The organism is Enterobacter sp. MF024, from assembly GCF_005843915.1.
Classification (GTDB): Bacteria; Pseudomonadota; Gammaproteobacteria; order Enterobacterales; family Enterobacteriaceae; genus Enterobacter; species Enterobacter barmai.
In genome coordinates this window covers 57,212-114,882 of record NZ_VCBB01000005.1, presented here as the reverse complement: position 1 = coordinate 114,882, position 57,671 = coordinate 57,212, and the positions used below count along the sequence as shown (strand labels likewise).

51 protein-coding genes (2 of these 51 running past the window's edge) are annotated in these 57,671 nt (G+C 58.1%); 18 read left to right on the top strand and 33 right to left on the bottom strand.

Annotated elements, in window-relative coordinates; genetic code table 11:
• A protein-coding gene (bepA, locus tag FFB58_RS09975) for a beta-barrel assembly-enhancing protease (RefSeq protein ID WP_039029689.1) crosses the window boundary here: on the top strand, positions 1-1,334 show its 3' portion. Its footprint begins 130 nt before the window's first position; 1,334 of the gene's 1,464 nt are visible here — the last part of the coding sequence; its start codon lies off the left edge, out of view; its stop codon occupies positions 1,332-1,334.
• An 11-nt stretch (positions 1,335-1,345) separates the two neighbouring features.
• The gene (gene arsC, locus FFB58_RS09970; RefSeq protein WP_138369777.1) at positions 1,346-1,705 is read left to right on the top strand and encodes an arsenate reductase (glutaredoxin); all 360 of its coding nucleotides are present in this window, start codon (positions 1,346-1,348) and stop codon (positions 1,703-1,705) included.
• Between the two features lie 33 nt (positions 1,706-1,738).
• Here the strand turns inward: arsC and FFB58_RS09965 are convergent, their stop codons facing one another.
• From FFB58_RS09965 to FFB58_RS09950, 4 genes are all read right to left on the bottom strand, one after another.
• Positions 1,739-2,440, bottom strand: coding sequence for a DnaA inactivator Hda (locus FFB58_RS09965; RefSeq protein ID WP_071886429.1), 702 nt, complete (start codon positions 2,438-2,440; stop codon positions 1,739-1,741).
• 95 nt (positions 2,441-2,535) lie between these two features.
• The gene (gene uraA / locus FFB58_RS09960; protein ID WP_039029691.1) at positions 2,536-3,825 is read right to left on the bottom strand and encodes a uracil permease; all 1,290 of its coding nucleotides are present in this window, start codon (positions 3,823-3,825) and stop codon (positions 2,536-2,538) included.
• A 94-nt stretch (positions 3,826-3,919) separates the two neighbouring features.
• The gene (gene upp, locus FFB58_RS09955) at positions 3,920-4,546 is read right to left on the bottom strand and encodes a uracil phosphoribosyltransferase (RefSeq protein WP_032613066.1); all 627 of its coding nucleotides are present in this window, start codon (positions 4,544-4,546) and stop codon (positions 3,920-3,922) included.
• A 227-nt stretch (positions 4,547-4,773) separates the two neighbouring features.
• Complete coding sequence (locus FFB58_RS09950) at positions 4,774-6,204, bottom strand: 6-phospho-beta-glucosidase (RefSeq protein ID WP_138369776.1); 1,431 nt, start codon at positions 6,202-6,204, stop codon at positions 4,774-4,776.
• A gap of 279 nt (positions 6,205-6,483) precedes the next feature.
• Between FFB58_RS09950 and purM the strand changes: the two genes are divergently transcribed.
• The 4 genes from purM (at position 6,484) to ppx (ending at position 11,946) form a co-directional block, all read left to right on the top strand.
• Positions 6,484-7,521, top strand: a complete 1,038-nt coding sequence (purM, locus tag FFB58_RS09945) for a phosphoribosylformylglycinamidine cyclo-ligase (RefSeq protein ID WP_039029693.1) — start codon at positions 6,484-6,486, stop codon at positions 7,519-7,521.
• A complete protein-coding gene (gene purN, locus FFB58_RS09940; RefSeq protein ID WP_138369775.1) occupies positions 7,518-8,159 on the top strand; it encodes a phosphoribosylglycinamide formyltransferase in 642 nt (213 codons plus the stop codon). The genes purM and purN overlap by 4 nt, the downstream gene beginning before the upstream one ends.
• 181 nt (positions 8,160-8,340) lie before the next feature.
• Complete coding sequence (gene ppk1 / locus FFB58_RS09935; protein ID WP_039029695.1) at positions 8,341-10,401, top strand: polyphosphate kinase 1; 2,061 nt, start codon at positions 8,341-8,343, stop codon at positions 10,399-10,401.
• A 3-nt stretch (positions 10,402-10,404) separates the two neighbouring features.
• Entirely contained in the window at positions 10,405-11,946 is a 1,542-nt protein-coding gene (gene ppx / locus FFB58_RS09930; RefSeq protein WP_138369774.1) for an exopolyphosphatase, read from the top strand.
• Between the two features lie 8 nt (positions 11,947-11,954).
• Here the strand turns inward: ppx and FFB58_RS09925 are convergent, their stop codons facing one another.
• Complete coding sequence (locus FFB58_RS09925) at positions 11,955-14,195, bottom strand: EAL domain-containing protein (protein ID WP_138370000.1); 2,241 nt, start codon at positions 14,193-14,195, stop codon at positions 11,955-11,957.
• Between the two features lie 348 nt (positions 14,196-14,543).
• Between FFB58_RS09925 and FFB58_RS09920 the strand changes: the two genes are divergently transcribed.
• Complete coding sequence (locus tag FFB58_RS09920) at positions 14,544-14,750, top strand: YfgG family protein (protein WP_039029698.1); 207 nt, start codon at positions 14,544-14,546, stop codon at positions 14,748-14,750.
• Between the two features lie 27 nt (positions 14,751-14,777).
• On the opposite strand, the gene FFB58_RS09915 is transcribed toward FFB58_RS09920, so the two are convergent.
• On the bottom strand, positions 14,778-15,662 hold the full coding sequence (locus tag FFB58_RS09915; protein WP_138369773.1) for a LysR family transcriptional regulator: 885 nt from the start codon (positions 15,660-15,662) through the stop codon (positions 14,778-14,780).
• A gap of 98 nt (positions 15,663-15,760) precedes the next feature.
• On the opposite strand from FFB58_RS09915, the gene FFB58_RS09910 reads away from it, so the two are divergent.
• Positions 15,761-16,942, top strand: coding sequence for an MFS transporter (locus FFB58_RS09910; protein ID WP_138369772.1), 1,182 nt, complete (start codon positions 15,761-15,763; stop codon positions 16,940-16,942).
• Here FFB58_RS09910 and FFB58_RS09905 read toward each other — a convergent pair.
• Positions 16,939-17,664 (bottom strand): SDR family oxidoreductase, encoded by a 726-nt coding sequence (locus tag FFB58_RS09905; protein WP_138369771.1) that lies wholly within the window; start codon positions 17,662-17,664, stop codon positions 16,939-16,941. The two genes, FFB58_RS09910 and FFB58_RS09905, sit on opposite strands and share 4 nt — an antisense overlap.
• A gap of 220 nt (positions 17,665-17,884) precedes the next feature.
• Between FFB58_RS09905 and FFB58_RS09900 the strand changes: the two genes are divergently transcribed.
• The 3 genes from FFB58_RS09900 to FFB58_RS09890 are packed head-to-tail and all read left to right on the top strand — an operon-like array spanning position 17,885 to position 19,395.
• A complete protein-coding gene (locus FFB58_RS09900; RefSeq protein ID WP_138369770.1) occupies positions 17,885-18,346 on the top strand; it encodes a DUF6130 family protein in 462 nt (153 codons plus the stop codon).
• A 35-nt stretch (positions 18,347-18,381) separates the two neighbouring features.
• Complete coding sequence (locus tag FFB58_RS09895; RefSeq protein ID WP_138369769.1) at positions 18,382-18,636, top strand: YdgH/BhsA/McbA-like domain containing protein; 255 nt, start codon at positions 18,382-18,384, stop codon at positions 18,634-18,636.
• Positions 18,637-18,645: 9 nt separating this feature from the next.
• Positions 18,646-19,395, top strand: a complete 750-nt coding sequence (locus tag FFB58_RS09890; RefSeq protein ID WP_138369768.1) for an alpha/beta hydrolase — start codon at positions 18,646-18,648, stop codon at positions 19,393-19,395.
• A gap of 61 nt (positions 19,396-19,456) precedes the next feature.
• Here the strand turns inward: FFB58_RS09890 and guaA are convergent, their stop codons facing one another.
• Both guaA and guaB read right to left on the bottom strand, forming a co-directional pair.
• A complete protein-coding gene (gene guaA / locus FFB58_RS09885) occupies positions 19,457-21,034 on the bottom strand; it encodes a glutamine-hydrolyzing GMP synthase (protein WP_138369767.1) in 1,578 nt (525 codons plus the stop codon).
• A gap of 68 nt (positions 21,035-21,102) precedes the next feature.
• The gene (guaB, locus tag FFB58_RS09880; RefSeq protein WP_039029706.1) at positions 21,103-22,569 is read right to left on the bottom strand and encodes an IMP dehydrogenase; all 1,467 of its coding nucleotides are present in this window, start codon (positions 22,567-22,569) and stop codon (positions 21,103-21,105) included.
• A 159-nt stretch (positions 22,570-22,728) separates the two neighbouring features.
• Here guaB and xseA point away from each other — a divergent pair, with 159 nt between their 5' ends.
• Positions 22,729-24,102 (top strand): exodeoxyribonuclease VII large subunit, encoded by a 1,374-nt coding sequence (gene xseA, locus FFB58_RS09875; RefSeq protein WP_138369766.1) that lies wholly within the window; start codon positions 22,729-22,731, stop codon positions 24,100-24,102.
• On the opposite strand, the gene FFB58_RS23140 is transcribed toward xseA, so the two are convergent.
• Complete coding sequence (locus tag FFB58_RS23140) at positions 24,103-24,411, bottom strand: hypothetical protein (protein WP_353620502.1); 309 nt, start codon at positions 24,409-24,411, stop codon at positions 24,103-24,105.
• On the bottom strand, positions 24,381-25,196 hold the full coding sequence (locus FFB58_RS09870; protein ID WP_353620501.1) for an MFS transporter: 816 nt from the start codon (positions 25,194-25,196) through the stop codon (positions 24,381-24,383). The genes FFB58_RS23140 and FFB58_RS09870 overlap by 31 nt, the downstream gene beginning before the upstream one ends.
• 158 nt (positions 25,197-25,354) lie before the next feature.
• Between FFB58_RS09870 and FFB58_RS09865 the strand changes: the two genes are divergently transcribed.
• Together FFB58_RS09865 and FFB58_RS09860 are read left to right on the top strand one after the other, a co-directional pair.
• Positions 25,355-26,374, top strand: coding sequence for a M4 family metallopeptidase (locus tag FFB58_RS09865; protein ID WP_138369765.1), 1,020 nt, complete (start codon positions 25,355-25,357; stop codon positions 26,372-26,374).
• Positions 26,375-26,725: a protealysin inhibitor emfourin gene (locus FFB58_RS09860; protein WP_138369764.1), complete on the top strand. Its 351-nt coding sequence runs from the start codon at positions 26,375-26,377 to the stop codon at positions 26,723-26,725.
• On the opposite strand, the gene FFB58_RS09855 is transcribed toward FFB58_RS09860, so the two are convergent.
• The 13 genes from FFB58_RS09855 to FFB58_RS09795 form a co-directional block, all read right to left on the bottom strand.
• Entirely contained in the window at positions 26,722-26,940 is a 219-nt protein-coding gene (locus FFB58_RS09855) for a zinc ribbon domain-containing protein (protein ID WP_039029711.1), read from the bottom strand. The genes FFB58_RS09860 and FFB58_RS09855 overlap by 4 nt on opposite strands.
• 52 nt (positions 26,941-26,992) lie before the next feature.
• On the bottom strand, positions 26,993-28,027 hold the full coding sequence (locus tag FFB58_RS09850) for a Gfo/Idh/MocA family oxidoreductase (RefSeq protein WP_138369763.1): 1,035 nt from the start codon (positions 28,025-28,027) through the stop codon (positions 26,993-26,995).
• A 59-nt stretch (positions 28,028-28,086) separates the two neighbouring features.
• Positions 28,087-29,640: a peptide MFS transporter gene (locus FFB58_RS09845; protein WP_138369762.1), complete on the bottom strand. Its 1,554-nt coding sequence runs from the start codon at positions 29,638-29,640 to the stop codon at positions 28,087-28,089.
• A gap of 308 nt (positions 29,641-29,948) precedes the next feature.
• Positions 29,949-31,421, bottom strand: coding sequence for a ribosome biogenesis GTPase Der (gene der / locus FFB58_RS09840; RefSeq protein ID WP_039029714.1), 1,473 nt, complete (start codon positions 31,419-31,421; stop codon positions 29,949-29,951).
• A gap of 110 nt (positions 31,422-31,531) precedes the next feature.
• Complete coding sequence (gene bamB / locus FFB58_RS09835; RefSeq protein ID WP_039029715.1) at positions 31,532-32,710, bottom strand: outer membrane protein assembly factor BamB; 1,179 nt, start codon at positions 32,708-32,710, stop codon at positions 31,532-31,534.
• Positions 32,711-32,720: 10 nt separating this feature from the next.
• The gene (locus tag FFB58_RS09830; protein ID WP_039029716.1) at positions 32,721-33,341 is read right to left on the bottom strand and encodes a YfgM family protein; all 621 of its coding nucleotides are present in this window, start codon (positions 33,339-33,341) and stop codon (positions 32,721-32,723) included.
• Positions 33,342-33,354: 13 nt separating this feature from the next.
• Positions 33,355-34,629, bottom strand: coding sequence for a histidine--tRNA ligase (gene hisS / locus FFB58_RS09825; protein ID WP_138369761.1), 1,275 nt, complete (start codon positions 34,627-34,629; stop codon positions 33,355-33,357).
• A 91-nt stretch (positions 34,630-34,720) separates the two neighbouring features.
• Complete coding sequence (gene ispG / locus FFB58_RS09820; protein WP_039029718.1) at positions 34,721-35,839, bottom strand: flavodoxin-dependent (E)-4-hydroxy-3-methylbut-2-enyl-diphosphate synthase; 1,119 nt, start codon at positions 35,837-35,839, stop codon at positions 34,721-34,723.
• A 30-nt stretch (positions 35,840-35,869) separates the two neighbouring features.
• Positions 35,870-36,877 (bottom strand): cytoskeleton protein RodZ, encoded by a 1,008-nt coding sequence (rodZ, locus tag FFB58_RS09815; protein WP_138369760.1) that lies wholly within the window; start codon positions 36,875-36,877, stop codon positions 35,870-35,872.
• A gap of 292 nt (positions 36,878-37,169) precedes the next feature.
• Positions 37,170-38,336, bottom strand: a complete 1,167-nt coding sequence (locus FFB58_RS09810; protein ID WP_039029720.1) for a bifunctional tRNA (adenosine(37)-C2)-methyltransferase TrmG/ribosomal RNA large subunit methyltransferase RlmN — start codon at positions 38,334-38,336, stop codon at positions 37,170-37,172.
• Between the two features lie 169 nt (positions 38,337-38,505).
• Positions 38,506-38,937, bottom strand: a complete 432-nt coding sequence (gene ndk / locus FFB58_RS09805; protein ID WP_039029721.1) for a nucleoside-diphosphate kinase — start codon at positions 38,935-38,937, stop codon at positions 38,506-38,508.
• Between the two features lie 155 nt (positions 38,938-39,092).
• On the bottom strand, positions 39,093-41,417 hold the full coding sequence (gene pbpC, locus FFB58_RS09800) for a peptidoglycan glycosyltransferase PbpC (RefSeq protein ID WP_138369999.1): 2,325 nt from the start codon (positions 41,415-41,417) through the stop codon (positions 39,093-39,095).
• A 1-nt stretch (position 41,418) separates the two neighbouring features.
• Positions 41,419-46,377 (bottom strand): alpha-2-macroglobulin, encoded by a 4,959-nt coding sequence (locus FFB58_RS09795; RefSeq protein ID WP_138369759.1) that lies wholly within the window; start codon positions 46,375-46,377, stop codon positions 41,419-41,421.
• A 284-nt stretch (positions 46,378-46,661) separates the two neighbouring features.
• Here FFB58_RS09795 and FFB58_RS09790 point away from each other — a divergent pair, with 284 nt between their 5' ends.
• The 4 genes from FFB58_RS09790 (at position 46,662) to FFB58_RS09775 (ending at position 51,290) form a co-directional block, all read left to right on the top strand.
• Positions 46,662-48,206, top strand: coding sequence for a PTS transporter subunit EIIC (locus FFB58_RS09790; RefSeq protein WP_138369758.1), 1,545 nt, complete (start codon positions 46,662-46,664; stop codon positions 48,204-48,206).
• An 11-nt stretch (positions 48,207-48,217) separates the two neighbouring features.
• A complete protein-coding gene (locus FFB58_RS09785; RefSeq protein ID WP_138369757.1) occupies positions 48,218-49,585 on the top strand; it encodes a 6-phospho-alpha-glucosidase in 1,368 nt (455 codons plus the stop codon).
• Between the two features lie 89 nt (positions 49,586-49,674).
• Positions 49,675-50,517, top strand: coding sequence for a 3-mercaptopyruvate sulfurtransferase (sseA, locus tag FFB58_RS09780; RefSeq protein WP_138369756.1), 843 nt, complete (start codon positions 49,675-49,677; stop codon positions 50,515-50,517).
• 2 nt (positions 50,518-50,519) lie between these two features.
• On the top strand, positions 50,520-51,290 hold the full coding sequence (locus FFB58_RS09775; RefSeq protein WP_039029725.1) for a MurR/RpiR family transcriptional regulator: 771 nt from the start codon (positions 50,520-50,522) through the stop codon (positions 51,288-51,290).
• A gap of 19 nt (positions 51,291-51,309) precedes the next feature.
• Here the strand turns inward: FFB58_RS09775 and sseB are convergent, their stop codons facing one another.
• From sseB to iscS, 9 genes are all read right to left on the bottom strand, one after another.
• Positions 51,310-52,086, bottom strand: a complete 777-nt coding sequence (gene sseB, locus FFB58_RS09770) for an enhanced serine sensitivity protein SseB (protein ID WP_039029726.1) — start codon at positions 52,084-52,086, stop codon at positions 51,310-51,312.
• 95 nt (positions 52,087-52,181) lie between these two features.
• Complete coding sequence (gene pepB, locus FFB58_RS09765; protein WP_138369755.1) at positions 52,182-53,468, bottom strand: aminopeptidase PepB; 1,287 nt, start codon at positions 53,466-53,468, stop codon at positions 52,182-52,184.
• Between the two features lie 59 nt (positions 53,469-53,527).
• A complete protein-coding gene (gene iscX / locus FFB58_RS09760; RefSeq protein WP_032613119.1) occupies positions 53,528-53,728 on the bottom strand; it encodes a Fe-S cluster assembly protein IscX in 201 nt (66 codons plus the stop codon).
• Position 53,729: 1 nt separating this feature from the next.
• Complete coding sequence (fdx, locus tag FFB58_RS09755) at positions 53,730-54,065, bottom strand: ISC system 2Fe-2S type ferredoxin (protein WP_039029728.1); 336 nt, start codon at positions 54,063-54,065, stop codon at positions 53,730-53,732.
• A 1-nt stretch (position 54,066) separates the two neighbouring features.
• Positions 54,067-55,917: a Fe-S protein assembly chaperone HscA gene (hscA, locus tag FFB58_RS09750; protein ID WP_138369754.1), complete on the bottom strand. Its 1,851-nt coding sequence runs from the start codon at positions 55,915-55,917 to the stop codon at positions 54,067-54,069.
• Between the two features lie 14 nt (positions 55,918-55,931).
• Entirely contained in the window at positions 55,932-56,447 is a 516-nt protein-coding gene (gene hscB, locus FFB58_RS09745) for a co-chaperone HscB (RefSeq protein ID WP_138369753.1), read from the bottom strand.
• A gap of 77 nt (positions 56,448-56,524) precedes the next feature.
• The gene (gene iscA / locus FFB58_RS09740) at positions 56,525-56,848 is read right to left on the bottom strand and encodes an iron-sulfur cluster assembly protein IscA (protein ID WP_039029731.1); all 324 of its coding nucleotides are present in this window, start codon (positions 56,846-56,848) and stop codon (positions 56,525-56,527) included.
• Between the two features lie 15 nt (positions 56,849-56,863).
• Complete coding sequence (iscU, locus tag FFB58_RS09735; RefSeq protein ID WP_032613127.1) at positions 56,864-57,250, bottom strand: Fe-S cluster assembly scaffold IscU; 387 nt, start codon at positions 57,248-57,250, stop codon at positions 56,864-56,866.
• 23 nt (positions 57,251-57,273) lie between these two features.
• Positions 57,274-57,671 carry the 3' end of a cysteine desulfurase gene (gene iscS / locus FFB58_RS09730; protein ID WP_039029732.1) on the bottom strand. It continues 817 nt past the right edge of the window, so only the last 398 of its 1,215 coding nucleotides appear in the window; its start codon lies off the right edge, out of view; it ends in the stop codon at positions 57,274-57,276.

Genomic DNA, 57,671 nt, shown 5'->3' with positions numbered 1-57,671 from the left:
TCTCCATTGGTCAGGAGATGCAAATGGGCGACTTCTATGTGCGTCAGCTGCGCGGCAGCGCGCCGCTGATTAACGATCCGCTGCTGGTGCAGTACATCAATTCGCTGGGGATGCGTCTTGTCTCCCATGCGAATTCGGTCAAGACGCCTTTCCACTTCTATTTAATCAATAACGACGAGATCAACGCCTTCGCCTTCTTCGGCGGCAACGTGGTGCTGCACTCGGCGTTATTCCGCTATGCCGATAACGAAAGCCAGCTGGCCTCGGTCATGGCGCACGAAATCTCCCACGTCACCCAGCGCCACCTGGCGCGAGCGATGGAAGATCAGAAGCGCAGCGCCCCGCTCACCTGGGTGGGCGCGCTGGGCTCTATCCTGCTGGCGATGGCCAGCCCGCAGGCGGGTATGGCGGCGCTGACCGGTACTCTGGCGGGAACCCGTCAGGGGATGATCAGCTTTACCCAGCAAAACGAACAGGAAGCCGACCGCATCGGTATTCAGGTGCTGCAGCGCTCCGGGTTTGACCCGCAGGCGATGCCGGGCTTCCTCGAAAAATTACTCGACCAGGCGCGCTACTCTTCACGCCCGCCGGAAATTTTGCTCACCCACCCGCTTCCGGAAAGCCGCCTTTCGGATGCGCGCAACCGCGCCAACCAGATGCGTCCGGTGGTGGTGCAGTCCTCGCAGGATTTCTACATGGCGAAGGTCAGAACCCTCGGCATGTATAACTCCGGGCGTAACCAGCTAACCAACGATCTGCTGGATGCCCTGAACAAAGGCAACGTCCGTGAGCAGCGGGCGGCCCAGTATGGGCGTGCACTGCAGGCGATGGAAGCCAGCAACTACGACGAAGCCCGCAAGAACCTGCAGCCGCTGCTGGCCGCAGAGTCAGGCAACGCCTGGTATCTCGATCTCGCGACCGATATCGATTTAGGGCAGAAAAAAGCCCAGGATGCGATTAACCGCCTGAAAGGTGCCCGCGATCTGCGCAACAACCCGGTACTGCAGCTCAACCTGGCGAACGCTTACTTACAGGGTGGACAGCCGCAGGACGCCGCCACGCTCCTCAACCGCTACACCTTCAGTAATAAGGATGACCCTAACGGTTGGGATCTGCTGGCCCAGGCAGAAGCCGCGCTTGGCCATCGCGATCAGGAGCTGGCTGCCCGGGCCGAAGGTTTTGCCCTTGCCGGACGCCTGGATCAGGCCATCTCGCTGCTGAGCAGCGCCAGCTCGCAGGTAAAACTCGGCAGTCTGCAACAGGCCCGTTACGATGCCCGCATCGATCAGCTGCGCCAGCTGCAGGAGCGCTATCGCCCGTATGAAAAGATGTAAAAGGAGACAAGATGTCTGACGCGGTTACGATCTACCATAACCCTCGCTGCTCAAAGAGCCGTGAAACCCTGAACCTGCTCAAGGATAACGGCGTTGAGCCGCAGGTGGTGCTCTATCTGGAGACGCCGCCGGATGCCGACACCCTGCGCATGCTGCTTGGTCAACTGGGGATGTCCAGCGCCCGGGAGTTAATGCGCCAGAAAGAGGAGCTTTACAAAGAGCTGGGCCTGGCGGACAGCGCGCTCAGCGAAGCGCAACTGATCCAGGCGATGGTGGAAAATCCGAAGCTGATTGAGCGCCCGATTGTGGTGGCGAACGGTCAGGCACGGATTGGTCGTCCGCCTGAACAGGTACTTGAGATTGTGAAGTAAGCATGAAGTGGCCCGGTAGCCTGTGCGCCGGGCCTACAGATTGAGGATGTCTTTTACAAAAGGAATGGTTAATTTCCGCTGGGCGGTGATGGAGGCTTTATCCAGCTGATCGAGGGTCATAAACAGCGTACGCATCTCGCGATCCAGACGTTTTAACAGAAAACGCCCCACGTCTTCCGGCAGTTCAAACCCACGTAACCGCGCCCGCAGCTGCAAAGCCTGGAGCTTATCTTCATCGGAGAGCGGCTGTAATTTGTAGATTTGTCCCCAGTCGAGTCGTGAAGCCAGATCGGCCAGCCCGAGATTCAGCTGACGCGGAGGACGATCGCCAGTGATCAGCAGCCGGGTTTTCCCGGACTCCAGAATGCGGTTATAGAGATCAAAAATCGCCATTTCCCACAGTTCATCCCCCGCCACGCATTCGATATTGTCGATGCAGACCAGCGACAGCTGCTCCATCCCATCAAGGACTTCCGGCACAAACCAGGTGCGTTTATCCAGCGGCACATAGCCGACCGCATCCCCGCGCTGGGAAAGCTCGGCACAGGCAGCGTGCAGCAGATGGCTGCGTCCCGCGCCTTCGCGCGACCAGATATAGATGTAACCGCTGTGCTCCTGGCGCAGCACGTTTTGCAGTGCAGCCAGTAAAGAGGGGTTATCGCCCGGCCAGAAACTCGCGAAAGTTTCGTCGTCGGGAAGATAAAGTGGCAAAGAGAGCTGTGCCGGTGCGTTCAGAAATACCTCAACCAGGTCTTACTCGGAATCGGCCCAGAGTTTAACACGGAACAAGCGGGGAGAGAACCGGGCGGATCGGCCGCCCGGTTAGACGATCAATGAGAGACTTTTTCGCTCTCTTCCGCGTCCAGGACCACTTCTTCCGGGCGCAGAACGGAGATCAGTTTGAAGATCAGGGCCAGGCCTACACCGACGATGGTCGCCAGCGCCATGCCCTTCAGCTCGGCTGCGCCAATGTGAACCTTCGCGCCGCTCACGCCGATGATCAGGATAACGGAGGTCAGGATCAGGTTCTGCGCTTTGCTGTAGTCCACTTTGGACTCAATCAGCACGCGGATACCGGAAGCACCAATTACCCCGTACAGCAGCAGAGAAACACCGCCCATCACCGGCACCGGGATGATCTGGATGGCTGCCGCCAGCTTACCCACGCAGGAGAGCAGGATAGCGATGATCGCCGCGCCGCCGATAACCCAGGTGCTGTACACGCGGGTAATAGCCATCACGCCGATGTTTTCACCGTAGGTGGTGTTTGGCGTAGAGCCAAAGAAGCCGGAGATGATGGTCGAGAAACCGTTGGCGAACATCGAGCGGTGCAGGCCCGGGTCGCGGATCAGGTCGCGCTTAACGATGTTCGCCGTCACCACCAGGTGACCAACGTGCTCGGCAATGACCACCAGCGCCGCAGGCAGAATGGTGAAAATAGCAAACCACTCAAAGCGCGGGGTGTAGAAGGTTGGCAGCGCGAACCAGTGGGCCTGGGCAATTGGCGTGGTATCCACAACGCCCATGGCGAAGGAGAGCGCATAGCCCGCCAGCACGCCAATCAGGATCGGGATAATCGCCATAAAGCCGCGGAACAGCACGGAGCCAAAGACCGTCACGCCCAGCGTCACCAGCGAGATGATAATGGTTTTGGTGTCCGGCGCCTGGCCGTCGGCAGGCAGCAGCCCCGCCATGTTCGCCGCAACGCCCGCCAGTTCAAGGCCGATGACGGCAACGATTGCGCCCATCGCCGCAGGCGGGAACATCACGTCCAGCCAGCCGGTACCCGCTTTCTTCACAATGAAAGCCACCAGGCAGAACAGCACGCCGCACATGATGAAACCGCCCAGCGCCACTTCATAACCTAACGGCAGCAGCAGCAGGACCGGAGAAATAAATGCAAAGCTGGAACCCAGATAGGCCGGGATTTTGCCTTTACAGATAATGAGATACAGCAGCGTCCCGATGCCATTAAACAGCAGCACGGTGGCCGGGTTAATGTGGAACAGAATAGGCACCAGCACGGTTGCGCCAAACATCGCAAACAGGTGCTGCAAACTAAGCGGGATAGTCTGCAAAAGTGGCGGTCTTTCACTCACCCCGATAGCACGGCGCGTCATAGATTCTTCCTCAAGTGTTGTTTGTTTTAAGCGGTTGGGTTTTTTATTCAAAAAAAAGCCGACTATCAAAGTCGGCTTCTTTTTCGTTATTCACTTATTTGGTACCAAAAATCTTATCGCCGGCATCGCCGAGGCCCGGGATGATGTACCCGTGCTCGTTCAGTCCCTGATCGACAGACGCGGTGTAAAGCTCAACGTCCGGGTGCGCTTTTTCCAGCGCGGCAATACCTTCCGGCGCGGCAACCAGCACCAGCACCTTGATGCTGCTGCAGCCAGCGTTTTTCAGCAGGTCGATGGTGGCGATCATGGAACCACCGGTCGCCAGCATTGGGTCAACGACCAGCGCCATACGCTCGTCGATGTTGGACACCAGCTTCTGGAAATACGGAACCGGCTCCAGCGTCTCTTCGTTACGGTAGATACCGACCACGCTGATACGCGCGCTTGGGACGTGCTCCAGCACGCCTTCCATCATGCCCAGACCCGCACGCAGGATTGGCACAACGGTAATTTTTTTGCCTTTGATCTGCTCAACCTGTACCGGGCCGTTCCAGCCTTCAATGGTCACCGTTTCGGTTTCCAGATCGGAGGTTGCTTCATAGGTCAGTAAGCTGCCAACTTCAGAGGCCAGTTCACGAAAGCGCTTAGTGCTGATGTCATGCTCACGCATCAGGCCCAGCTTGTGTTTAACGAGTGGGTGTTTCACTTCCACAATCTTCATTCTCTTTCTCCTTCGGGTGGCAGCCACAAAAAAAATCGCCGGATTATACCGCTTTTTGCGGACAGCGCCATACCCATCTTGCTTGACGTACATCAAGCAAAGTGATTTAGAGACAAAAAAAGCCGGAGACAGGGCTCCGGCTTGGGTGCGGGATCTGCCCGGTGGCGCTACGCTTATGCGGGCCTACGTGTAGTGTAGGCCGGGTAAGCGTTAGCGCCACCCGGCAACTAAAGGTTCTCTCCGTTGCTGGCGATCACCTTCTGATACCAGGCGAACGACTTTTTCTTGCTGCGATTCAGCGTGCCGTTGCCTTCGTTGTCTTTATCCACGTAGATAAAGCCATAGCGTTTTTTCATCTCGCCCGTTCCGGCAGAGACCAGATCGATGCAGCCCCACGGGGTGTAGCCCATCAGATCCACGCCATCCTCCTCCACCGCTTTTTTCATCTCGCGGATATGGGCGCTGAGATAGTCGATGCGGTACTGGTCGTTCACCGTGCCGTCGCTCTCCAGCACGTCGATGGCGCCAAAACCGTTCTCGACAATAAACAGCGGCAGCTGGTAGTGATCCCAGAACCAGTTCAGGGAGTAGCGCAGCCCCACCGGGTCAATCTGCCAGCCCCAGTCAGACTTCTGCACGTACGGGTTGGAGACCAGGCTTTTGCTTTCGTCATAATCCAGCTGCGGGTTGTCGTCCGTCGCTTTGGTGGCAAACGACATGTAATAGCTGAAGCCAATGTAGTCCACGCAGCCCTGCTTCAGCGCCGCTTTATCCTCTTCGGTGATATCCAGCTCAAAGCCGCGACGGGCGAAGTAGTTGAGCAGATGCTGCGGATAGGCTCCGCGCACGTGCACGTCGGTGAACCAGTAGCGGCGGTGCATGGCGTTCATCGCCATCATCATATCGTTCGGGGCGCAGGTCAGCGGATAGATTGGGCACATGGCGATCATGCAGCCGATACGCAGGGACGGGTTGATGTCGCGTCCGGCTTTCACCGCCAGAGCGCTCGCCACCAGCTCATAGTGCGCCGCCTGGAACATCACCGGCTCGCGATCTTCACCCGGCTGATAGTGCAGGCCGGAGTTAGTAAAGGGTGCGAAATCCTCGTGGAAGTTGGCCTGGTTGTTGATCTCGTTAAAGGTCATCCAGTACTTCACTTTGTGCTGATAGCGCTCGAACACGACGCTGGCAAAGCGCACAAAAAAGTCGATCAGCTTGCGGTTACGCCAGCCGCCGTACTCTTTTACCAGGTGATAAGGCATTTCGAAGTGCGAGAGGGTGATCACCGGTTCGATGCCGTGCTTCAGACACTCATCAAACAGATCGTCGTAAAACTTCAGCCCCGCCTCGTTAGGTTGCAGCTCGTCGCCTTTGGGGAAAATACGCGTCCAGGCAATGGAGGTGCGGAAGCATTTAAAGCCCATCTCCGCGAACAGCTGGATATCTTCTTTGTACCGGTGATAGAAATCGATGGCTTCGTGGTTGGGGTAGTTTTTACCCGGCAGCACGCCGTCGGTGATTTCGCGGGGGACGCCGTGTGCGCCAGCGGTCATCACGTCCGCAACGCTTGCGCCCTTCCCGCCCTCCTGCCAGCCGCCTTCAAGTTGATGCGCCGCCACCGCGCCGCCCCACAGAAAATCCTCTTTGAATCCTGACATGCGATATCCCTCATTCAGCGTTAATTATCGGCAAAAAAGAGTACAGAAACCGGTTTCAGTAAAATGATGTGCATTCCCTGGCAGGGTTGCAAGAATAAGAATGTACCCGGTTTCATTTTCGTGAACGGGTTCATGTTTGCGTCCTGAGGTGCGATTTTCGCTGGATTTTCAGGGGCGCTATTTTCTGTTGCAGAATGGGCTCGCAAACGTTTGCCTGGACTGTTAGAATTGCGCCGATTTTTCTTACTATCGCAATGCAATCGCGTGGGGACTTGAGCCGTGACCAACAAAACTTCTCTCAGCTACAAAGATGCCGGTGTTGATATTGACGCAGGTAATGCGCTGGTTGACCGTATCAAAGGTGTGGTGAAAAAGACCCGCCGCCCGGAAGTGATGGGAGGTCTGGGAGGATTCGGCGCACTGTGCGCGCTGCCGCAAAAATACCGTGAACCGGTTCTGGTCTCAGGCACCGACGGCGTGGGCACCAAGCTGCGTCTGGCGATGGATCTGAAACGCCACGACACCATTGGCGTTGACCTGGTCGCGATGTGCGTCAATGACCTGGTTGTTCAGGGCGCTGAGCCGCTGTTCTTCCTCGACTACTACGCGACCGGCAAGCTGGACGTGGATACCGCAGCCAGCGTAATCAGCGGCATCGCCGAGGGTTGTCTGCAGTCTGGCTGTGCGCTGGTGGGCGGTGAAACTGCCGAAATGCCGGGCATGTACCACGGCGAAGATTACGACGTTGCTGGCTTCTGCGTGGGCGTTGTCGAAAAATCAGAGATCGTTGACGGCAGCAAAGTGACCGACGGCGACGTGCTGATCGCCCTGGCGTCCAGCGGCCCACACTCTAACGGCTACTCCCTGGTGCGCAAAATTGTCGAAGTGAGCGGCTGCGACCCCCTCACCACCGAGCTTGAAGGGAAACCGCTGGCCGATCACCTGCTCGAACCTACCCGTATCTACGTGAAATCGGTTCTGGAGCTGATTGAGAACGTGGACGTTCACGCTATCGCCCACCTGACCGGCGGCGGCTTCTGGGAAAACATCCCGCGCGTACTGCCGGACAACACCCAGGCGGTGATCGACGAGTCTTCATGGCAGTGGCCTGCGGTATTTAACTGGCTCCAGGATGCCGGTAACGTCAGCAATCACGAGATGTATCGCACCTTCAACTGCGGCGTGGGGATGGTTATTGCCCTGCCGGCAAGCGAAGTGGACAAAGCCCTGGCGCTGCTGCAGGCGAAAGGTGAAAACGCGTGGAAAATCGGTATCATCAAAGCGTCTGATTCCGAAGAGCGTGTGGTCATTGAATGAAAAATATAGTGGTGCTCATTTCCGGTAACGGAAGTAATTTGCAGGCTATCATCGATGCCTGCAAACAGAAGAAAATCAACGGCACCCTCCGCGCAGTATTCAGTAACAAGGCCGATGCGTACGGCCTTGAGCGTGCCCGCGATGCGGGCATTGCCGTGCATGCGCTCAGCGCCTCCCAGTTTGCCAGCCGCGAGGCCTTTGACTGCGAGCTGGTGCAGGAGATAGACGCCTACGCCCCGGACGTGGTGGTGCTTGCCGGCTATATGCGCATCCTCAGCCCGGCGTTTGTTGCGCACTATGCCGGGCGACTGCTGAACATCCACCCTTCCCTGCTGCCAAAATATCCTGGCCTGAACACCCATCGTCAGGTGCTGGATAACGGCGATGAAGAGCACGGCACTTCGGTCCATTTCGTCACTGACGAGCTGGATGGCGGCCCGGTTATTCTGCAGGCGAAAGTGCCGGTATTTGCAGGCGACAGCGAAGAGGATGTCACCGCCCGGGTGCAGGCCCAGGAGCACGCCATCTACCCGCTGGTGGTCAGCTGGTTTGTTGACGGTCGTCTGGAAATGCGCGACGGCGCCGCCTGGCTGGACGGCGCGCCGTTACCCCCGCAAGGACATGCGGCAGAAGAATAGTATATTTGTCGGGTGGCGCTTCGCTTACCCGACCTACTTAACTAACTCTCTATTTTCCCTCAAAAAATAATTTAACTGTCATACTTTTCTGACACAGTTGGACATATTGTGGAAATGCTCGCCATAATAAAGGCGAGACGGATTTACCACGTCCTGTGATTGAACTGGAGTGTGAGTAGTAATGGGTCAGGAAAAGTTATACATCGAGAAAGAGCTAAGCTGGTTAGCATTCAACGAGCGCGTGCTTCAGGAAGCGGCGGATAAAACTAACCCGCTGATTGAGCGCATGCGTTTTCTGGGGATTTACTCCAATAACCTGGACGAGTTCTATAAAGTTCGCTTTGCTGAACTGAAGCGCCGAATCATCATTAGCGAAGAGCAGGGTTTAAACTCGAACTCGCGTCATCTGCTGGGCAAGATCCAGTCCCGCGTACTGAAAGCCGATCAAGAGTTTGATAGCCTCTATAACGAATTGCTGCTGGAGATGGCGCGCAATCAAATCTTCCTGATCAACGAGCGTCAGCTCTCGGTCAACCAGCAGAGCTGGCTGCGTCACTATTTCAAACATTATCTGCGCCAGCACATCACCCCGATCCTGATTAACCGCGAAACCGATCTGGTGCAGTTCCTGAAGGATGACTACACCTATCTGGCGGTAGAGATTATCCGCGGCGACAGCATCCGCTATGCGCTGCTGGAGATCCCGTCAGATAAAGTCCCGCGCTTTGTCAATCTGCCGCCGGAAACGCCGCGTCGCCGCAAGCCGATGATCCTGCTGGATAACATTCTGCGCTACTGCCTGGACGACATCTTTAAAGGCTTCTTCGACTACGATGCGCTGAACGCCTACTCCATGAAGATGACCCGCGACGCGGAGTACGATCTGGTGCACGAGATGGAGGCCAGCCTGATGGAGCTGATGTCCTCCAGCCTTAAGCAGCGTCTGACGGCCGAGCCGGTGCGCTTTGTCTATCAGCGCGATATGCCCGATGCCATGGTCGAGATGCTTCGCGAGAAGCTGACTATCTCCCGCTACGACTCCATCGTGCCGGGCGGTCGCTACCATAACTTCAAAGACTTTATCGGCTTCCCGAACGTTGGCAAAGCCAACCTGGTGAACAAGCCGCTGCCGCGCCTGCGCCACATCTGGTTTGATAAGTTCCGCAACGGCTTCGACGCCATTCGCGAGCGCGACGTCCTGCTCTACTATCCGTACCACACCTTTGAGCACGTGCTGGAACTGATGCGTCAGGCGTCGTTCGACCCCAACGTGCTGGCGATTAAAATCAACATCTACCGCGTGGCGAAAGATTCCCGCATCATCGATGCGATGATCCACGCTGCCCACAACGGCAAGAAAGTGACCGTGGTGGTGGAACTACAGGCGCGTTTCGACGAAGAGGCCAACATCCACTGGGCCCGTCGTCTCACCGAAGCGGGCGTGCACGTGATCTTCTCCGCCCCTGGCCTGAAGATCCACGCCAAGCTGTTCCTCATCTCCCGTAAAGAGGGCGATGACGTGGTGCGTTATGCCCACATCGGCACCGGTAACTTTAACGAAAAAACCGCACGCATTTATACCGACTACTCGCTGCTGACCGCCGATGCGCGGATCACCAACGAAGTGCGTCGGGTGTTTAACTTTATTGAAAACCCGTATCGCCCGGTCAGCTTCGACTATCTGCTGGTCTCCCCGCAGAACTCCCGTCGCCTGCTGTATGACATGATCGACCGTGAGATCGCCAATGCGCAGAAGGGCCTGCCTTCCGGCATCACGCTGAAGCTCAATAACCTGGTCGATAAAGGGCTGGTGGATCGCCTGTATGCTGCGTCCAGCTCGGGGGTGATGGTTAACCTGCTGATCCGCGGTATGTGCTCCCTGATCCCCGATCTCGAAGGGATTAGTGAAAATATTCGCGTCATCAGTATCGTCGACCGCTATCTCGAGCACGATCGCATCTATATTTTTGAGAACGGTGGCGATAAACGCGTCTACCTCTCCTCAGCCGACTGGATGACGCGTAATATCGATTACCGTATTGAAGTGGCGGCACCGCTGCTTGATCCACGGCTGAAGCAACAAATTCTTGATATCATTGACTTATTGTTAAGTGATACTGTAAAAGCACGTTATATCGATAAAGAACTGAGTAACCGCTATGTGCCGCGCGGCAACCGCCGTAAGGTGCGCGCACAGCTGGCGATTTACGACTATATCAAATCACTCGAGCAACCCGATTAACCTATGCCGATAAACGACAAGACCCCACGACCGCAGGAGTTTGCTGCGGTCGACCTAGGTTCTAACAGCTTCCACATGGTCATCGCCCGTGAGGTGGATGGCGCAATGCAGATCATCGGTCGTCTGAAGCAGCGCGTCCACCTGGCTGACGGCCTGGGTGCGGACAATATGCTCAGCGAAGAGGCGATGGAGCGCGGGCTTAACTGCCTGTCATTGTTCGCCGAACGTTTGCAGGGCTTCACCGCATCAAGCGTCTGCATTGTCGGAACCCATACCCTGCGCCAGGCGGCTAACGCCACGGAATTTTTAAAACGCGCTGAAAAGGTGATCCCCTACCCTATTGAGATCATTTCGGGTAACGAAGAAGCCCGTCTGATTTTTATGGGCGTGGAACATACGCAACCTGAAAAGGGCCGCAAGCTGGTGATTGACATCGGCGGCGGCTCGACGGAGCTGGTGATTGGCGAGAACTTTGAACCGCACCTGGTTGAAAGCCGCCGGATGGGCTGCGTCAGCTTTGCCCAGCTCTATTTCCCGGGCGGTGTTATCAGCCGGGAGAACTTCCAGCGCGCGCGTATGGCGGCGGTACAGAAACTGGAGTCCCTCGCCTGGCAGTATCGTCTGCAGGGCTGGAACGTGGCGCTTGGCGCCTCGGGTACCATCAAAGCGGCGCACGAAGTGCTGGTAGAGATGGGCGAAAAAGATGGCTTTATCACGCCAGAGCGTCTGACCATGCTGATGGAAGAGGTGATCAAGCATAAGAGCTTTGATGCCCTGAGCCTGCCGGGTCTGTCCGAAGAGCGCAAAGCGGTCTTTGTGCCGGGTCTGGCAATCCTGTGCGGCGTGTTCGATGCGCTGGCAATCCGTGAGCTGCGTCTGTCCGACGGAGCGCTGCGTGAAGGCGTGCTGTATGAGATGGAGGGCCGCTTCCGTCACCAGGATATCCGCAGCCGTACCGCCCAGAGCCTGGCCAATCAGTACAATATTGACCGCGAACAGGCCCGACGCGTGCTGGAAACCACGATCCATATGTACGATCAGTGGGAAGCCCAGAATCCGAAACTGGCGCATCCGCAGCTGGCAGCTCTGCTTAAGTGGGCGGCGATGCTGCATGAAGTGGGGCTGAATATCAACCACAGCGGGATGCATCGCCATTCGGCCTATATCCTGCAAAACAGCGACCTGCCCGGCTTCAACCAGGAGCAGCAGACCATGATGGCCTCGCTGGTACGCTATCATCGTAAAGCCGTTAAGCTGGACGAGTTGCCGCGCTTTACGCTGTTTAAGAAAAAACAGTTCCAGCCGCTGATCCAGCTGTTACGTCTGGGCGTGCTGCTGAACAACCAGCGCCAGGCGACCACCACGCCGCCAACGCTGACGCTCACCACGGACGATAACCACTGGACGCTGAGCTTCCCGCACGACTGGTTTAGCCAGAACGCGCTGGTTCTGCTGGATCTGGAAAAAGAGCAGCAGTACTGGAGCGCCGTCACCGGCTGGTGCTTAAAAATTGAAGAAGAGCGCTCGCCGAACGTCGCTGCGTAACCCTCCCCTCAGGCGCTCTGACTGAGCGCCTCTGTCATCAACACATTTTCCAGCGGCACGGGTTTCCCAATTAAATAGCCCTGAAAATAGTCAATGCCCATCGCCTCGGCGGCATCGCGGATCTCTTCGCTTTCAACATACTCCGCCACCACCAGCATCTTTTTCATCCGCGCCAGATGGCAGATGGAGGCAACAATCTGATAGTCCAGGCTGTTGCTGACGATGTTACGGATAAAGCTGCCGTCGATCTTGAGGATATCGGCATCGACATTTTTCAGGCGCGCATAGCTGGCGTAGCCGGTACCAAAATCATCAATGGCAATCCGGCATCCCATCTGCTGCAAGTGATTCACGGTCTGCATCGCCAGCCCGGCATTGCCAAAACTGCTGCTCTCGGTGATCTCGAAGATCAGCTGCCAGCTCTCAACAGAATATTTTTGCAACATCCGGCTGACCTCAAGCGGCAGCTGGGCCCGGCAGACGGACGTTGGCGAAAGATTGATAGCGAACCGCTGTGCCGGCAATGCTTCCCGGTTATCCGCCATAAACTTAAGCGCCTTCTCCAGCACCAGCAAATCAATGCGCGACGAGAGGCCAAACTCCTGGGCAACGGGCAGGAAGACATCGGGCGAAATCAATCCGTCGTCGCCATTTTGCAGACGAAGCAGGATCTCGTGATAGTTATCGCCGCGAATGCCCTGTACCGGCTGCGCCAGCAGGGTAAATTCGTCTTTTTCCAGCGCCCGCTGCAGGCGGTTCATCATCTCGACTTTGTCTTTCAGGCCGCGCTGAAGATTAATGGCGCCGCGCTGCTGCAGGTTTTCCGGGTGATTGGTCGCCAGAGAGAGATCCGCAATGGTGCTCAGCTCGCCCAGCAGCAGATAGAGATGCACCACCGGGGAACGCACATAGCAGTAGCTGACCCCCACCGGCGGCTGGAGCGGCATTCCGTCCCAGATAAAACGAAAACGCTTGATGTGCTGATCCAGTTCGTCAATGCGGGACTGATGCATTTCGGTATTCAACCGCAAGACCAGATCGTGACCCGACAGCTGATACACGCACTCATCTGATTCCAGGTATTCATTCAGCCACGCGGCCAGCTTCTGTTTGTACTGGATACGCAGCAATACGCCGTAGTTACGCCCCAGAACCTCCAGTTCCGGGATGCGCAGGAAGCAGAGCACCGACCAGGGCTTCTTTCCAAGGGCACGGTTGAGCGCACGCAGGTTGGGCATGTGCACCACCGGGTCGAGGAACGCCAGACGCCGGGCGCGAATATTCACTTCCCGCTGACGCGTCGCCAGCATCGCCATATAAACTACCACGAAGGTAAAGACCAGATAGCTGGATGACGTAATGGTGAGCTGGATGTCGTAACCCTGCGACCAGGGGATATAGCGGTAGAAATAGTGAATGGAGAGGATCAGCACCGGGGTCCAGATCAGAGACATCAGCTTGTAACCGAAGCGCATCGAGCCCCACAGCATCACCGGCATCAGCAACGACAGCGTGTAGTTGGTACTAAAGATGGTGCTGTTTTCATTGATAGGCCACAGCAGCAAGGAGAGCAGCGAGCTGGTTGCTACTATCCAGATAATAACTTCCGTCACCGTCACCTTGCTGTCAATCTGGTGCGCAATCTGGGAGATCAGGCTGCGCAGATAGCGGGGGTGGCGAAGGGTGCGGATAACCAGGTAGCAGAACGGCACCCCGGTCAGACAGCCAACCAGCAATCCCTGATAGTTAATCAGCGAGCGGATGCCGATGGTGTTGATACCCACCAGATCGAACCTTGTCTGATAGACGCCAAGGTAGACAGCAAACTGAAACAGCAGCAGGAAAATGGTGGCCGGGCAGAACATTTGCCAGAACAGACGCTGCGCCATCAGCCGTCCGTCGCCGTACGAGACCCTGTTCCGACGCGGCGCAAAGACCTTATATCCGCCCCAGCTGAGCGTTATCGGGATCAGGTAATGCGCCATGGTAACGGCGGTTTCGTAGCCGCCGATCGAGGGGTAGTAGCGCAGGAACAGCGAAAGCATAATGCCAGGCACGGCCGCCATGCCATAAAACAGCATCAGCGAGAGCAGAAACGCCAGGGGCATGTAATAGAGCACCACAACGTGACCCTCCACCTGGGTGTAGGTTGTGGCGTGACGGGCAAGGGGCAGCAGGAGCACCGGCAGGAGCAACGGCAGTCCCCACCAGTGGTCTTTGTATTTTTTGTATAACGCGAAAATAGTCATAGATGCCATAGTAAACCCGCTCATCCAGGGGGGTAGTTCAGACAGGCATCCAACCTGACAATGTTGCCGTGCAGACGAAATATCGATTACACGAAAGGAATAAAGATTTTAGTTAGCAACGGCGAGTGACATTTGACTTAAATCAAACATATTAATATCGATAAATAATATTCACGCTTTTTAACCCTACTTTTGTGCTAATTATCAATGGCGTAAATAAACTTATTATTATACATAACAATAAATGGGTGAGTTGTTGACGGAATTTTACATTAGGATTAATTGACCCCTGCCCGCCCGTATGCCTTAATGGCGTACCGCCCGCAGGGTATTTTCAGGATAACTACAGTGAGTCAGGCCACACGTATGCGAAGACGACATCGGTTTAACACTCGGATGACGCGTATCATACTGCTTATCAGCCTCTTCTTTTTCGTCGGCCGCTTCGTTTATTCTTCTATTGGTGCGTGGTATCACCATCAGGAGAAAAAGCAGGCCCAGCAATCCAGCCTCTCCGTCGATTACGCCGAGCGTTCCCCGTCGACAATTAATTAATCGTTTGGATTTTGTTGGTTAATTTAATTATTCCGCAGGCTGTAATAATCGAATAATTTCGCTAATTCCTTTGCTCAGAATTTTATCCTGACGCATTACGATGGCCAGCTGGCGCTGTAATACCGGCGTAAGCGACCGCACGCATAACCCCTGCCTGTCTTCCACGCAATCGACCGCCATTCGGGGAATGATGCTGTATCCCAGCCCGACACGAACCATACGCTTGATCGCTTCGATACTGCCGGATTGCATAATCGGCTGCGCTTCCACGCCGCTTGCCTGAAACCAGGCGTCGATCACCAGGCGCGTACTGCTTCCCGCACTGAACGCGATAAAGGGCCGATCCTGCAGATGCTCTGCGGTCAGCGTGTCAAATTGCGCCTGCTGTTCCCCGGCGGCGATAAACACAAACTCCTCATCCATCACCGGGGCGATCGCCAGCGCCGAACCGGCTGCCGGGAGCGTCACCAGCCCCAGATCGAGACGGTTCTCCTCGATAGCGCGAACGATCTCAAGGGTGTTGCCGGTAGTGACGCCGACCCGCAGCAGCGGATGCGACTGACGCAGTTCCTGCAGGAGCGGTGGCAACAGGTGAATGCAGGCCGTCGCGCCCATTCCAAGGGTGATGGTTCCGCTCACTTCCTGGCTGAACGCGGCCACGGAACGTATCGCCTCATCCACCGCCCGCCCGATGCGCTCGCCGTGGGTTAATAACGCCAGCCCGGCCGCCGTGGCTTTAACACCCCGCCCGGTACGCTCGATTAATCGCGCCTGCAGAAACTGCTCCAGCTGGCGGATCTGCAAGCTCACGGCCGGCTGCGAAAGCCCGAGCACATCCGCAGCGGCAGAAAAACTGCCCCGCTGCACCACCAGGCGAAAGGTCGCCAGCTGTCCCAGATTCAGCGTCGTCATTACAAAGTTTCTCTTATAGGAGCCATAAACGCCCGGGCCTGCCTGCGCCCTGATGCAGTGGATATGCTCAGGATAACTCCCTGATGGAATGAAAGATAATGAAAAACCCTGCCATACCCTGCGCCATCCCCCTCACCACCGGCTGTAACCAGCTTATCAACTGGGGGATCTCCTTTTATATGCCGGGCACCTTTGCCCGGGCGATCGCCGCCGATATCGGCTGGTCTTCTGCGCAAATTTACTCGGGCCTGACGCTCGCCATGCTGGTGATGGCCGCTCTCTCGCCCTTTGTTGCCCGCCTCCTGGCGCGGGCCGGGGGCCAGCGGGTGGTGATGACAGGCTCTCTGCTGCTCGCTTTTAGCTGTTTGCTGATGGCGGAGTCGCACTCCCTCGTCGCCTGGTACAGCGCCTGGATATTGACCGGCATCGGCATGCGCCTGGCGCTGTACGACGCGCTGTTTGCGGCGCTGGTCAATCTCTACGGCCAGCTGGCGCGGCGAACCATCTCCCGCGTCACGCTGGCAGGGGGGCTGGCCTCGGTAGTGTTCTGGCCGCTGGGCGAGGCGCTGCTGACACGCATGAGCTGGCGTGACGCGCTGCTCGTTTATGCCCTGTTCGGCTTGCTGAGCGCGGCGTTAACCCTGTCGTTACCCAATCAAACGCGCCCTGTCGTCAATAAACCTGCCGTATCTGGCGGGGGACAGGATCGGCGCAACGGCTGGCTGTACGCCGCGTTTATCGCACTAATCACCTTTGTCTCCAACGGCACCTCCACCCATCTGCCGGAATTTATCGCCAGCCTCGGCCTGCCGGTTGCCGTCGGCATGCTTTGGGGCATCGGGCAGACCGGCGCACGCTTTCTGGAGGTGATCGCCGGAGCGGGGCTCACTCCGCTGCGCCTCACGCTGCTCACCGCCCTTGCGATGCCGGTCTGCTTTTTGCTGGGTCTGAGCAGCCTGCTATGGCTCTGGTCGGCCGCCGGTTTTGTATTGGGCTACGGGGCGATTAACGGTCTGGTAACCATCGTAAAAGCGACCCTGCCCTTGCAGCTGTTTGCGCCGGAAGAGTACGCCAGACGCACCGGGGTGCTGCTGATCCCCGCCCAGCTGATGGCGGCGGCATCCCCGCTGGCTTATGCCTGGCTGAACCGGGCGCTGGGCGTGATGGGCGCAATGTGGATTTCGTGGGGGTTAACGCTGGCGATCGCCGGGCTGGCTGTGGCCATTGTGAAGAGCCAGGCAGTGCGTGATGGTGAGGGCATCCCTGCCCTCACCGACTAAAGGACAAATCCGCCGTCAATGGTCAGACTTGAACCGGTCATGTAACCGGAAGACTCACCGGCAAGCCAGGCTGCCAGCGAGGCGATCTCTTCCGGCTTACCGATACGTTGCAGGGGGACGAGCGGAGTAATCTGGTCCACCATGCTGGCTGTCATATCGGTGGCAACCGGCCCCGGCTGGATGTTGTTTATGGTGATGCGCCGTGGTGCCAGATCCAGAGCGAGGTTTTGCACCATCGATGCCACCGCCGCTTTACTCATGGCGTAAACGCTGCTGCCCGCATGGCCCGTGCGCACCGCGGTATTGCTGCCGATGGTGATAACTCTTCCCCCTTCAGCCATCGTTTTTACCGCCGCCTGAATGGCGAGAAAGACGCCGCGCACGTTGACGGCCAGGGTAGTATCCAGATCCGCCAGCGCATACTCCTCAATCGTCCCTGGGCGAAGCACACCCGCGTTCACCACGGCAACATCCAGCCTGCCGTAGCGGTGCAGCGTCTTATCGACTGCCGCCTGGATTGCCGCCGCATCAGCGCTGTCGGCTTCTATAGCTATCGCCTGCCCGCCCTGGCGTTCAATGGTTGAGACCACGTCCTGCGCCCTGTCGGGACGAGATACCCATGTGATGGCTACCCGGTAGCCGTCGTGCGCCAGACGTATCGCAATGGCCGCCCCGATACCGCGCGCCCCGCCGAAAACCAACGCTACTTTTTCGTGATTCATGATGGTCATTCTCCTGTTTGCTTAAGCACCCACCCGGGTGCCTCTGCAGACACCATGCCAGCGAAAATGCCCCCGCGCTTGCGCGGAATGTATCGCACTGTATCCACACCCTCCTGCTTACGCAGCCATACAAAAAAGCCGCCCACAGCAAACAGACCCGATACATAAAAATGGTTTTCTGTATCTGTCGCCATTGATGACCTGAAGAGGAGATACCCGAATGATGCGTCGACATTTACTGCTCGCTCTGTTCGCACTGACATCAGCCTGCACCTGGGCCGCGCCGTTAAGCGGCCTCAGCGCGGCAGATGTTAACGGCCCCGCCGCCGTTGCACCGCCCGAACAGCTCCAGCATCCGGCGAAGCTGATTGTGGATCCGCCCCTGGCAGGCCCGCTGAGTAAAGGCGCGGTCTTTATTCAATACCGTACAGAGAGCATGCGTATTGAACCCGTGTTCGGGCCCGAGGCGCTAAAAGTAACGCCGCGCATCGGCCATATCCACGTCATCGTGGATGACAACCCCTGGCACTGGGCGGACGCCAGCGGCGAGCCGGTCATTCTGGTGGGACTGCCTGCAGGCCATCACAAGGTGACCATTATTCTTGCCGATCCAACCCATAAGCCTGTCGATCGTAAAACCGTCGAATTTACCGTGCCGCCGCATGCTGGGGCGATGCACTGAACGCAACCACTCACTTATTTTTAAGGGTTTTAACCATGAAAACATTACTGATTGCTGTCCTGACCTTCACTGCTGCCATGACGTCATCCGCGTTCGCAGCCCAGGAAATTAACCAGGCCCAGGGGCAACAAAAGATCGGCACTGTTTCCGACAGCAGCGGCGCATCGTCGCTCGCGGATCTGGAGGCAAAACTGCAGGCCAAAGCAGCCAAAGCGGGCGCCAGCGCGTTTCGCATTACCTCCGCCGGGGGAAATAACACCCTGTCAGGCACCGCCGATATTTATCGCTGAGGCTTAATCATGAAAAAACGGTTTACACTCACCCTGATGGCCAGCCTGCTGCTGGCCTCTGCCAGCGGGGCTGCGCTGGCGAACAACGATAAAACCGTGGTGCTGGTGCACGGGGCTTTTGCCGACGGCAGCAGCTGGAACCGCGTGATTAGCGACCTGCAACGCCAGCATACCGACGTCATTGCCGTTCAACTGCCGCTCACCTCGCTGCAGGACGATGTGGCCGCCACCCGGCGCGCCATCGCCCGGGCTCAGGGGGATGTGGTGCTGGTGGGGCACTCCTGGGGCGGCACGGTCATCAGCGAGGCGGGTAACGATGCGCGGGTTAAATCGCTGGTGTATGTGGCGGCGTTTGCCCCGGACTCGGGCCAGTCGACGGCGGACCTGGCAAACAGCTTCCCCGCCCCGCCGGGCAGCGCAGGCATCGCCAAAACCGCAGACGGTTTCCTCTATCTGCCTGGCAAATCGGTACGCCAGGATTTTGCCCCGGACATTCAGGCCGCAGAGCAAAACACGCTGGTGGCAACCCAGGGCCCGATCCGCGCGGAGGCTTTTGCAGAAAAGGTGACCCACGCGGCCTGGCACGATAAGCCGAGCTGGTATGTGGTGAGCAAAAATGACCGGATGATCAACCCGGATCTGGAACGCGCGATGGCGAAGGCGATCGATGCGAAAACCAGTGAGGTGGCGGCAAGCCATGTTTCAATGGTGAGCCATCCCGAGGAGATTGCCCGGGTGATTGAGCAAGCGGTGAAATGAGACCAGCGAAAAAAAGCCCGCGAGAGGCGGGCTTGATTTTTTAACGCTTAACGGGCGGGAATTATTCCCACTCGATCGTTGCTGGCGGCTTACCGCTGATGTCATACACCACGCGGGAAATACCGTTCACTTCGTTGATGATGCGGTTAGACACACGGCCCAGGAAGTCATACGGCAGGTGCGCCCAGTGCGCGGTCATAAAGTCGATGGTCTCTACCGCACGCAGGGAGACAACCCAGTCGTACTTGCGGCCATCGCCCATTACGCCAACGGAACGAACCGGCAGGAACACGGTGAACGCCTGGCTCACTTTGTTGTACAGGTCAGCTTTGTGCAGTTCTTCGATGAAGATCGCGTCGGCGCGACGCAGCAGGTCGCAGTACTCTTTCTTCACTTCACCCAGCACGCGAACGCCCAGACCCGGACCCGGGAACGGGTGACGGTAGAGCATGTCATACGGCAGACCCAGCTCCAGACCGATCTTACGCACTTCGTCTTTGAACAGCTCACGCAGCGGCTCAACCAGACCCATCTTCATCTCTTTCGGCAGGCCGCCCACGTTGTGGTGAGATTTGATGACGTGTGCTTTACCGGTGGCAGACGCCGCGGACTCGATCACGTCAGGGTAGATGGTGCCCTGTGCCAGCCACTTCACGTCTTCCAGCTTCAGCGCTTCTTCGTCGAACACTTCAACGAACACGCGGCCGATGATTTTACGTTTGGCTTCCGGATCGTTTTCGCCTTCCAGCGCGTCGAGGAAGCGCTTCTCGCCTTCAACGTGAACGATATTCAGGCCGAAGTGGTCGCCAAACATGTCCATTACCTGCTGGGCTTCGTTCAGACGCAGCAGGCCGTTGTCCACGAAGACGCAGGTCAGGTTTTTACCGATGGCGCGGTGCAGCAGCATCGCGGTTACGGAGGAGTCAACGCCGCCGGACAGGCCGAGGATCACCTTGTCGTCACCCACCTGCTGGCGGATACGCTCAACGGCGTCGTCGATAATTTTTGCAGGCGTCCACAGGGCTTCACACTGGCAGATATCGCGAACAAAGCGCTCCAGCATGCGCATACCCTGACGGGTATGGGTCACTTCCGGGTGGAACTGCACGCCGTAGAAGCGTTTTTCCTCGTTCGCCATGATCGCGAACGGGCAGGTTTCGGTGCTGGCGACGGTCACGAAGTCGGACGGGATCGCGGTGACTTTGTCGCCGTGGCTCATCCAGACGTCGAGCAGCGGTTTGCCGTCGGCGGTCAGGGAGTCTTCGATACCGCGGATCAGGGCGCTGTCGGTCTGTACTTCAACCTGCGCGTAGCCGAATTCACGCTCGTTTGAACCTTCGACGTGACCACCCAGCTGCATCGCCATGGTCTGCATGCCGTAGCAGACGCCGAACACCGGCACACCGGCTTCGAATACGTACTGCGGCGCGCGCGGGCTGTTGTCTTCGGTGGTGCTTTCCGGGCCGCCGGAGAGGATGATGCCGCTTGGATTGAACTCGCGAATCTGAGCTTCCGTAACATCCCACGCCCACAGTTCGCAGTAAACGCCCAGCTCACGCACGCGACGTGCCACCAGCTGAGTATATTGAGAACCGAAATCGAGGATGAGAATGCGATGTTTATGAATGTTTTCCGTCATTGACGCTAATTCCGAGGCAAGTGAAACAAAAACAGAGCGCCCGGCTTAGAGCCGGGCGCGGAAATTAATCAGGAGCCCATACGGTAGTTCGGAGACTCTTTGGTGATCGTCACGTCGTGAACGTGGCTTTCCTGGATACCCGCACCGCTGATACGCACGAATTCCGCTTTAGTACGCAGCAGGTCAATGGTACCACAGCCGGTCAGGCCCATACAGGAGCGCAGGCCGCCCATCTGCTGGTGGATGATCTCTTTCAGGTAGCCTTTATAGGCCACGCGACCTTCGATACCTTCCGGCACCAGTTTGTCAGCGGCGTTGTCGGTCTGGAAGTAACGGTCGGAGGAGCCTTTGGACATCGCGCCCAGGGAACCCATACCGCGGTAGGATTTATAAGAACGCCCCTGGAACAGTTCGATTTCGCCCGGAGACTCTTCGGTACCCGCCAGCATGGAACCGACCATGACCGCTGCCGCACCGGCCGCGATGGCTTTGGCGATGTCGCCAGAGAAGCGGATGCCGCCGTCAGCGATAACCGGAATGCCGGTCCCTTCCAGCGCTTCGACCGCGTCAGATACGGCGGTGATCTGCGGAACGCCTACGCCGGTCACGATACGGGTAGTACAGATGGAGCCTGGGCCAATACCTACTTTCACCGCGCTGCAACCCGCGTCGGCCAGGGCACGCGCGCCCGCGCCGGTCGCTACGTTACCGCCGATGATCTGCAGATCAGGGTATTTTGCACGGGTTTCACGAATACGCTGCAGCACGCCTTCGGAGTGGCCGTGGGAGGAGTCGATCAGCAGGACGTCAACGCCCGCAGCAACCAGCGCGTCAACGCGCTCTTCGTTGCCGGCGCCCGCGCCAACTGCCGCGCCGACGCGCAGACGGCCATGCTCGTCTTTACAGGCGTTGGGTTTACGTTCTGCTTTCTGGAAATCTTTAACGGTGATCATGCCGCGCAGGTGGAAGCCATCGTCCACAACCAGCGCTTTTTCAACGCGTTTTTCATGCATTTTGGCGAAGACCACGTCGCGGGATTCACCTTCACGTACGGTGACCAGACGCTCTTTCGGGGTCATATAGACGCTGACCGGCTGGTTCAGGTCGGTGACGAAACGGACGTCACGGCCAGTGATGATGCCCACCAGTTCGTTATCGGAGGTCACAACCGGGTAGCCTGCGAAGCCGTTACGCTCGGTCAGCGCTTTCACTTCGTGCAGGGTGGTGGTTGGCAGGACGGTTTGTGGGTCGGTAACGATGCCAGATTCATGCTTCTTCACGCGGCGAACTTCTTCCGCCTGGCGCTCGATAGACATGTTTTTATGAATAAAGCCAATGCCGCCTTCCTGAGCCAGGGCGATAGCCAGGCGCGCTTCAGTCACGGTGTCCATTGCCGCGGAGAGCATAGGAATGTTCAGGCGAATGGTTTTGGTCAACTGCGTGCTGAGGTCGGCAGTATTCGGCAGAACGGTGGAATGAGCGGGAACGAGGAGGACGTCGTCAAACGTCAGTGCTTCTTTAGCGATACGTAGCATGGGCAATATCTCTGACCTGGGTGGTTAAATATTGCCGTGGCATTATACAGAGCGTAACCGATTGCATCTACACTTTTTTATAAAAAATGCTTGCGATTGCCTCTTATCGGGTTACTATCGACTGAATAACCTGCTGATTTAGAATTTGATCCCGCTCACATGTTATCCTCCCAGTCCCCCTCAATTTTTACCGTCAGCCGCCTTAATCAGACGGTCCGTTTGCTGCTTGAGCAGGAAATTGGCCAGGTGTGGATCAGCGGAGAGATCTCCAATTTCACACAGCCAGCTTCCGGTCACTGGTACTTCACCCTGAAAGACAACACCGCTCAGGTGCGCTGCGCGATGTTCCGCAACAGCAACCGGCGGGTGACGTTCCGGCCGCAGCACGGGCAGCAGGTGCTGGTTCGCGCCAGTATCACTCTGTACGAGCCGCGCGGTGATTACCAGATTATCGTTGAAAGCATGCAGCCTGCGGGTGAAGGGCTTCTACAGCAGAAATACGAGCAGCTGAAAGCCGCACTTTCAGCAGAAGGGCTGTTCGATCAGCAATATAAGCAACCGCTCCCCTCCCCTGCCCACTGCGTGGGGGTGATCACCTCGAAAACCGGCGCCGCGCTGCATGACATTCTGCACGTGCTGAAACGCCGCGACCCTTCCCTGCCGGTCGTGATCTACCCGACCGCCGTTCAGGGCGAGGACGCGCCGGGGCAGATTGTTCGCGCCATTCAGCTCGCTAACGCCCGTCAGGAGTGTGATGTACTGATCGTCGGGCGCGGCGGCGGCTCGCTGGAAGATCTCTGGAGCTTTAACGACGAGCGGGTCGCGCGGGCCATTTTTGCCAGCCGGATCCCGGTGGTGAGCGCCGTCGGCCATGAAACCGACGTCACCATCGCCGATTTTGTCGCCGACCTGCGGGCACCAACGCCGTCCGCGGCAGCAGAAATGGTGAGCCGGAACCAGCTGGAACTGCTGCGCCAGATCCAGAACGGCCAGCAGCGCCTCGAGATGGCGATGGACTATTTCCTTGCCAACCGCACCCGTCGCTTTACCCAGCTTCATCATCGACTGCAGCAGCAGCACCCGCAGCTGCGTCTGGCGCGCCAGCAGACAGTGCTGGAACGCCTGCGCCAGCGGATGAACCTCGCGGTGGACAACCAGCTTAAACGCGCGGTGCAGCGCCAGCAGCGAACCTCTCAGCGTCTTAATCAGCAGAACCCGCAGCCGCGCATCTGGCGCGCGCAGACGCGTATCCAGCAGCTGGAATACCGGCTGGCTGAGAACGTGCGCGCCCGCCTCGGCAGCACCCGCGAGCGCTTTGGTAATGCGGTCACCCATCTTGAAGCCGTCAGCCCGCTTTCAACGCTGGCGCGCGGTTACAGCGTGACCACCGCCACCGACGGCAAAGTGCTGAAGCAGACGAAACAGGTCAAAGCCGGGGATGTGCTCACCACCCGGCTGTCAGACGGCTGGGTAGAGAGCGAAGTGAAAGGCGTAACGCCGGTGAAGAAAACGCGCGCGCGCAAAAAAGCGTAATTATTGTTGGCCGTCCGGCGTGACGGCAAGCATCACCCAGGACAGCCCGGAAAAAATGACCAGCGCGACCGCTGCGCCCGCCATTCCCAGCAACAGGCCAAACACCACGGAGCCGACAATTTGCCCGGCTGCCAGCATCAGAAAAGCCATACTGACCCCCACAGCCGGTGACGGATGAGCGATAACCGCCCCCTGCACCAGCAGTACGCCGGATAAAATAACGTATCCCGCCCCGCTCATCGCTACCACCGGGACGAGCCACCAGGCAAACCCTTCACTTAACGCCAGAGCCAACAGCGAAGCGGCCATGAAAATCTGCGATCCCCGGTAAACACGGCCAGGATCCCTGCCCCGCCGCTCACCAGCCACAGAACCCGCGTGACGGCGCTATCAAGCCCGCTATGATTCCTGAGCAGCTCCGGGCCAAAACTCCACCAGGCGGCGCTGGCAACGCCGCTCACAAAAGCAATACTTAACAGCCGGAACATTCCCGGCTTGCGAAGCGACTCGCGCCAGGATGGCGTTTGTTCACGCTTGCGCGAAGCCAGACCCGGCAGATAACGCCAGGCTGCCAGCAGGCAGAGCAGTGCCAGCAGGGCAAAGACGATACAGGCCGCCCGCCAGCCGCCGGGCATAAAAAGCAGAACCGGCACCGAGAGGATGATCCCGGCGCTTGTTCCGGCATTAATGACGGTATTCACCAGGGTCTGGCGATCCGGGGCAATGGTGTCATTTACGGCCCCGGCAAGCGCGGGTGAGGCCAGGCCAGAACTCAATCCGGCAATAAATAATCCTGTCGCCAGGGTAAGCGGCAGCGCCGAGAAAGCCAGAATAATCAGCCCACTTGCGGCCGTGGCGGCGGCCAGCAAAGCCGGTACGCGAGGGCCATAGCGACTGGTGAGGAAAGAGGCAAAAAACACTGACAGGCAATAAGCCGCATAGCTGCAGGCTGCAATCAACCCGGCAACCTGGGGTGAGAAAGGAATGTCCTGACGGATATCGGGCAGCATCAACCCCCAGGAAAATCTCGCCATGCCGTATGTCACCGCGATTAATGAGAACCCGGTTATACCCAGTGCGATCGGTCTGTTCATTACGCTCCTCTTATTGCCGCTGTAAAAAACCTAAACGCTGAGAAGGCGTTGTGCCAGTTTTTACCGGTACGAATACTCCGACTTCTCCCCGCCCCCGGCTTCATCATTTACACTGAAAGTGTTTCTTTTTTCGGCATTGCCAGAAACAGGAGAGAAGCATGACCCGAATTCACAGCGTGATCCCGCCCTATATTCTTCGTCGTATTATTGAGAGTGGCTCTGAGCCTCAACAGCGTTGCGCCCGCCAGACGCTGACGCATGTACAAACGCTGATGGCCCATATGCCAGGTAAACCCGCCGCGCCGCACGTGAATAAAACCGGGCAGCTGGAGCGTGATATTTATGATGCAAAACAGGCCCAGGAACTGCCTGGCATTCAGGTGCGTTATGAGGGGCAGCCGTCAAACGGGGATATTACTGTCGATGAAGCCTATGATTATTTAGGTATCACCCATGAATTTTTCTGGAAAAATTATCACCGCGACTCGCTGGATAATAAAGGGCTGATGCTGACGGGCACCGTTCATTATGGGCGGGAATATCAGAACGCTTTCTGGAATGGTCAGCAGATGGTGTTTGGCGATGGCGACGGCGAGATATTTAACCGCTTCACCATTGCCATTGACATAGTGGCGCATGAACTTAGCCATGGGGTGACCGAAACCGAAGCCGGGCTAATCTACTTTGAACAATCGGGCGCGCTGAATGAGTCTTTATCGGACGTTTTCGGCTCGCTGGTGAAACAGTATCACCTGAAGCAAACGGCTGATGAAGCCGACTGGCTGATTGGTGGAGGACTGCTGGCTGAAGGGATCAACGGCAAGGGGCTACGATCGATGTCAGAGCCCGGCACCGCCTATAACGATCCGCTGCTCGGAAAAGATCCGCAGCCCGCGCACATGAAAGACTTTATCAAAACGCGCGAAGATAACGGCGGCGTGCATCTTAATTCAGGCATTCCCAATCGCGCGTTTTATCTTGCTGCAACGGCCATTGGCGGCAACGCCTGGGAGAAAGCCGGTTATGCATGGTATGACACGGTTTGCGATCGACAGCTGGCGCAAGATGCAGATTTTGACGCCTTTGCGAAACTGACGGTTGCCCACGGTGAAAAGCGATCGGGTGGCGACGTCGCAGCAGCCATTGAACAAGCCTGGAAACAGGTGGGAGTGTTGTGAATGCAGGTTCCGGAACTGACCGAAGACGCGGTCGTCGAGCTGGCGCGTGAAGGTGGCGTGGCCTATATCCCGCATCTCAGCGGGTTGCGGCGAATCGCTCTCTCGACGCTTAACAGTGCACAGCGCCAGCGCGTGGTGAACATACTTCAGCAGGCGATTCCTCGTGGAGAGCCGCCCGGCCAGCCGTCGTCACCCGGCGGCGGCGACCAGCGCTATTTTCGCATTCAGATAATCTGGACCCGGCACAATCAGGCGCAATACACCGACATCATCGTGCTGGTTCCCGAACAGGAAGCGCCAGAGTCGCTGGTCGAACTCTGGCAAAAAGGCGAAGGCTGCGTATGCGATTAGTCAGCCGCGACGAACTCCACGCGCTTTTTCGAGATCAGCCCGTGGCCGTTCTGGCAGAAATAATCCACCGCACCGCAGGCTTTTAACACCTGGAGTGGCTGATGGCACTCCGGGCAGCGGGCTTCCAGGGCAATATCTTTATTGCAGCTCTCGCAGTGCGCCACACCGTTTTGCGGCTCCAGCTCTGCGTGACATTCCGGGCAGGTAATCGACATGATGACTCCTTTGAAGGATATTCAGTACTCAATCGATTTTACCACGATGCGCTCAGTGAGGGCCACGCAGCTGCTGCTGTAATCTCAGCAGGAGCTCAACCTCTTCCAGCCGCCGCTGCGTTGTGCGGCTCACCTCCTGCGGGTCGCGTACAAACAGGCTCTGCTCTCCCAGAATGTGTTCTGCCAGACAGTTCGCGTAAATCGTGCCGCCAAAGCGCCAGCACTGAACCTGCTCGCCGTCGGTGAGCGTCAGCACATCCTCTGCCCCGCGCCGGTCGTGGCTGATGATGCGTCCGTCCCGCAGATGCAGTCGCAGCCCTTTTTGCCCGCCTGACGGCCCGGCATATTTGTTCAGCCAGATATCCACCGGCACGCCGCCCATCGTCCCCTGAAGATGCGCCTCGCCTTCGGCAGTGGTCATATCGCCTCTGGCGATATCGCGCCCCAGCCGATCTCTGGCCGTCACGACCTGTAAAGCAAGCTCGCCGCTGCCGCCCAGATACCGCACCGTCTCGCGCATCATCGCCAGCACGTGGGTGCCGATATCCAGGATTACCCCATCCGGATGGCGAAGCGTCCGGGTATCCGGCTCGCCGGTGGCAAAGTTAAGCGCGATGGGCTCACCCGCCGCGTTAAACCCGCTTGGCTCCTGCAAAAAACCCTCGATCCTGACGATATCAGAAAGGTGTCTGACCAGCCCCAGGCGCACCAGGTTTATGCGCGCCATCCAGTGATCGAGTGCCAGCACCCGCGCGGCTGCCTCCGGCCTCGCCAGCAGCGATCTCAGTTTTTCGGTCTGGCCCAGGGTGGCGACGATCGGTTTTTCCACCACGATGCGCGGGATGGAAGACGCCAGCGCCTGCTCAAGCACGTCAAGGTGTTGTAGCGATGCGGTGGTGATAAACAGCGTATCGAGGGGTCCGGCAAGAAGGTCGGCAAGGGTTGGAACTCGCGTAACGCCATCCAGGGTTTTCGCGGGCTGGATATCAAATCCCGGACAGGGAAGTGATTCAGCAAAGGTACCTTGTAATGCGGGCAAATAGGCGGTTTCGACTACCGCGCCAAGTCCAACAAACCCAATCTGCATCTGAACCTCTTTCGTTGCATTGCCGGCGCGTAACCACGCCCCGGCAATGTCGTTCAGATTCAGGCGTTAGTTACGGGTTTCGGCTCACTTTTCGTCTGCGCATTTTCCAGCATACGACGCACCGGAACAATGAGCACCGTTAGAACGGCGGCACAAATCAGCAGAGCAACGGAGCAGCGCGCGAAGAGATCCGGCAGCATATCCAGCTGGTCAGCCTTCACGTGGCCGCCAATCAGGCCCGCCGCCAGGTTGCCCAGGGCGCTGGCGCAGAACCACAGCCCCATCATCTGGCCGCGCATTCTTTCCGGAGCCAGCAGGGTCATGGTCGCCAGACCAATCGGGCTCAGGCACAGTTCACCGAGGGTCAGCATCAGGATACTGCCCACCAGCCAGAACGGAGAAACGCCTGCCCCACCGTTACTGAGGACGTTCTGCGCCGCCAGCATCATCAGGCCAAAGCCGCCTGCCGCGCACAGAATGCCGATCACGAACTTGGTGATGCTGCTCGGGCGAATGTTGTTGCTCGCCAGCTTCGGCCACGCCCAGCTAAAGACCGGTGCCAGCAGAATAATAAACAGGGCGTTAATCGACTGGAACCACACGGCCGGGATTTCGAAATCACCGATCATGCGATTAGTGTAGTCGTTGGCAAACAGGTTAAATGACGTCGGTTTTTGCTCGAACGCAGACCAGAAGAACGCCGCAGACACCAGCAGAATGAAGCAGACCAGTAGCCTGGCGCGCTCTTTACGGTTCAGACCGGCAAAGACAAACAGCCAGATGAAGTAGAGGGCCACCGAGGCGGCAATGAAGTAAACCAGCACGCTGGCCACGGCAACCGGGTTAATTACAATCACGCCCTGGGCGATCAGAGTGACGATAATCGCGACACCCGCTGCCAGCGCCAGCAGCCAGCCGCCAACGCCGTTTTTCTTCACCACCGGGCTGTTCCAGGTGGAGTCCAGCCCCACTTCGCTGTCGTAGCGTTTCATCGCCGGAACGGCAAACAGGCGGAAGATGACCAGCGCGACCAGCATCCCGATGCCGCCGATGCCAAAGCCCCAGTGCCAGCCGTGAGATTTAATCAGCCAGCCGGAGATCAGCGGCGCGATAAATGAGCCCATGTTGATGCCCATATAGAACAGCGAGAAGCCGCCGTCACGACGCGCATCGCCTTTCTTATACAGGGTGCCGACCATTACCGAGATACAGGTTTTAAACAGACCCGAACCAAGGACAATAAACATCAGGCCGATAAAGAACAGGTTGTTGCCCATTACCGCAGACAGCGCAATCGACAGGTGGCCGAGCGCGATCAGAATTGAACCGTACCAGACCGCTCTCTGCTGTCCGAGCCAGTTATCCGCCAGCCAGCCGCCCGGCAGCGCGGCCAGGTACATGGTCCCGGCAAAGATACCGACGATGGCGGAGGCGTTTTCACGCGCCAGCCCCATCCCGCCGTCATAGACGGTGGCGGCCATAAACAGGATCAGTAGTGGACGAATGCCGTAAAACGAGAAGCGCTCCCACATCTCGGTGAAGAACAGCGAGCCAAGTGGATAAGGATGGCCGAAGAAAGTTCGGCTTTCGTTTTTATTAACAGAGGATTGCATAATTCTCCCGAGATGATGTGTCGTCGTGCTTGTAAACACCGGAGGTCGGCCACGCAGAGAGTGTTCTGGCGGCTTTTTTACATCCGGCGAAATGTTATTTAACCATTTGATAACCTGAGGCTACTTTTGTCCAGCCCCCACCCCATCACCAAAAGATGAAAATTCGACAATCGTCTTATTTCTTAGATTTTATGTTGGATAAACATGAATAGTGATTGACATCACATCAATAATTATTCGTTGCTTTCGGTAGAACTGAGGCATAAAAAAACCCGCGACAGGCGCGGGCTTTTCAGCAGATCGGCTAATTACTTGCTTTTCTTAATGTGCTTAATCAAACGCTTACGTTTACGCATCTGGTTCGGGGTCAGGGTGTTGCGTTTGTTGGCAAACGGGTTGTCCCCTTCCTTGAACTGAATGCGAATCGGCGTACCCATCACGTCCAGCGATTTGCGGAAGTAGTTCATCAGGTAGCGTTTGTAAGAATCGGGCAGATCCTTCACCTGGTTACCGTGGATAACCACGATAGGCGGGTTATAACCCCCCGCGTGGGCATACTTCAGCTTCACGCGACGACCGCGCACCAGCGGTGGCTGATGGTCTTCTGCCGCCATGGTCATGATGCGGGTCAGCATCGCGGTACCCACACGACGGGTGGAGCTGTCGTAGGCTTCGCGAACGGATTCGAACAGGTTGCCGACGCCGCTGCCGTGCAGGGCAGAGATAAAGTGCACGCGGGCAAAGTCGATAAAGCCGAGACGGAAGTCCAGCGTCTCTTTCACCTGCTCACGTACTTCATTGCTCAGGCCATCCCACTTGTTGACGACGATAACCAGTGAGCGCCCACTATTGAGGATAAAGCCGAGCAGGGAGAGATCCTGATCGGAGATGCCTTCACGGGCATCGATAACCAGCATCACCACGTTGGCGTCTTCAATCGCCTGCAGAGTTTTGATTACCGAGAATTTTTCCACCACGTCGGTGATTTTGCCGCGCTTACGCACGCCCGCGGTGTCGATCAGCACGTATTCGCGCTCGTCGCGCTGCATCGGGATATAGATGCTGTCGCGGGTCGTGCCCGGCATGTCGTACACCACCACGCGGTCTTCACCGAGGATGCGGTTAGTAAGTGTGGACTTACCTACGTTCGGACGACCAACAATCGCCAGCTTGATCGGCAGATCCTGCGGGTTGAAGTCGTCTTCAGGCTCTTCTTCGCCCTCTTCACCTTCTTCGAACTGCGCCCAGTATTCTGCGTCTTCATCGACCTCTTCCGGCGGGCTGATCTCGTCAACGTACGGCAGGAGTGCGGTTTCCAGCAGGCTGGTCACGCCACGGCCGTGAGAGGCGGCGATCGGATAGATGTCGCCCAGGCCCAATGACCAGAAATCCGCCATCGCCTGATCGGGATCGATGCCGTCAGTTTTGTTTGCCACCAGGAAGGTGGCTTTTTCACGCGAGCGCAGGTGCTTGGCGATAGCCGAGTCAGCAGGCATCAGGCCCGCACGCGCGTCGACCATAAACAGCACGATGTCGGCTTCTTCAATCGCCAGCAGGGATTGCTCCGCCATGCGGGTTTCAACGCCGTCCTCTGTACCGTCGATACCACCGGTATCGATACAGATAAACTCACGACCTTCCACTTCGGCACGACCGTACTTACGGTCACGCGTGAGCCCCGGGAAATCCGCAACCAGCGCATCACGGGTGCGTGTTAAACGGTTAAAAAGAGTGGATTTTCCAACGTTCGGGCGCCCGACAAGCGCGACCACAGGTACCATGTTTAAAGCCTCATAAAATTCGATATCACGTCGCGTTTGCGGCGTTTTTTAAAAAATCAAAACGGCCCCTGAAGCAACAGGAGCCGTTGAGTATACTACAACCGCGGTGATTAACGCGTGATCGCGTACAGCGTACCGTCTTTTGCCTGGATCAGCAGTTTGCCGTCAACCGATACCGGCTCGGTCAGGAAACCGGAACTGTCGACTTTCTCCTGGGCAACAAAACGACCGTTGCTCGGGTCAATCCAGTGCATGTAACCTTCGCTATCACCCACCACCAGGCTGCCGTTATAGAGCGCCGGTGCGGTCAGCAGACGGTGCAGCAGATCGCTTTGCGTCCACAGCGTCACGCCGCCTTCAGTGCTCAGGGCCAGCAGGCGGTCGTTCTGATCGACCAGATAGATGCGGTTGCCATCGACGATGAAATCATTCACCGAGCCCAGCTCACGTTTCCACATGATCTGGCCGCTACGCAGATCCATCGCGGTCAGGTTGCCGTTATAGGCCAGGGCATACACCACGCCGTTGACGATAACCGGGGTGGTATCCACGTCGCTCAGACGGTCGATTTCGGTCGGACCGGTAGCCTGAGAGATACGCTGCTGCCAGATCAACTGGCCCTGCTGCATCAGCACGGCGCTGACGCGACCGTTATCACCGCCCACGATGGCAGCACCAAACGCGGTGGCCGGAGCAGATTCACCGCGCAGGGAGAGCGCAGGCATATCCAGGTTTACGGTCCACTTCACCGCGCCGTCAGTTTCGTTCAGCGCCTGCAGCTGGCCGTTTGCGGTATGTACCAGCACCATGCCATCGCTGACGACCGGACGAGAGAGTGCTTCGCCAGCCACGCGGGTCTGCCAGGCAATGGAACCATCGCTGGCGTTAAGGGCATAGACCTGGGCCTTCTCGCTACCGATATAGACATGGCCACCGGCAACCGTTACGCCACCTGACAGCAGCGCTGGCGTGCGTGACAGCCAGCCGCTTTTCTCGGCGAGGTTAACCGACCAGACTTCTTTGCCGTCATCGGCGTTCAGGGCTTTCACCGTGCCTTTGCGGTCAGCCGCATAGACAACGCCGTCCGCTGATGCCGGGTGCAGGTTAGAGTAGAAATCGCCAATACCACCGCCCACGGAGGTGCTCCAGGCGGTGGATGGCTCAAACTGGTTTTCAACCGTCGGCAGTGGCGACATGGTGACAACATCTTCTTCGCCGCTGAACAGTGAACAGCCGCTCAATAACGTAACGGAAAGCAGTCCTGGCAGAAGTAATTTACGCAATTGCATCGGGTCCCTCTCAGACGGACAAATTATTTATTTTCATCTGCAGCATTTCGCTCAGCGCTGGGGAGGCGTTACTTTTCACGCCAGCTTCCCACGCGCTGCGCGCGCCCTGTTTGTCACCTTTGCTCAGCAGTGCTTCACCACGCAGGTCGGCGACAATAGCGGCAAAACCTTCACCTTTAACGCTGTCCAGCGTCTTCAGCGCTTCGTCAGCTTTCTTCTGCTGAACCTGAATACGGGCAAGGCGCAGATTGATAACCGCTTTCAGGTTATCGTCTTTAGCTGCTGCCAGACCCTGCTGCAGCTGTGCTGCCGCTTTATCCAGCTCATTTTTATCAACCAGCTGCTGAGCCACTTCCAGCGACGCCAGCGCGCCGTAGGTGTTTTTATTGTCAGCGGCAAATTTCTCTGCCGCCGTCAGCGTTTGCGGCTGATCGGCGCGGATTGCGCTCACGGTATTTTCATACTGTAAGGAAGAACCGCGCGCCGAATCGACCTGATGACTGTTCCAGTAACGCCAGCCCACCAGCGCGCCAATACCTAAAATTACCCCAACAGCCAGGGCCTTGCCGTTTTCGGCAAAGAAGCGTTTGATCGCATCAACCTGGTCGTTTTCGTTCTCGTAAATTTCCACGCAGTCCTTCTCCTTAGCCCAGTAGAGTGCGCAAGTGCGCCGCAACGCCGTCCTGCGTTACCGTTGTTTGCTCACCAGAGCGCAGATCTTTCACTACGACTTCGCCGTTAGCCACTTCTGACTCGCCGAGTACCAGTGCGATACGCGCGCCCCACTTATCGGCACGGGCGAACTGTTTCTTAAAGTTGCCGCCGCCGTGGTTGGTCATCAGCTTAGCGTCCGGCAGCGCATCGCGCACGCTTTCAGCAAGCTGCATTGCCGCAGACTGCGTTTCCGCGCCTGAGGCTACCAGGTATATATCGACAACAGGATCGGCTTTAAATTCCGGATTAACTGCCTGAACTAACAAAACAAGTCGCTCCAGGCCCATGGCAAAGCCAACTGCAGGTGCAGGACGACCGCCTAACTGCTCTACCAGGCCGTCGTAACGACCGCCGGCACAGACAGTACCCTGTGATCCGAGGCTGCTGGTGACCCACTCAAATACGGTGCGGTTATAGTAGTCGAGACCACGTACCAGACGCTGGTTAACCGTATAGGTGATACCGGCACCTTCCAGCAGTTTGCACAGACCGGCAAAATGTTCGCGGGAGTCGTCATCCAGGTAATCGCCCAGCGCAGGCGCATCGTTCAGCAGTGCCTGTACGTCCGGGTTCTTGGAGTCCAGCACGCGCAGCGGGTTGCTGTACATACGGCGTTTGCAGTCTTCGTCCAGCTTCTCTTTGTGCTGTTCCAGGAATGCGACCAGGGCATCGCGGTAGTTAGCGCGCGCTTCGAGAGAGCCGATAGAGTTCAGCTCCAGCGTAACGTGCTCGGCAATGCCCAGCGCACGCCACCAGCGGGCGGTCAGCATGATCAGCTCAGCGTCGATGTCCGGGCCCTGCAGGCCAAAGGCTTCGACACCCAGCTGGTTAAACTGACGGTAGCGGCCTTTCTGCGGACGTTCGTGGCGGAACATCGGGCCGATATACCACAGGCGTTGCTCCTGATTGTACAGGAGACCATGCTCGATGCCGGCGCGTACACATCCCGCCGTACCTTCCGGACGTAAGGTCAGGCTGTCGCCGTTACGATCCTCAAAGGTGTACATCTCTTTTTCAACCACGTCGGTGACTTCGCCGATAGCGCGTTTGAATAACGGGGTCTGCTCTACAATCGGCAAACGGATTTCGCTGTAACCGTAGCTGCCGAGCACCTGTTTCAGGGTGCCTTCAATGCGCTGCCAGATGGCGGTCTCGCCAGGCAGATAATCGTTCATGCCGCGAATGGCTTGAATATTCTTTGCCACGTTTGTTCTCTTTCTATAGACAAAAATGAACCCTGGGGTTCATAACCGAAGGGTTCAATCATACACAGGAAGCAGACCGCTTCCCATCACGTTATTTTTCGACCTGGAGCACGCTGATGCGCTGCGCTTCATCCAGCATGGCCGCTTTGGCGCGGATACGGGCTTCAAGCTGATCAATCATGTCGCCATTATCCAGACGATCTTTGCGAACGCCATCTTCATAGAGACCACTTTTCTTGTTGCCGCCCGTAACGCCAAGTGTTGACACCAGCGCTTCACCCGGACCGTTCACCACACAGCCGATGATCGAGACGTCCATTGGGGTGATAATATCTTCCAGACGCTGCTCAAGCGCATTCACGGTACCAATGACATCGAACTCCTGGCGCGAACAGGTCGGGCAGGCGATAAAGTTGATGCCGCGGGCACGAATACGCAGGGATTTCAGAATGTCGAAACCGACCTTAATCTCTTCCACCGGATCGGCGGCCAGCGAGACGCGCAAGGTATCGCCGATGCCTTCGTTCAATAGCAGACCGAGGCCAATGGCTGATTTCACTGCCCCACTGCGGGCGCCACCGGCTTCGGTGATCCCGAGGTGCAGCGGCTGGTCGATCTGCTTCGCCAGCAGACGATAGGATTCGACGGCAAGGAAAACATCGGAGGCTTTCACGCTGACTTTGAACTGGTCGAAGTTCAGACGATCGAGATGATCCACATGACGCATAGCGGATTCGAGCAGCGCCTGAGGGGTCGGTTCGCCGTATTTTTCCTGCAGATCTTTTTCCAGAGAACCGGCGTTCACGCCGATGCGGATGGGGATGTTCTTGTCACGGGCGCAATCAACCACCGCGCGGATACGCTCTTCGCTACCGATATTGCCGGGGTTGATACGCAGGCAATCGACGCCGTATTCCGCCACTTTCAGCGCGATACGGTAATCGAAGTGAATATCGGCAACCAGCGGAACAGAGACCTGCTGCTTGATGAGCCTGAACGCTTCTGCCGCATCCATCGTGGGCACGGAAACGCGGACAATGTCTGCGCCTACACGTTCTAATGCTTTGATCTGATTGACCGTCGCTTCCACATCCGTGGTGCGGGTGTTGGTCATCGACTGAACGGCGATGGGGGCACCATCGCCAATTGGCACATTCCCGACGTAAATACGTTTCGATTTTCTACGTGGAATAGGAGCCTGGTTATGCATGGAAAATCTCCCGCGTTGCCTGTCTGTTACTTACTGTGCTGCTGATTGTTCGGCATTTACGGTCAGACGCGCAACCTGGTTAGTTCTGATAAAACGGCTCAGATCGACAGGTTTACCCTGGAACTGGATCTGCACCGCAGCCGGAGCACCAATCTTGAGCTTGTACGGCGCCTGGCCTGTCAGATTTAAATTCCCGTCTTTACGCTGCAGGCCGCTGAACAGCTTTTTGCCCGTTGCATCGGTCACTTCCAGCCAGCAATCGGCAGTGAAGTTCATCACCAGCGCGTTCGGGTCGGCAGGTGCTGCCGCCACGCCTGCCGGATCGGAAGGCAACGTCTGGGTGGCATCTGCCGTTGCCGCAGGAGCCGTTGCAGGTGCAGCGTCAACGTTAGCCTGAGATGGCGAAACCACCGCGTTGTCTGCGGGTGCCTGCGCCGTCTGTTCGGCGGTTGGCGCAGCACTCTGCGCCGTTGCCGTATCCTGAGTGCCGGTTGCTGGTGCCTGCGTTTCGCTGGCGGTCGCAGAAGCATCGGTATTCAGCGGGATGCTCTGGGCACCATCGCCCGCTGAGTTGTTCAGCTCGGCTGAAGTCTGATCGGCCATGGTGGTGATCTCTTCCTGCTGCGCCTTGTGGTTTTGCCACCACCATGCGCCCGTCAGGCCGATCACCACAAACAGCACCAGCCAGGTAAAGCTCATCAGCCAGCCATCACGTTTTTTACGACGCTTGCCCAGGGAAAAACTCTGCATCGGCGCGACTTTCGCCGCTCTGACCGGTGCCTGTTTTTCCATCATTGGCAGCAGTTCATCTTCAGGGATATGCACCAGTTTCGCATATGAGCGGATATAACCACGCAGAAACGTTGAAGCAAGATCGGCAGGAGCCTTATCTTCTTCAATATCGCGGACCGTGGAAACCTTCAGACATAAGCGCTCCGCAACGACTTGCTGGCTTAGTCCGAGTTGTTCACGGGCGTTGCGAAGACGAACGCCAGTGGAAAGTGCTGCATTTTGGTCGTGAGTGGCTTCAGTATTCATTCGCTACAACTAATGGTACGTGAAAATTGAGGATCCTGGCGCCGGTGAGTCACAATGCCACCCGCACCGCGAAACTTCTGGTCAGTTAACCTTAGTAAGACCGCACAACCCTGTCAGGTTTACATTGGCAGAGGCGGCTTGTCAGTGAGGCTAAACTGTTGTTGCGTCGTTACATACTGCCTTAAAGTCATATAAAACGCACCGTAATTATTACCCATAAACCGGCGCAATGACTGTTTATTCGCATCCGCAGCCGCCACGGCGCAATTAACGCGCCGTGACTGCATAATAATTACACGGACTTGATGGCGATGGACTCGCCCTGCATACGTTTACGCAGCGTACGCTTGGTACGGTCGATAACGTCACCGGCCAGCTGACCGCAGGCGGCATCGATATCATCACCGCGGGTTTTACGCACGATAGTGGTAAAGCCATACTCCATCAGAACCTTGGAGAAACGGTCGATACGGCTGTTTGAGCTACGGCCATACGGCGCGCCCGGGAACGGGTTCCATGGGATCAGGTTGATCTTGCACGGCGTGTCTTTCAGCAGTGCCGCCAGCTCGTGAGCGTGCTCGGTCCCGTCGTTGACGTGATCCAGCATGACGTACTCAATGGTGACGCGTCCCTGGTTGGCGTTGGACTTCGAAATGTAGCCGCGAACCGAGTTCAGGAAGGTCTCAATGTTGTACTTCTTGTTGATTGGCACGATCTCATCGCGAATGGTGTCGTTTGGCGCGTGCAGCGAAATAGCCAGCGCAACGTCAATCATATCGCCGAGTTTATCCAGCGCGGGCACAACGCCTGAAGTGGAGAGCGTAACGCGACGTTTGGACAAGCCAAAACCGAAGTCGTCGAGCATGATTTCCATCGCCGGAACCACGTTAGTCAGGTTCAGCAGCGGCTCGCCCATCCCCATCATCACCACGTTGGTGATAGGACGGGTGCCGGTGACTTTTGCCGCACCGACGATTTTCGCCGCGCGCCACACCTGGCCGATAATCTCAGATACGCGCAGGTTACGGTTAAAGCCCTGCTGCGCCGTGGAGCAGAATTTACACTCCAGCGCACAACCCACCTGGGAGGAGACGCACAGGGTAGCGCGATCGTCTTCCGGGATATAAACCGTCTCAACGCGCTGATCGCCAACCGCAATCGCCCACTTGATGGTGCCATCAGCTGAACGCTGCTCTTCCACCACTTCCGGGGCGCGGATTTCGGCCACTTCTTTAAGCTTGTTGCGCAGCACTTTATTGATGTCAGTCATGTCATCAAAGTTGTCGCTGCAATAGTGGTACATCCATTTCATGACCTGGTCGGCACGAAACGGCTTCTCGCCCATCTCTTTGAAGAACTCGCGCATCTGCTGACGGTTCAGGTCCAGCAGGTTGATTTTTCCATTTTTATTGGGAACCGCAGGAATGGCGACTTCGGAGGTGTTAACTAATTCAGACATAATATTTTCCGGCCTCGTTGTTACACGTTATGGCCCGTGGAGGGTTGAAAAGAAACGCCCCGGAAAGCGGTCTGCTCGTCCGGGGCGTTGCATTGTACAAAGTCTGGTGCAGGGATGCCACGTTTGCACGCGGCATTTACGAAAATAATGTGTAAACGAAACCGTTAAATTAACGGGTACGTGGACACACTTCGCCTTCTGCGAAGAAGTAGGCGATTTCACGTTTAGCAGATTCTACGGAGTCGGAACCGTGGGTGCCGTTCTCGGTGAAGCTGTCAGCGTAATCTGCGCGCAGGGTACCTGCCAGCGCGTTGTCCGGGTTAGTTGCACCCAGCAGATCGCGGTGACGCTGAACGGCATTTTCGCCTTCCAGTACGGAAACCACGATTGGGCCAGAGGTCATGAACTCAACCAGGCCGTCGAAGAATGGGCGACCTTCGTGCTCAGCATAGAAACCGCGAGCCTGCTCAACGGTCAGATGCAGCATTTTGGTACCAACAATTTTGAACCCTGCCGCTTCAAAGCGAGCAAAGATGCTGCCAATAACGTTTTTTGCCACCGCGTTTGGCTTGATGATGGAAAAAGTACGTTCAATAGCCATGATTACCTCTGTGATTTGTTCTGTTGTTTTGCATTCATGCGAAATATATGGCGCGGATTATAATGAGCATTGGCGCCATTGCCTATGGATGCATGTAACATTTTTTTAAAATAAGACGAGTTTTAACAACAGATCCTTGCCGAAACGCGTTTTCTTCATTGCAGGCTGAAATCCACGGTCGCCACCTGCCCCGCCTCATCCATCACCAGCAATTGATAATCCCCTGCCTTTTCAAGGCGCAGCGTATACACCCGTCCCTGGACATTCAGCGGTTCGCCGTTGAGAAACCACCAGCGCGGTCCGTCGCTGCCGCTGACCTGCAGAGGCAGCGAGACCTGCGACTCGCCCGGCAGACGCCTAATCACCGCTCCCTGACGAATGCCGGAGAGCAGCAGCGGCGCCGGGAAGGCCTGGTTCAGCGGTGGGCAGGCTGTTGACGCAGGCGGAATGCGCGACGATCGCCGCTCCGCCTGGGGAAGCCACGGCTCCAGCGGCAGCGGCCAGACGTCCACGCTTTTTTCCTGCGCCTGCGGGCAGTCCGCCGCTACCCATTTGCCGCTATTATCGAGCCAGACCGGGAAACGAATGCCGCGAATGCCCTCCTGCTCCGGCAGGAGCAGCGTCGGCGGCTGGCTTCCTTCAAGCAGCCAGGTCGCGAGCCGACGGCGGCAGTTGCTGTCCCCTTCAGGGAGCGACTGCCCGCCCGGCCAGCAGATCACCCCGCGGCTCACCGATTCAGGGCGCGGATCGCGCGGCAGACGCGCTTCCTCCAGCGCCGAGCGCGACTGCAGCAGATTGTTGACCTGATTCAACACCGGCACGGCGCTGGCAAAGCCAAACTGTCCGGCCACCGGGGTGCCGTCCGGCCTGCCGGTCCAGATGCCAATCACGTAGCGCGCGTTCACCCCTATCGCCCATGCGTCACGATAGCCGTAGCTGGTGCCGGTTTTTACCGCCAGCGGCACCACCTGCGCAAGGGCGCTGTCCGGCAGCGGCTGCGCCTCGTTCGCCAGAATGCGCCGGATGATCCACGCGGACCCCGGCGACAATAAGGGCCGTTCGAGCAGCGGATCTGCTGGCTGTAAACGCAGTTTCCCTGCACGACCCTGCCGGGCAAAGGCGCTGTACGCTGCGGCAATGTCCTCCAGACGCGCCCCGGCGCCCCCCAGGATCAGGGAGAGGTTCGGCTGAGCGCCAGCAGGCAGAAGAAGCGGTAATCCGACGTTACGCAGCATCCCGGCAAACTTTTTCGGCCCGTAAGCCTCCAGCACCTGAACGGCGGGCAGGTTCAGGGATCGCACCAGCGCCTCGCTCATGCTGATCGGACCGTGAAAGCCGCTGTCAAAGTTACCCGGACGGTAATCACCGGTGCGTCGCGGCACATCCTGCAGCAGCGAGGCCGGGTGGATCAGCCCGTCATCCATCGCCAGGCCATAGACAAACGGCTTCAGCACCGATCCCGGGGATCGGATCGCGCTGACCATATCCACATGGCTGAAACGGCTGTCGTCGTTGATGTCCACCGATCCTACCCAGCCGCGCACCTTCATATCGGTATGATCCACGACGATCATCGCCAGCGAACTGCGGGGTGGCAGGCGGGACTTCCAGTTCAGGGCCAGCTCTTCCAGCTGGCGCTGCAGCGTGGCATCCAGAGTAGTCACCACTTTGCTGTCCCGGCTTTTGCCCAGCATCATGCGCGAGAACAGCGGCGCAAGCTGCGGCATCTGCCGGGGAGCCAGCCAGACGGGTTCTTCCTGCGACTCTTTAACCTGACGCGCAGACCAGACGCCCTGAGAGGCCATGCGGTTGAGGACTTTATTGCGCGCCGCCTCGGCACGTTGCGGCCAGCGGTCCGGGCGTAAACGGCTCGGCGCCTGCGGCAATACGGCAAGCAGCGCGGCTTCGGAGTAGCTCAACTGCGCAGGGGATTTCCCCAGATAGGCCCAGCTTGCGGCCCCCACTCCCTGCAGAGTGCCGCCAAACGGGGCGCGATTGAGATAGAGCGTCAGAATGTCACGTTTTGAAAGGTGCCACTCCAGCTGGAACGCCCGCCAGAGCTGACGGACTTTGCCGCCCAGCGTGCGGGAATGAGGATCCAGCAGACGGGCCACCTGCATGGTCAGCGTACTGCCGCCCGAGATCACCTTCCCGGCAATCAGATCCTGCCAGGCAGCGCGCAGTACCGAAAAGGGATTGACGCCCGGATGATCCCAGAACCAGCGATCTTCATACTGGATCAGCGCCTCAAGATAGCGTGGCGAAACCTCTTCGATGGTGACCGGATAACGCCAGATCCCGTCGCGATCGGCAAAGCGCCACAGCGGGATGCCTTTTTCGTCCACCACCACGCGAGCCGGGTTGACCTCATGTAACGGCAGCGGCCACAGGCGATCGGCGGCAACAACGCCGCCCCAGAGCAGAAGAAGCGCCCCCGCCAGCCACAGCCAGCGGGAGCGTAACAGAGCGCGAACCCGCACGTTACGGAACGACAATCAGCGGGCCGCTGGCCGCACCCGTTGCCCGCCACTGCGGTACGTACATCGATTCCACCATCGGCACAGGCACCGCGTAGGTTCCCGGCGTAACGGCGCGCGCCAGATAGACCAGCGTCACCGGCTGGCCTTCATTGACCGGTACGGCGGCGACAAAGCGGTCGTCGCGGAACTCCATATGCTGGATATCGGCCTGCTGCATCTGGCTGAGCAGGTTTTGTACCTCACTGCCGCTCTCCTGCAGGCTGGCGCTGCTGCTGGCGAGGTTCTGGTTTTCCAGCTCCAGCCCTGCAGGCAGCAGATCCACCACCAGCGCATCCGGCACGCTCTGGGTGGCAGTGACGTTCAGCCAGACCAGCACCAGCTCGCCGCTTTTCAGGGAGGAGAGCGACTTGCTGCTGCCATCGGTTGCCAGGATCTGGCGCTCAATTTTCAGCACGTTCGAGGCAGGCTGTGGGGCGTACTGCGGATAGCCGCTGCTGTCCAGACGCAACCACAGCGGCGCGGTACCGGTGTTAGTCACCTGCAGCGCCGCCAATTGGTCGGCATTGAGGTTTTGCACCTGCGGTTTATCGCCCTGCTGGCTACCTTCTTTAACCGACGTGGTGGCCTGCCAGGCTCCGGAAAGCGTCTGCAGGGAACGTCCCGCCAGGAAGAGGGAATTACTCTCCTGGGTCGAGAGCCAGCGCTGGCTGAACGCCTGCTGAGAAAGCACGTTCAGCAGCGCGTTCTGGGCATCCGGCAACAGTTTGTACTCTTCCAGCAGGCTGAGCATCATCGCGTTATCGCGAAGCGGGCTGCCGTAATCGGCCAGCCAGTTTTGCGTCTCGCTGCGCGGCGTTTTGATGGCCAGATCCAGCGCCTGCTGGCTGCGAGGCGCATCGCCCATCAGCTTCAGCGCCATCCCCAGCTGCATCAGCGGCAGGCCTGATTTGGCCTGGGCATGACGCTCCCAGATTTCGCGCAGCGCGCCCAGCGGAGCTTTCTGCTGGCGTGCCAGCACCAGCGCGGCATAAGCCTGAACGGCGAACTTGCTGCCCTGGGTATCTTCGCTATAACGAATCGCCATCATGCCCGGATCCTGCAGGTAGCGCAGCAGGCGGTTGTTGGCATTGGTGATGGCATCAGCCGGTACGCTGTAACCCTGCTCCCCTGCCCGCACCAGGAAATCGGTGACGTAGGCAGTGAGCCAGTACTCTTCCGGGCCATTTTTATCCCACAGGGCAAAACCGCCATCGTCGCGCTGCATCTGCAGCAGGCGGGAGATGCCGATCTCAATGGCCGCCCGACGCTTGTCGTCACTGTCGCCCTTGATGCCCAACGCATTCAACTGGGCGGCATTGGTATAGAGGGACGGGAACAGGCCGCTGGTGGTCTGTTCCAGACAGCCATACGGATAGGCCTGCAGCTCGCGGATGTAACGGGCCAGGTTAAGCGGCGGCTTGCCGCTGAGCATAAGCTGTCCCTGTAGCGTCAGCGGGGAGAAATTAGCGAGCTGTTCGGTCGGTACATGCCAGCTTTCACCCGGATTAAGCATCGTGCCGGTATTCACCGTCTGCGCCGGGAACGCCGGGCGCACGCCGATTTTCCAGCTCTTCTGCTGCGGGGCAAAGGTTTCGCCTGGAAGCATCAGCCCGCTTACCTGGGCGGCGATTTCGCCCTCGCCGTAGCCGTCCAGCGCCCGCACCGGAATAAACAGCGTATAGCGTTCACCCGCGCCCAGCTGGATCGGCTGTGGCTGGGCACCTTCCAGCGCCAGGTTGCCACCCGCGGTCAGGGCAACGTTCAGGGTCTGCGGACGATCGGTGAGGTTAGTCAGATCCAGCGTCAGCCTTGCGTTATCGCCGCTGGCAAGGAAGCGCGGCGTGTTGAGCTCGGTGATAACGGGCGCGGCGACGATGATTTTGCTCTCGCTGCTGCCGAAATCGTCATCGGTCCAGGCCTGGGCCATCAGACGCAGCTCGCCGTTAAAGTCGCCAATCGGTAACGAGACGGTACCCACCCCGTTGGCATCCAGCTCTACCGGCTGCGCCTGCTGAGCGATAATGGTGACATGGTTAACCGGCGGTTTGCCGCCGCGCTTAAGTTCATCGCCATCGCCGCCAAAGCGCAGCGACGCCAGTCGGCCCTGGCCCTCAATCACCTGGCCGTAGATATCGTAGATGTCCGCGCCATAGCGCTTCTGACCAAAGAAGGCCTGCCAGGGATCGGGAGTGACGTAATCGGTAATGTTCAGCACACCGCTGTCCACCGCTGAGACCAGAACATTGACTTTTTGCGGAGCCGCACCCTCCTTAACGCTGGCTTTTACTTTCACCGCCAGCGTCTGGTTTGGGCGCATTTTTGGCGGGTTTTCCAGGGCAATGCTCAGGCGACGACTTTCGTCACCCATCGGCAGGTGCAGCAAGCCTACCGCACGTTTTGGCGTGGCTGATTTGGATTTATCGCCAGGGCGAACCACCAGCGTGGAGAGGTACAGATCGTGGCGTTTCCAGGCTTTATCCACCGGGATCGTCATATCCAGCCCCTCGGCAGTCACGTCGATCTCTTTCCACCACAACGGCCCTTCGCTGGATTCGATCATCGCGTAGCCTTTACCAGCCGCCGGTGCGGCAATGTGCAGCTTAACAGTGTCCCCAGGCTGATAGGCCGGTTTATCCAGCTTCATGGTGACGCGGTCCGGACGCGCCGCGCCGGAGCCGTCGCTGTTGTCCTGCCAGCTGTAACCTGCCCAGAAGCGAACGCTGCTGACTGCATCGTCAGGGGCTTTAACCTCCAGACGATAGGAGCCCCACTCCACCGGGAAGCTCACTTTCCCGGTTTCGTCCGCGGCCAGATCCAGCGCCTGCTCGCCTTCAATCAGATCTTTTTGATCAAACTGGGACTGCCAGCCCTCGCTTTCCGACCAGTTCCACGAGTAGTCCCGACGCTCGCGGATCAGGCGAACCTGCAGGCCGGAGACCGCTTTTTTCGCTCCGCTGGCATCGGCATAGACGATATCGAACCCGGCCTGGCTGTTCTCCTCAACAATCGGCTGGTTGACGGTGGTGTCGGTGCGGTAGTCATAGACCGCTTTGCTGGCGAACTGCGGACGGATGCCCGGCAGGGTTGCCGCTGGCCAGACCGCCTGCTCCGCTCTGCGGGTCACCGGACGTCCGCCGGACTCCAGCAGGCTGGCCTGCAAAATTACCTGCAGCGGAGAGTGCGTCTCTTTCCACTGGCTTTCGCTGGTCACCTGCCCGCGCCCCTCCTCATTGAGGGTGAGCTGCACTTCATCCAGGCTACGGCTCAGGTTCTCTTCGGCGATGTCGCCAAACTGGAAGCCCGGCAGTGCGGCCACGGCCTCACGCAGCGGACGCAAGAACATCTGCCCCTGCAGGCTGTTGCCGTTGGCAGGGGCGCCGTACAGGTAATACCCCGTCACGTCGAAGGCGATATCATCCTGCGGCGCGACCGGCACTTTTTGCCCGGCGATATTCAGCGCCATGCGTTCCGGCATAAAGTCTTCGACGTGGAAATCCCACATCCGCTGCTGGTTATCGCCGGTGCTGGCGCGCACGTGCCACATTCCGGTCTGCGCCCCGCTATCCAGCTGGTAGTTAAAACGATAGAGGCCGTTTTCCGGCTGGCTGACCACCGTGCGGGCCACCTGCCCGTCCGGGCGCAGTACCTCCAGCTTCACGGGCTGGTCGGGCAGCGGCTTGCCGTCGCTGTCGCGCAGCAGGCCGTTAAGGATCAGCGTTTCGCCCGGGCGGTAGAGATCGCGCGGACCAAACATAAAGAACTGTTTGCTGAAGCCCGGCGCGCCGGAGATGGCGAACTCCGCCAGATCCAGCGCCGGGAGCGTTAAATCCAGCATCGTGGTCTGCCCGTCTTTACGGGCGAGGAGCAGCGCCGCCTCTTTATCGGTCTGCAGCGTCGCGTGGCCGTCGGCGTCGCTGGTGGCCTGGGCCAGCGTCTGCCCTTTATCGTTCAGCAGCTGTACCTCAATGGCCGATTGCGCCGCGCCATTCTCCAGGCTCTGGGTAAAGATATCCAGCCGGTTATGGTAGCGGTGCGCGGAAAGGCCAATATCGCTGAGGGTAAAGAGCGTGGCGGCGTTGCTGTAGTTATAGTGCCCGGCCTGATTCATCACCGCGATGTAGACCCCCGCCTGCTGTAACGGCTTGATGTCCGCCAGCGGCAGGAGCAGTTTCTCGCGCGTGTTGCGCGCCGGGTTCAGGTCGAAGCGGCCGGTATAGACCAGCTCGGCCATCTTAAGCAGATTGTCGGATTCCCAGTTGGTGAGCGAGCTGCGGTACTCCCACTGGCTGACGAAGGCGGCAAGCGATTCCGGTTTGATCCGGTAGAAATTCACATCAACGCTATTGACGTTCAGCGCCATTACCGGCAGCCCTTCGACGACCTTGCCCGGCAGCAGCGAACCGCGGCTGGCGAAGCCCACGCTCGGCTCTATATCGCGGGTGGTAATGGTTTTTTCGATGTCGCTGCCGAGGGTGGCTTTATTCAGCCCGAGCAGCGCACTTTCGACGGTGACCACCAGGTTACGATTTGGCTCCAGGTGACGCAGGCGCAGCTCTTTCAGGTTAGGCGCCAGCTCCCATGCGCCGTCGACCTTGCCGCTTTTTTTATCGACCACGTGAACCGCGCGGGCGAAGTCCTGGGCGGGATCGAGGGGAACGGAGAAGGTCAGCACCAGGGCGGCGGCACCGTCCAGCTGAACTTCAGACGCATCCAACAGGGTCAGCGCTTTGCCCTGACTTTGTGTCGCCAGTTTTTCCAGCGTGGCGCTGTCAGGTTTTGCCGGTACAGCCGGTTGCGTGGTGGAAGCAGCCGCCGCGGCGGGGGCCTGTGGTTTGGGCATATCATCGCTGTTGTCACAGCCGACAAGCGCAAGTGAAGTGAGCAGCGCTAATGAAAGTGCAGCGAAGCGAAACGGTTTCATCCTTTATCCCTGGCCTCGCGGGCCTGTTGGTCGACGTCGGGTTAATTATTATCCGCAAGTTTCATTAATACAAAAGCATTGATTCCAATTCTGGATAACGCCTCGCAAAGTCATGATTCGCGAAAAAATCCGGCTGTTACGGCGATCACAGCGCGTAACGTTACATGTAACCTTTTACGTCATTTGTTTTTAAAACAATAAGATAGCTGGATAAACAAGCGTTTACCCTGCTAGTTTTATTATCAGACGCACCCTGAGTGCGCGGTTCAATAAGAGAGAACGTTATGAAACGAGCCGTGAACGCCCTACAAAATTTCGGAAAATCATTATACGGTCCGGTACTCATCCTGCCGATTGTCGGTCTGTTTATCGCCTTTGGGAATGTGCTGGGTAACGGCGCTCTTGCCGGGTATCTGCCGTTCCTCGGCCATCCGCTGATCCAGAGCATCGGCCAGCTGATCGCCAAATCCGCCGTCTCGGTGCTGGTTAACCTGGCGCTGGTCTTCGCCGTGGGGATCCCCATTGGTCTGGCGACCCGTGACAAGGGTTACGCGGCGCTGATTGGCCTGGTGACATTCGTGGTGTTTATCAACGCCATGAACGTCACGCTGCAGCTGCAGGGCGCGCTGGCACCCGCAGACCAGATGAAAGCCGCCGGGCAGAGCATGGTGCTGGGGGTGCAGGTACTGGAGATGGGCGTATTCGCCGGGATCCTCACCGGTGCGCTGTCGGGTTACCTCTATAACAAATACTCCGGCGTGCAATTTAACGGCGCGATGGCGATCTACTCCGGTCACTGCTTTGTCGCCATCATCATGCTGCCGGTCTCGATGCTGCTGGGCGTGGCGATGAGCGAGCTGTGGCCGTTCGCCCAGGACGGTATCAGCGCTGCGGCTTTAGCCATCAAAGGGGCCGGGCCGTTTGGCGTCGCGGTTTACGGCTTCCTGGAGCGCATCCTGGTGCCAACCGGCCTGCATCATCTGGTCTATACCCCGTTCCTCTATACCGAACTGGGCGGGACCCAGGAGGTGTGCGGTGCCACCTATCAGGGCGCGCGTAACATCTACTTTGCCGAGATGGCCTGCCCTGACGTGAAGCAGCTCAGCAGCACCGTCGTCTGGGATGCCCGCGGGATCAGCAAAATGTTTGGCCTGCCTGCCGCCGCGCTGGCGATGTATGTCACCGCAAAACCGGAGCGTAAAGCCGCAGCGAAAGCCATTCTGATCCCGGCGGCGCTGACCTCGTTCCTGGTGGGCGTTACCGAGCCAATTGAGTTCTCCTTCCTGTTCGTCGCCCCGCAGCTGTTCGTGGTGCATGCGGTGCTGACCGGGATTGGCATGATGCTCTTCTACCTGCTCGGCGTTCACGCCATCGGCGCTAACGGCATTATCGATTTCGTTCTCTACAACCTGCCGCTGGGTACGGAGAAGTCCAACTGGCCGATGTACATCCTGGTCGGGCTGATCATGTTCACCCTCTACTTCGTTATCTTCCGCTTCCTGATCCTGCATTTCCGCATGAAGACGCCGGGGCGCGAGGAAGAAGATCAGGAGACGCGTCTGTACAGCAAGCAGGAGTATCAGGCGAAAGGCAGCAACGACGGCTTAGGCGAGGCGATCATCGTCGGCCTCGGCGGGCGCGACAATATTGATGTGGTGGATAACTGCTACACCCGCCTGCGCGTCACGGTTAAGGATGTCGCCATCATCGACGAGCCACGGCTCAAGGCGACAGGCGCGAAAGGCGTCATCAAGCAAGGTAATAACGTTCAGGTGGTCTACGGGCTGCATGTCAAAAAAATGCGAGAAGCGGTCGAGACGATTCTCTGAAGGAGACAACTATGTTTACACCCCCATTTATTCTCTCTATCGCCGGTGGCGGCAGCACCTACACGCCAGGGATTGTGAAAAGCCTGATGGTGCGGCTGGAAGATTTCCCGCTGGCGGAAATTCGCCTATACGACATCGATGCCGGGCGGCAGGATACCATCGCCCCGGTGGTGGAGAAGGTGATCCGCGATCACAGCCAGAGCATCAAATTTACCGTCACCAGCGATCCGGAAGTGGCCTTCAGCGGGGCCCATTTCGTCTTCGCCCAGATGCGCGTCGGCCAGTACAAAATGCGCGAGCAGGATGAGAAGATCCCTCTGCGTCACGGCGTGGTCGGCCAGGAGACCTGTGGCCCGGGCGGGCTGGCGTATGGCTTACGCACTATTTTGCCGATGGTTGAGCTGATCGACATGGTCGGGCGCTACGCCCACGAAAAAGCGTGGATCGTGAACTACTCCAACCCGGCGGCCATCGTCGCTGAAGGGGTGCGCCGCCTGCGTCCGGACGCCCGGGTGCTGAACATCTGCGATATGCCGGTCGCGGCAATGCGTAATATGGGTGCCATTCTCGGCGTGGATCGCCACAAGCTGGAGGTGGATTACTTCGGCCTGAACCACTTCGGCTGGTTTACCCGCGTGCTGGTGGATGGCGAGGACAAACTGCCGGAGCTGCGTCGCCATATCGCTAAATTTGGCCTGCTGACGGAAGACGCGGCCAAAACCGACCCGCAGCACTCGGATCCGTCATGGGTGAAAACCTGGCGCAACATCAAGCCGATTATGGATAACTTCCCGGAGTACCTGCCGAACCCGTATCTGCAGTACTACCTGATGCCAAACCAGATCGTGGAACATCAGAACCCGGACTATACCCGCGCCAATGAAGTGATGAACGGTCGCGAGAAAAAGCTGTTTGCCGCCGCCGAAGAGTATAAGCGTACCGGGATCCTGCCGGACGCCTTCCACGTGGGCGTCCACGGTGAGTTTATCGTTGAGGTAGCCCGTTCGCTGGCGTTTAACCTGCGCCAGTGCCATCTGGTGATGGTGGAAAACCAGGGGGCAATCGTCAACCTGCCGTACGACGCGGTGGTGGAAGTGCCGGCCTATATCACCAGCGAAGGCCCGGAACCGATCCGCATCGGCCAGGTGCCGCTGTTCCATCAGACCCTGCTGCAACAGCAGCTGGCATCGGAACAGCTGCTGGTGGAAGCCACCATCGAAGGCAGCTACGAAAAAGCGTTGCAGGCATTCACCCTGAACCGCACCATGCCGACCATGGAGCACGCCAAAGCGATTCTGGATGAGATGATTGAGGCTAACCGTGAATACTGGCCTGCGCTGCAGAAAGCGTGGCAGGATGGGGAAGCGGTGAAAAAATAAGGCCTTGCTCGCGAGTTGAACGTGGTTCACTTGTCGGTGTCAGAAAAAACACCGACAATCCATTAATGGATTCATTTATGGAGGCAACCATGTCCACCTCATATTTTGTCGCAGCCGAGTGGCTGATTGAGCACAGTGATGACCCTGAAGTCCAGATCCTCGACGCGCGCATGGCGCCGCCGGGACAGGAGCATCGCGACGTACCCGCGGAATACCGCGCCGGGCATCTGCCGGGGGCGGTATTTTTTGATATCGAAGCCCTCTCCGATCATACCTCTCCCCTGCCGCACATGATGCCGCGCCCGGAAGCCTTTGCGGTGGTCATGCGCGAGCTGGGCGTCAGCCACGACAAGCACCTGGTGATTTACGACGAAGGAAATCTCTTCTCCGCGCCGCGTGCCTGGTGGATGCTGAAAACCTTTGGCGTGGAAAAAGTGTCGATTCTGGCGGGTGGTCTTGCGGGCTGGCAGCGGGCCGAGCTGCCGCTCCAGCAGGGCGATGTCTCCCTGCCGGACAGCGATTTTGAAGCCACCTTCGATGCCGGGGCCATCAAGCGTGTCACCGACGTGCTGCTGGCCAGCCACGAAAAGACCGCGCAAATTGTTGATGCCCGCCCTGCCCCACGTTTTAACGCCGAGGCTGACGAACCGCGTCCGGGCCTGAAGCGCGGCCATATCCCCGGCGCGTATAACGTGCCCTGGGGCGATCTGGTGTTTGAGGGCGAGCTGAAAACTACCGACGAGCTGCGCGAGATTTTCGCCCGTCAGGGGGTGGATCTGCATCAGCCGATCGTTGCCAGCTGCGGCTCCGGCGTGACCGCCTGCGTGGTGATCCTGGCGCTGGCCACCCTCGGCAAAACCGACGTCACGCTCTATGACGGCGCGTGGAGTGAATGGGGCGCCCGGGACGATCTGCCGGTTGAACCGGCGTAATAATGGATAACCGACTGGCGACACTGCTATCGCGCGGGGAGTCATTGACCCGCGCAGAGTATCGCGTGCTGGCCCATCTGACCGAGCATCCGCTGCTGGTGGGTCACATCACGGTGCGGGAGCTGGCGCAGGCGACCTTTGTCTCCACCGCCACCATTATGCGCCTGTGCCGCAAGCTGGGGTTCAGCGGTTTTAGCGAGTTCACCTGGCACTGCAAGCAGCTGCTGAGCGATACCCCGCACATCACCGCCGAAACCCGCCAGCCTGCGGAACTGCCCGCACTGTTTAATCAGTTTATCGCCAACTATCAGCAGACCTTTCAGTGGGCGACGGCGGAAAAGCGCCGCCACTTTGCCGAGCTGCTGCGGGAAAAAGAGAGCTTTTTCCTCTACGGCGCGGGCTTCTCCTATCTTTTCGCAGAGTACCTGACCAAGAAGCTGCAGGTGCTGGGCAAGACGGCGTTTATCTCCGGCCCCGGCGACAGCCGCAATATCTTCCTCAGCAATGCTTCGCGCTATCAGGTGTTCATCGCGGTATCGCGCAGCGGTGAGACGGAACAGGTGCTGGATAAGGCGCGGATCGCGCAGAACGTGGGGATGACGGTGGTGGCCTTTACCCGCGCGTCGGCGAATACCCTGGCAGGGATGGCGGATCTGCATTTTGCGCTGTACGACGAAGCGGTGCATTTCGCCGCCGAAGCCGCAGGGGTGACGTCGTTTGAGTCGAATCTGGTGCTGCTGATGGATTTACTGCTGCTGGAAGCAACGGGGTGAGCGTTCACCCCGTACGGGTTCAGATAATGCGGTTGTTTTTGAAATCGCGCAGGAAACCACCCCAGCGGCGTTCATAGAACGGGGTGATGTGCTCGGTGATGAAGTGGCTGATGCCCTTCTCCCCTTTCACTACCCGGCAGATATCGATCGGCTCGTCCCCCGGCAGGGTGTCGGTCGCCACGCTGCCCGTAGCCTGAATGATCTCTTCAATCTCGCCATCCGCCTCAATACCAATCAGCAGGATCGGCTGTTCGTCAGCCTGCTCTTTGATGGAGCAGAGAAAAGCCCGTTTCACCGGTTTGAGGGTTTTAAAAAGCTGGGTCAGGGAGTCAATCATCTGCGCCGGTGGCTCGGCCACTTCAGACAGCAGCAGCGATTCACCGCCCTCCAGCACCTCCTGAGTGCTGAGCGGGTTGCCCTCGTCGCCAATCAGATGGCTGATTTCGCGCGGGGTGAACTCTTTCCCGGTCGGCAGTTTGGCGTTGAGAAACAGGGTTTCGCCCAGCGTCATCTCAAACAGGGTGCGCACCGGCATCACCACGAACGCCTGCTCATCCTCAACGGCTTGCTGTAAGGCTTCAAGGGAGGAGAAGAACGGGATCACCGAGGTGCCGTCATCTTTTTCCCAGTGCAGCAGATCCAGCGCGCTGTCCTCAACAACCTGCTCGCCTTCCGCCGCCGTACCGGGCACCCAGACGGTGGACTCCAGCAGAGTGCGGAAAAATGCCGGACGGTGGGCGGGCTCAGTGGCCGCTTTCTCCAGCAGGGTTTCTAATTCGTTTTTGGTTTCTGACATAAACTCACTACTTGTAAATCGCCCGGCGGCGCTGCGCTTGCACGGGCCTACGTGTCTTGTAGGCCGGGTAAGCGCAGCGCCACCCGGCAAGACCATTACTCTGCTGTCAGCAGATTCGCAATGGTACGCACACCCAGACCGGTAGCGCCTGCGGACCACTGCTCAACCGCGGCTTTACGGTAGGTGGCGGAGCAGTCGATGTGCAGCCAGCCTTCGCGGTAGTTCTCAACGAAGTGCGACAGGAAACCGGCGGCGGTGCTCGCCCCTGCCGGGTAGGCCGCGCTGGCGGTGTTGTTCAGCTCGGCAAAGTTCGACGGCAGCTGGCTGCGGTGGAACTCGGCCAGCGGCAGACGCCAGAAAGGTTCGTTCTCGGCGGCGGCGCTCGCCAGCAGGCGGTTTGCCAGCTTATCGTCGAAGCTGAACAGCGCGTGGTAGTCGTTACCCAGCGCGGTTTTCGCCGCCCCGGTCAGGGTTGCCATGTCGATGATCAGCTCTGGTTTCTGTGCAGAGGCATCGATCAGGCCATCCGCCAGCACCAGACGGCCTTCGGCGTCGGTGTTCATCACTTCGACGTTCTTGCCGTTGCGGTAGCGAATGATGTCGCCGAGCTTAAAGGCGTTACCGCTGACCATGTTGTCCGCGCAGCACAGGTAAAGCTTCACGCGTTTGTTCAGGCCGCGGGTGATAGCAAATGCCAGCGCCCCGGTGATGGTAGCTGCGCCGCCCATGTCCGACTTCATGGAGTCCATGAACGCGCTCTGCTTCAGGCTGTAGCCACCGGTGTCAAAGGTGATGCCCTTCCCGACCAGGCAGGCGAACACAGGGGCCGTTTTATCACCGGTTGGGTTGTAGTCCAGCGCCAGCAGCACAGGAGGACGCTCAGAGCCACGGCCCACGGTGTGGATGCCCATGTAGTTCTGCTCGCGCAGATCTTCGCCCTTGGTGATGCGGTAAGACATGTTGTCGCCCGCCACGCCGCACAGCAGATCCACCGCGCGCTGCGCCAGCTGCTCCGGACCCAGCTCTTCCGCCGGGGCGTTGATGGTGTCGCGCACCCAGTCGATAATCTTCAGGCGGCTTTCCAGCTCGCGCTTACCCGCTTCATCGAGGTTTGCCCACTCGATTTTACGGCTGCCTTTCGGCCCTTTGTAGCCCGCCCAGAAGGCCCAGCTGCGATCGGTATCCCAGCCTTCACCGTCCAGTAACACATGTTTGATGCCCAGACCGTCAATTTTGCGCGCCGCGCGCTGGATCAGACCTGTATTGTCGCTGCCGTTCAGGTGCAGGGTAATGCCGTCGTTATTAATGCTGTAAGTGGCTTTTTCACCCCAGCGCGCATCGGCAGGCTGAGTAGAGAGCGTAATCTTCATCGCTTCGGTCATTTTATTTTTCCTTATTAGCAACAAGCAAACGGGCCGCCTGAAGGCAGCCCGTTACGTTTTTATTCTGCTTCGTCCAGCCAGACTAACAGAATCGCCTCCAGAATTTTTTCATTGGATGCGTTGGGATCGTCGTCAAACTCTTCCAGATCGCAAATCCACTGATGCATATCGGTGAAGCGTACGGTCTTCGGATCGAGATCCGGGTTGGCGTCGTACAGCGCCTCGCCGATTTCACGGCTGTCTGTCCACTTCAGTCCCATATTAATGCTCGCGTGCGTGGTTAAGCGTATAACGCGGAAGTTCGACCACCAGATCTTCATCGGTGACGCGTGCCTGACAGCTCAGGCGGCTTTCCGGCTCCAGACCCCATGCTTTATCCAGCATGTCGTCTTCATCTTCCGTGCTCTCCGCCAGGGAGTCAAAGCCCTCGCGGACGATGCAGTGACAGGTTGTGCAGGCACAGGATTTTTCACAGGCGTGTTCCACTTCAATACCGTTACGCAGGGCAACATTAAGGATGGTTTCGCCGGTCTCAGCTTCCAGAACTGCGCCATCCGGACAGAGGTCCGCATGTGGCAGAAAAACAATCTTTGGCATATTAAACCTCGTCCACGGAGTGGCCTTTCAGCGCGGTACGGACAGACTGGTCCATACGGCGAGCGGCGAACTCCTGGGTTTGTTTATCAACGTTTTTAATCGCTTGTTCTATGGCGTCAGCATCATCGCCTTCGGCTACCGCAATCAGTTGTGCGACGGCGTCGTCAATGGCCTGACGTTCAGCGGCGCTTAGCAGCGCGGCATCAGCAGTGAGTGCGCTGTTCAGGCTTTCCAGCACGCGTGCGGCTTCGACTTTCTGCTCGGCCAGCATACGCGCCGAGACATCCTGCGCAGCAAAACTCATTGAGTCCTGAATCATGGTGGCGATTTCACCATCGGTCAGACCGTAGGACGGTTTCACCTGAATGGAGGATTCGACACCGGTCGATTTTTCCATCGCCGTGACGCTCAGCAGACCGTCCGCGTCCACCTGGAAGGTCACGCGGATATGCGCCCCGCCCGCAGGCAGCGCCGGAATGCCGCGCAGCGCGAAGCGCGCCAGCGAGCGGCAGTCCTGAACCAGCTCGCGCTCGCCCTGCAGCACGTGGATGGACATCGCGGTCTGGCCGTCCTTAAAGGTGGTGAACTCCTGCGCGCGCGCCACCGGAATGGTGGTGTTACGCGGGATCACTTTCTCCACCAGGCCGCCCATGGTTTCTAAACCAAGCGACAGCGGGATGACGTCCAGCAGCAGCATTTCGCTGTCCGGCTTGTTGCCGACCAGGATATCGGCCTGGATAGCGGCACCAATGGCAACCACTTTATCCGGGTCGATGGAGGTTAATGGCGTGCGGCCAAAGAACTCGCCCACGCGCTCACGCACCAGCGGAACGCGGGTTGAACCGCCCACCATCACCACGTCCAGCACCTCTTCTGCCTCAACGCCCGCATCTTTCAGCGCGCGGCGGCAGGCCAGCAGGGTGCGTTTCACCAGCGGGGCAATCAGTTCATTGAACTGCTCGCGGCTGATGTCGCCTTTCCAGCCCGCCACCTCAACGGTGACCGAGGTGGCATCGCTGAGGGCGATTTTGGCGGCAGTGGCGGCATCCAGCAACTGACGTTGCAGGCGCGCATCACTGCGATCGACGATCCCCGCCCGCTCACAGAGATGATCCGCCAGCAGGTGGTCGAAGTCGTCGCCGCCGAGGGCAGAATCGCCGCCGGTAGCCAGCACTTCAAACACCCCGCGGCTCAGGCGCAGAATGGAAATATCAAAGGTCCCACCGCCAAGGTCAAAGACCGCGATTACTCCTTCCTGACCGGAGTCGAGGCCGTAGGCAATCGCCGCAGCGGTCGGTTCGTTGAGCAGGCGCAGCACGTGCAGGCCTGCCAGACGCGCGGCGTCTTTGGTACCCTGACGCTGGGCGTCATCGAAATAGGCCGGAACGGTGATCACCACGCCGTCGAGTTCGCCTTCCAGCGTCGCGGTCGCGCGAGCGGCCAGCGCCTTGAGGATATCGGCAGAGACGCGGATCGGGTTCAACAGACCGGCACGGGTGGCGATCATCGGCAGACCGTTCTCACTGGCCTGCAGCTGATACGGCAGATGCGGGTAACGGCTCTGGATATCCGCCAGCGAGCGGCCCATCATCCGTTTTACCGAGCTGATGGTGTTGGCTGGATCCTGAGCGGCGTTGGTGCGGGCATCATAGCCCACGCTGTGGCCCTGGGACTGATAGTGGACCACAGAAGGCAGCAGGTGCTGACCCTGCGCATCCGCCAGCGTTTCAGCCTGGCCGCTGCGCACGGTCGCCACCAGCGAGTTGGTGGTGCCTAAGTCGATACCTACCGCCAGACGACGCTGGTGCGGTGCGGCACTTAAGCCCGGCTCACTAATTTGTAATAAGGCCATAATCGCTTCCGAAATTAAAAATCGAGCAGCTTTTCTTCGAGTTGTTCAGCGCTGCTTCGCAGTTTATCGAGAAAACGCAGCTTGCGTACACTGTCCGCCGCCACGTCCCACGTCTCGTTATTCAGTTGGTCAACCATCTGCTGATGGCGGGTATCGAACATCCCTTTTACGCGCTTGATAAAGCGCTCAAGACGGGCTTCGTCTTTGGCATGTTCGATCTCATCCAGCTCTTCGCGAAGCTCCAGCTGTTCCATCAGGAACGCGGTGTCGCGGACGGTGTGTTGCTCACTGGAGAGGTCAAACCCGTGGCGCGAAAGCAGATATTCTGCCCGGCTCAGCGGGTTGCGCAGGGTTTGCCACGCCTGATTGATGGTCGCAGAGTGCTGCACCGCCGCCAGTTGTTCCGCCTGCGTGCCGCTGGCGAATTTATCCGGGTGATACTGACGTTGCAGATCCTGGAAACGGGCCGCCAGCGCCTGAGTATCAATTTCATACCCGGCTGGTAACCCAAAGAGGGTGAAGTAATCCATAACAATCTCAGGGTTAGCTGATTAAAGCAAACCCCACACACAGCCTGGCTGCGGTGGGGTTAACAGGTGATGCGCAATTATACGTGGAAGCTTTCGCCGCAGCCGCACTCGTCTTTCACGTTCGGGTTAGTAAACTTAAACCCTTCGTTGAGGCCTTCTTTTACAAAGTCCAGCTGAGTGCCGTTCAGAAACTGCAGGCTTTTACCATCGACCACTACCTTCACGCCTTTGTCTTCGAACACGGTATCTTCCGCCGCAGGTTCGTCAACAAATTCCAGTACATACGCCATACCGGAACAGCCGGAGGTGCGTACACCCAGTCGCAGGCCAAAGCCTTTGCCACGGTTTGCCAGAAAGGAGCTTACTCGCGCGGCAGCGCTGTCGCTAAGGGTAATCGACATAACAACCTCAACTAATTATTTTGCGTCACGTTTGCTTTTGTAATCCGCGATTGCGGCTTTGATCGCATCTTCCGCCAGGATAGAGCAGTGAATTTTTACCGGCGGCAGTTCGAGCTCATCAGCAATATCGGTATTTTTAATCGCCTGCGCTTCGTCCAGAGACTTGCCCTTCACCCACTCGGTGACCAGGGAGCTGGACGCGATTGCGGAACCGCAACCGTAAGTCTTGAAGCGCGCGTCTTCAATGATACCTTCATTGTTGACTTTAATCTGCAACTTCATCACGTCGCCACAGGCTGGTGCACCCACCATGCCGCTGCCCACGCTGTCGTCGCTGTTGTCGAAAGAACCTACGTTACGTGGATTCTCGTAATGATCGATAACTTTTTCGCTGTATGCCATGCTGAATTCTCCTTACAAACCGATTAGTGATGTGACCATTCAATGCTGTTCAGATCCACGCCTTCTTTGAACATTTCCCACAGTGGAGAAAGGTCACGCAGACGGCCAATGGAGTTGCGAACCAGATTGATGGTGTAGTCAATCTCTTCATCGGTAGTGAAACGACCTAAAGAGAAGCGGATAGAGCTGTGTGCCAGTTCGTCGGTCATGCCCAGCGCACGCAGTACGTAGGACGGCTCCAGGCTTGCGGAAGTACACGCAGAACCGGAAGAGACGGCCAGGTCTTTCAGCGCCATGATCAGCGACTCGCCTTCAACATAGTTGAAGCTGACGTTGAGGATGTTCGGTGCGCCCTGCTCGAGATCGCCGTTCAGATACACTTCTTCCATATCTTTCACGCCTTCCCACAGACGGTTGCGCA

Excerpts from the sequence above, each read along its gene's own strand:
- arsC (WP_138369777.1), top strand. The coding sequence starts at position 1,346 with ATGTCTGACGCGGTTACGATCTACCATAACCCTCGCTGCTCAAAGAGC.
- uraA (WP_039029691.1), bottom strand. The coding sequence starts at position 3,825 with ATGACGCGCCGTGCTATCGGGGTGAGTGAAAGACCGCCACTTTTGCAG.
- upp (WP_032613066.1), bottom strand. The coding sequence starts at position 4,546 with ATGAAGATTGTGGAAGTGAAACACCCACTCGTTAAACACAAGCTGGGC.
- FFB58_RS09950 (WP_138369776.1), bottom strand. The coding sequence starts at position 6,204 with ATGTCAGGATTCAAAGAGGATTTTCTGTGGGGCGGCGCGGTGGCGGCG.
- purN (WP_138369775.1), top strand. The coding sequence starts at position 7,518 with ATGAAAAATATAGTGGTGCTCATTTCCGGTAACGGAAGTAATTTGCAG.
- ppk1 (WP_039029695.1), top strand. The coding sequence starts at position 8,341 with ATGGGTCAGGAAAAGTTATACATCGAGAAAGAGCTAAGCTGGTTAGCA.
- ppx (WP_138369774.1), top strand. The coding sequence starts at position 10,405 with ATGCCGATAAACGACAAGACCCCACGACCGCAGGAGTTTGCTGCGGTC.
- FFB58_RS09925 (WP_138370000.1), bottom strand. The coding sequence starts at position 14,195 with ATGACTATTTTCGCGTTATACAAAAAATACAAAGACCACTGGTGGGGA.
- FFB58_RS09915 (WP_138369773.1), bottom strand. The coding sequence starts at position 15,662 with ATGACGACGCTGAATCTGGGACAGCTGGCGACCTTTCGCCTGGTGGTG.
- FFB58_RS09910 (WP_138369772.1), top strand. The coding sequence starts at position 15,761 with ATGAAAAACCCTGCCATACCCTGCGCCATCCCCCTCACCACCGGCTGT.
- FFB58_RS09905 (WP_138369771.1), bottom strand. The coding sequence starts at position 17,664 with ATGAATCACGAAAAAGTAGCGTTGGTTTTCGGCGGGGCGCGCGGTATC.
- FFB58_RS09900 (WP_138369770.1), top strand. The coding sequence starts at position 17,885 with ATGATGCGTCGACATTTACTGCTCGCTCTGTTCGCACTGACATCAGCC.
- FFB58_RS09895 (WP_138369769.1), top strand. The coding sequence starts at position 18,382 with ATGAAAACATTACTGATTGCTGTCCTGACCTTCACTGCTGCCATGACG.
- FFB58_RS09890 (WP_138369768.1), top strand. The coding sequence starts at position 18,646 with ATGAAAAAACGGTTTACACTCACCCTGATGGCCAGCCTGCTGCTGGCC.
- guaA (WP_138369767.1), bottom strand. The coding sequence starts at position 21,034 with ATGACGGAAAACATTCATAAACATCGCATTCTCATCCTCGATTTCGGT.
- guaB (WP_039029706.1), bottom strand. The coding sequence starts at position 22,569 with ATGCTACGTATCGCTAAAGAAGCACTGACGTTTGACGACGTCCTCCTC.
- xseA (WP_138369766.1), top strand. The coding sequence starts at position 22,729 with ATGTTATCCTCCCAGTCCCCCTCAATTTTTACCGTCAGCCGCCTTAAT.
- FFB58_RS23140 (WP_353620502.1), bottom strand. The coding sequence starts at position 24,411 with ATGGCCGCTTCGCTGTTGGCTCTGGCGTTAAGTGAAGGGTTTGCCTGG.
- FFB58_RS09870 (WP_353620501.1), bottom strand. The coding sequence starts at position 25,196 with ATGAACAGACCGATCGCACTGGGTATAACCGGGTTCTCATTAATCGCG.
- FFB58_RS09865 (WP_138369765.1), top strand. The coding sequence starts at position 25,355 with ATGACCCGAATTCACAGCGTGATCCCGCCCTATATTCTTCGTCGTATT.
- FFB58_RS09860 (WP_138369764.1), top strand. The coding sequence starts at position 26,375 with ATGCAGGTTCCGGAACTGACCGAAGACGCGGTCGTCGAGCTGGCGCGT.
- FFB58_RS09855 (WP_039029711.1), bottom strand. The coding sequence starts at position 26,940 with ATGTCGATTACCTGCCCGGAATGTCACGCAGAGCTGGAGCCGCAAAAC.
- FFB58_RS09850 (WP_138369763.1), bottom strand. The coding sequence starts at position 28,027 with ATGCAGATTGGGTTTGTTGGACTTGGCGCGGTAGTCGAAACCGCCTAT.
- FFB58_RS09845 (WP_138369762.1), bottom strand. The coding sequence starts at position 29,640 with ATGCAATCCTCTGTTAATAAAAACGAAAGCCGAACTTTCTTCGGCCAT.
- der (WP_039029714.1), bottom strand. The coding sequence starts at position 31,421 with ATGGTACCTGTGGTCGCGCTTGTCGGGCGCCCGAACGTTGGAAAATCC.
- bamB (WP_039029715.1), bottom strand. The coding sequence starts at position 32,710 with ATGCAATTGCGTAAATTACTTCTGCCAGGACTGCTTTCCGTTACGTTA.
- ispG (WP_039029718.1), bottom strand. The coding sequence starts at position 35,839 with ATGCATAACCAGGCTCCTATTCCACGTAGAAAATCGAAACGTATTTAC.
- rodZ (WP_138369760.1), bottom strand. The coding sequence starts at position 36,877 with ATGAATACTGAAGCCACTCACGACCAAAATGCAGCACTTTCCACTGGC.
- FFB58_RS09810 (WP_039029720.1), bottom strand. The coding sequence starts at position 38,336 with ATGTCTGAATTAGTTAACACCTCCGAAGTCGCCATTCCTGCGGTTCCC.
- ndk (WP_039029721.1), bottom strand. The coding sequence starts at position 38,937 with ATGGCTATTGAACGTACTTTTTCCATCATCAAGCCAAACGCGGTGGCA.
- FFB58_RS09795 (WP_138369759.1), bottom strand. The coding sequence starts at position 46,377 with ATGAAACCGTTTCGCTTCGCTGCACTTTCATTAGCGCTGCTCACTTCA.
- FFB58_RS09790 (WP_138369758.1), top strand. The coding sequence starts at position 46,662 with ATGAAACGAGCCGTGAACGCCCTACAAAATTTCGGAAAATCATTATAC.
- FFB58_RS09785 (WP_138369757.1), top strand. The coding sequence starts at position 48,218 with ATGTTTACACCCCCATTTATTCTCTCTATCGCCGGTGGCGGCAGCACC.
- sseA (WP_138369756.1), top strand. The coding sequence starts at position 49,675 with ATGTCCACCTCATATTTTGTCGCAGCCGAGTGGCTGATTGAGCACAGT.
- FFB58_RS09775 (WP_039029725.1), top strand. The coding sequence starts at position 50,520 with ATGGATAACCGACTGGCGACACTGCTATCGCGCGGGGAGTCATTGACC.
- sseB (WP_039029726.1), bottom strand. The coding sequence starts at position 52,086 with ATGTCAGAAACCAAAAACGAATTAGAAACCCTGCTGGAGAAAGCGGCC.
- pepB (WP_138369755.1), bottom strand. The coding sequence starts at position 53,468 with ATGACCGAAGCGATGAAGATTACGCTCTCTACTCAGCCTGCCGATGCG.
- iscX (WP_032613119.1), bottom strand. The coding sequence starts at position 53,728 with ATGGGACTGAAGTGGACAGACAGCCGTGAAATCGGCGAGGCGCTGTAC.
- fdx (WP_039029728.1), bottom strand. The coding sequence starts at position 54,065 with ATGCCAAAGATTGTTTTTCTGCCACATGCGGACCTCTGTCCGGATGGC.
- hscA (WP_138369754.1), bottom strand. The coding sequence starts at position 55,917 with ATGGCCTTATTACAAATTAGTGAGCCGGGCTTAAGTGCCGCACCGCAC.
- hscB (WP_138369753.1), bottom strand. The coding sequence starts at position 56,447 with ATGGATTACTTCACCCTCTTTGGGTTACCAGCCGGGTATGAAATTGAT.
- iscA (WP_039029731.1), bottom strand. The coding sequence starts at position 56,848 with ATGTCGATTACCCTTAGCGACAGCGCTGCCGCGCGAGTAAGCTCCTTT.
- iscU (WP_032613127.1), bottom strand. The coding sequence starts at position 57,250 with ATGGCATACAGCGAAAAAGTTATCGATCATTACGAGAATCCACGTAAC.